General features: G+C 37.7%; 50 protein-coding genes and 1 other annotated feature (1 of these 51 running past the window's edge). Of the genes, 19 read left to right on the forward strand and 31 right to left on the reverse strand.

What is annotated here, in order from left to right; all coding sequences use genetic code 11:
• The 5 genes from dltB to AA0X95_RS19115 form a co-directional block, all read left to right on the forward strand.
• Window positions 1-1075 carry the 3' portion of a D-alanyl-lipoteichoic acid biosynthesis protein DltB gene (gene dltB, locus AA0X95_RS19095; RefSeq protein WP_413300621.1) on the forward strand. It extends 92 nt beyond the left edge of the window, so only the last 1075 of its 1167 coding nucleotides appear in the window; its start codon lies off the left edge, out of view; it ends in the stop codon at window positions 1073-1075.
• A gap of 20 nt (window positions 1076-1095) precedes the next feature.
• Window positions 1096-1332, forward strand: coding sequence for a D-alanine--poly(phosphoribitol) ligase subunit 2 (gene dltC, locus AA0X95_RS19100; RefSeq protein WP_413310111.1), 237 nt, complete (start codon window positions 1096-1098; stop codon window positions 1330-1332).
• Entirely contained in the window at window positions 1329-2528 is a 1200-nt protein-coding gene (dltD, locus tag AA0X95_RS19105) for a D-alanyl-lipoteichoic acid biosynthesis protein DltD (RefSeq protein WP_413300623.1), read from the forward strand. The genes dltC and dltD overlap by 4 nt, the downstream gene beginning before the upstream one ends.
• Window positions 2529-2637: 109 nt before the next feature.
• On the forward strand, window positions 2638-3144 hold the full coding sequence (locus AA0X95_RS19110; RefSeq protein ID WP_413300625.1) for a hypothetical protein: 507 nt from the start codon (window positions 2638-2640) through the stop codon (window positions 3142-3144).
• Between the two features lie 79 nt (window positions 3145-3223).
• A complete protein-coding gene (locus AA0X95_RS19115; RefSeq protein WP_413300627.1) occupies window positions 3224-3439 on the forward strand; it encodes a twin-arginine translocase TatA/TatE family subunit in 216 nt (71 codons plus the stop codon).
• 44 nt (window positions 3440-3483) lie between these two features.
• Here the strand turns inward: AA0X95_RS19115 and AA0X95_RS19120 are convergent, their stop codons facing one another.
• On the reverse strand, window positions 3484-3609 hold the full coding sequence (locus AA0X95_RS19120; protein ID WP_413300629.1) for a hypothetical protein: 126 nt from the start codon (window positions 3607-3609) through the stop codon (window positions 3484-3486).
• Entirely contained in the window at window positions 3606-4163 is a 558-nt protein-coding gene (locus tag AA0X95_RS19125) for a hypothetical protein (RefSeq protein WP_413300631.1), read from the reverse strand. The genes AA0X95_RS19120 and AA0X95_RS19125 overlap by 4 nt, the downstream gene beginning before the upstream one ends.
• A 280-nt stretch (window positions 4164-4443) precedes the next feature.
• On the opposite strand from AA0X95_RS19125, the gene AA0X95_RS19130 reads away from it, so the two are divergent.
• A complete protein-coding gene (locus tag AA0X95_RS19130) occupies window positions 4444-5667 on the forward strand; it encodes an NAD(P)/FAD-dependent oxidoreductase (protein WP_413300633.1) in 1224 nt (407 codons plus the stop codon).
• Between the two features lie 375 nt (window positions 5668-6042).
• On the opposite strand, the gene AA0X95_RS19135 is transcribed toward AA0X95_RS19130, so the two are convergent.
• The 5 genes from AA0X95_RS19135 to hmpA form a co-directional block, all read right to left on the reverse strand.
• Complete coding sequence (locus AA0X95_RS19135; RefSeq protein ID WP_413300635.1) at window positions 6043-6411, reverse strand: VOC family protein; 369 nt, start codon at window positions 6409-6411, stop codon at window positions 6043-6045.
• A 669-nt stretch (window positions 6412-7080) separates the two neighbouring features.
• Complete coding sequence (locus tag AA0X95_RS19140; RefSeq protein ID WP_413300637.1) at window positions 7081-8061, reverse strand: ABC transporter permease subunit; 981 nt, start codon at window positions 8059-8061, stop codon at window positions 7081-7083.
• On the reverse strand, window positions 8054-8968 hold the full coding sequence (locus AA0X95_RS19145; RefSeq protein WP_413300639.1) for an ABC transporter ATP-binding protein: 915 nt from the start codon (window positions 8966-8968) through the stop codon (window positions 8054-8056). Before AA0X95_RS19145 ends, AA0X95_RS19140 begins: the two co-directional genes overlap by 8 nt.
• Before the next feature lie 13 nt (window positions 8969-8981).
• The gene (locus AA0X95_RS19150) at window positions 8982-9758 is read right to left on the reverse strand and encodes an SGNH/GDSL hydrolase family protein (protein ID WP_413300641.1); all 777 of its coding nucleotides are present in this window, start codon (window positions 9756-9758) and stop codon (window positions 8982-8984) included.
• A gap of 357 nt (window positions 9759-10115) precedes the next feature.
• Window positions 10116-11330, reverse strand: a complete 1215-nt coding sequence (gene hmpA, locus AA0X95_RS19155) for an NO-inducible flavohemoprotein (protein ID WP_413300643.1) — start codon at window positions 11328-11330, stop codon at window positions 10116-10118.
• Window positions 11331-11723: 393 nt separating this feature from the next.
• On the opposite strand from hmpA, the gene AA0X95_RS19160 reads away from it, so the two are divergent.
• Together AA0X95_RS19160 and AA0X95_RS19165 are read left to right on the forward strand one after the other, a co-directional pair.
• Window positions 11724-12572 carry a DegV family protein gene (locus AA0X95_RS19160; protein ID WP_413300645.1) on the forward strand — a complete coding sequence of 283 codons (849 nt, stop codon included), beginning with the start codon at window positions 11724-11726 and terminating at the stop codon, window positions 12570-12572.
• Window positions 12573-12691: 119 nt separating this feature from the next.
• Window positions 12692-13279 (forward strand): YdcF family protein, encoded by a 588-nt coding sequence (locus AA0X95_RS19165; protein ID WP_413300647.1) that lies wholly within the window; start codon window positions 12692-12694, stop codon window positions 13277-13279.
• Window positions 13280-13316: 37 nt separating this feature from the next.
• Here the strand turns inward: AA0X95_RS19165 and AA0X95_RS19170 are convergent, their stop codons facing one another.
• Both AA0X95_RS19170 and proS read right to left on the reverse strand, forming a co-directional pair.
• A complete protein-coding gene (locus AA0X95_RS19170; RefSeq protein ID WP_413300649.1) occupies window positions 13317-13877 on the reverse strand; it encodes a GNAT family N-acetyltransferase in 561 nt (186 codons plus the stop codon).
• Window positions 13878-14155: 278 nt separating this feature from the next.
• Entirely contained in the window at window positions 14156-15586 is a 1431-nt protein-coding gene (proS, locus tag AA0X95_RS19175; RefSeq protein WP_413300651.1) for a proline--tRNA ligase, read from the reverse strand.
• Window positions 15587-15662: 76 nt separating this feature from the next.
• Window positions 15663-15878: a binding site (T-box leader), on the reverse strand.
• A 453-nt stretch (window positions 15879-16331) separates the two neighbouring features.
• On the opposite strand from proS, the gene AA0X95_RS19180 reads away from it, so the two are divergent.
• Complete coding sequence (locus AA0X95_RS19180; RefSeq protein ID WP_413300653.1) at window positions 16332-17222, forward strand: cupredoxin domain-containing protein; 891 nt, start codon at window positions 16332-16334, stop codon at window positions 17220-17222.
• 48 nt (window positions 17223-17270) lie between these two features.
• Here the strand turns inward: AA0X95_RS19180 and AA0X95_RS19185 are convergent, their stop codons facing one another.
• The 6 genes from AA0X95_RS19185 to AA0X95_RS19210 all read right to left on the reverse strand — a co-directional run bounded on the left by AA0X95_RS19185 (window position 17271) and on the right by AA0X95_RS19210 (window position 22795).
• On the reverse strand, window positions 17271-17861 hold the full coding sequence (locus tag AA0X95_RS19185; RefSeq protein ID WP_413300655.1) for a PepSY-associated TM helix domain-containing protein: 591 nt from the start codon (window positions 17859-17861) through the stop codon (window positions 17271-17273).
• 56 nt (window positions 17862-17917) lie between these two features.
• Window positions 17918-19195, reverse strand: a complete 1278-nt coding sequence (locus tag AA0X95_RS19190; RefSeq protein ID WP_413300657.1) for a sensor histidine kinase — start codon at window positions 19193-19195, stop codon at window positions 17918-17920.
• 9 nt (window positions 19196-19204) lie between these two features.
• On the reverse strand, window positions 19205-19876 hold the full coding sequence (locus AA0X95_RS19195) for a response regulator transcription factor (protein WP_413300659.1): 672 nt from the start codon (window positions 19874-19876) through the stop codon (window positions 19205-19207).
• An 87-nt stretch (window positions 19877-19963) separates the two neighbouring features.
• Window positions 19964-21130, reverse strand: coding sequence for an ABC transporter permease (locus AA0X95_RS19200; RefSeq protein ID WP_413300661.1), 1167 nt, complete (start codon window positions 21128-21130; stop codon window positions 19964-19966).
• Window positions 21108-21818 (reverse strand): ABC transporter ATP-binding protein, encoded by a 711-nt coding sequence (locus AA0X95_RS19205; protein ID WP_413310113.1) that lies wholly within the window; start codon window positions 21816-21818, stop codon window positions 21108-21110. The genes AA0X95_RS19200 and AA0X95_RS19205 overlap by 23 nt, the downstream gene beginning before the upstream one ends.
• 2 nt (window positions 21819-21820) lie before the next feature.
• Window positions 21821-22795, reverse strand: coding sequence for an efflux RND transporter periplasmic adaptor subunit (locus tag AA0X95_RS19210; RefSeq protein WP_413300663.1), 975 nt, complete (start codon window positions 22793-22795; stop codon window positions 21821-21823).
• A gap of 191 nt (window positions 22796-22986) precedes the next feature.
• Between AA0X95_RS19210 and AA0X95_RS19215 the strand changes: the two genes are divergently transcribed.
• The 4 genes from AA0X95_RS19215 (at window position 22987) to AA0X95_RS19230 (ending at window position 29846) form a co-directional block, all read left to right on the forward strand.
• Entirely contained in the window at window positions 22987-23448 is a 462-nt protein-coding gene (locus AA0X95_RS19215) for a MarR family winged helix-turn-helix transcriptional regulator (protein ID WP_413300665.1), read from the forward strand.
• A 3-nt stretch (window positions 23449-23451) separates the two neighbouring features.
• Entirely contained in the window at window positions 23452-26568 is a 3117-nt protein-coding gene (locus AA0X95_RS19220) for an MMPL family transporter (protein ID WP_413300667.1), read from the forward strand.
• A gap of 156 nt (window positions 26569-26724) precedes the next feature.
• Complete coding sequence (locus AA0X95_RS19225; protein WP_413300669.1) at window positions 26725-28188, forward strand: alanine/glycine:cation symporter family protein; 1464 nt, start codon at window positions 26725-26727, stop codon at window positions 28186-28188.
• 182 nt (window positions 28189-28370) lie between these two features.
• Window positions 28371-29846, forward strand: coding sequence for a TerD family protein (locus AA0X95_RS19230; RefSeq protein WP_413300671.1), 1476 nt, complete (start codon window positions 28371-28373; stop codon window positions 29844-29846).
• 43 nt (window positions 29847-29889) lie between these two features.
• Here the strand turns inward: AA0X95_RS19230 and selB are convergent, their stop codons facing one another.
• Window positions 29890-31773 (reverse strand): selenocysteine-specific translation elongation factor, encoded by a 1884-nt coding sequence (gene selB / locus AA0X95_RS19235; protein ID WP_413300673.1) that lies wholly within the window; start codon window positions 31771-31773, stop codon window positions 29890-29892.
• A gap of 251 nt (window positions 31774-32024) precedes the next feature.
• On the opposite strand from selB, the gene AA0X95_RS19240 reads away from it, so the two are divergent.
• Window positions 32025-33329, forward strand: coding sequence for an Nramp family divalent metal transporter (locus AA0X95_RS19240; protein WP_413300675.1), 1305 nt, complete (start codon window positions 32025-32027; stop codon window positions 33327-33329).
• Between the two features lie 425 nt (window positions 33330-33754).
• On the opposite strand, the gene AA0X95_RS19245 is transcribed toward AA0X95_RS19240, so the two are convergent.
• On the reverse strand, window positions 33755-34960 hold the full coding sequence (locus tag AA0X95_RS19245; protein WP_413299614.1) for an IS256 family transposase: 1206 nt from the start codon (window positions 34958-34960) through the stop codon (window positions 33755-33757).
• 338 nt (window positions 34961-35298) lie between these two features.
• Complete coding sequence (locus AA0X95_RS19250) at window positions 35299-36276, reverse strand: hypothetical protein (RefSeq protein WP_413300677.1); 978 nt, start codon at window positions 36274-36276, stop codon at window positions 35299-35301.
• A gap of 140 nt (window positions 36277-36416) precedes the next feature.
• Between AA0X95_RS19250 and AA0X95_RS19255 the strand changes: the two genes are divergently transcribed.
• Together AA0X95_RS19255 and AA0X95_RS19260 are read left to right on the forward strand one after the other, a co-directional pair.
• Window positions 36417-36899 (forward strand): GNAT family N-acetyltransferase, encoded by a 483-nt coding sequence (locus AA0X95_RS19255; RefSeq protein ID WP_413300679.1) that lies wholly within the window; start codon window positions 36417-36419, stop codon window positions 36897-36899.
• Window positions 36900-37278: 379 nt separating this feature from the next.
• Complete coding sequence (locus AA0X95_RS19260; protein ID WP_413300681.1) at window positions 37279-38094, forward strand: hypothetical protein; 816 nt, start codon at window positions 37279-37281, stop codon at window positions 38092-38094.
• Window positions 38095-38172: 78 nt separating this feature from the next.
• Here the strand turns inward: AA0X95_RS19260 and AA0X95_RS19265 are convergent, their stop codons facing one another.
• Both AA0X95_RS19265 and AA0X95_RS19270 read right to left on the reverse strand, forming a co-directional pair.
• Window positions 38173-38829: a YcnI family protein gene (locus tag AA0X95_RS19265; RefSeq protein WP_413310115.1), complete on the reverse strand. Its 657-nt coding sequence runs from the start codon at window positions 38827-38829 to the stop codon at window positions 38173-38175.
• A gap of 382 nt (window positions 38830-39211) precedes the next feature.
• A complete protein-coding gene (locus tag AA0X95_RS19270; protein ID WP_413300683.1) occupies window positions 39212-40144 on the reverse strand; it encodes a metal ABC transporter substrate-binding protein in 933 nt (310 codons plus the stop codon).
• A gap of 227 nt (window positions 40145-40371) precedes the next feature.
• Here AA0X95_RS19270 and AA0X95_RS19275 point away from each other — a divergent pair, with 227 nt between their 5' ends.
• A complete protein-coding gene (locus tag AA0X95_RS19275) occupies window positions 40372-41376 on the forward strand; it encodes a permease (RefSeq protein WP_413300685.1) in 1005 nt (334 codons plus the stop codon).
• Between the two features lie 12 nt (window positions 41377-41388).
• Complete coding sequence (locus AA0X95_RS19280; RefSeq protein WP_413300687.1) at window positions 41389-42318, forward strand: TIGR03943 family putative permease subunit; 930 nt, start codon at window positions 41389-41391, stop codon at window positions 42316-42318.
• A 265-nt stretch (window positions 42319-42583) separates the two neighbouring features.
• Here the strand turns inward: AA0X95_RS19280 and AA0X95_RS19285 are convergent, their stop codons facing one another.
• The 5 genes from AA0X95_RS19285 to AA0X95_RS19305 all read right to left on the reverse strand — a co-directional run bounded on the left by AA0X95_RS19285 (window position 42584) and on the right by AA0X95_RS19305 (window position 45432).
• A complete protein-coding gene (locus tag AA0X95_RS19285) occupies window positions 42584-43042 on the reverse strand; it encodes a hypothetical protein (protein WP_413300689.1) in 459 nt (152 codons plus the stop codon).
• A complete protein-coding gene (locus AA0X95_RS19290) occupies window positions 43039-43503 on the reverse strand; it encodes a GNAT family N-acetyltransferase (RefSeq protein WP_413300691.1) in 465 nt (154 codons plus the stop codon). The genes AA0X95_RS19285 and AA0X95_RS19290 overlap by 4 nt, the downstream gene beginning before the upstream one ends.
• A 148-nt stretch (window positions 43504-43651) precedes the next feature.
• Complete coding sequence (locus tag AA0X95_RS19295; RefSeq protein ID WP_309864241.1) at window positions 43652-44062, reverse strand: VWA-like domain-containing protein; 411 nt, start codon at window positions 44060-44062, stop codon at window positions 43652-43654.
• A 127-nt stretch (window positions 44063-44189) separates the two neighbouring features.
• Window positions 44190-44852, reverse strand: a complete 663-nt coding sequence (locus AA0X95_RS19300) for an HAD family hydrolase (RefSeq protein WP_413300694.1) — start codon at window positions 44850-44852, stop codon at window positions 44190-44192.
• Window positions 44853-44871: 19 nt separating this feature from the next.
• The gene (locus AA0X95_RS19305; RefSeq protein WP_413300696.1) at window positions 44872-45432 is read right to left on the reverse strand and encodes a sugar O-acetyltransferase; all 561 of its coding nucleotides are present in this window, start codon (window positions 45430-45432) and stop codon (window positions 44872-44874) included.
• 149 nt (window positions 45433-45581) lie between these two features.
• On the opposite strand from AA0X95_RS19305, the gene AA0X95_RS19310 reads away from it, so the two are divergent.
• Window positions 45582-47237: an FAD-binding dehydrogenase gene (locus tag AA0X95_RS19310; RefSeq protein ID WP_413300698.1), complete on the forward strand. Its 1656-nt coding sequence runs from the start codon at window positions 45582-45584 to the stop codon at window positions 47235-47237.
• 872 nt (window positions 47238-48109) lie between these two features.
• Here AA0X95_RS19310 and AA0X95_RS19315 read toward each other — a convergent pair.
• The 6 genes from AA0X95_RS19315 to AA0X95_RS19340 form a co-directional block, all read right to left on the reverse strand.
• The gene (locus tag AA0X95_RS19315; RefSeq protein WP_413300700.1) at window positions 48110-51247 is read right to left on the reverse strand and encodes an AAA family ATPase; all 3138 of its coding nucleotides are present in this window, start codon (window positions 51245-51247) and stop codon (window positions 48110-48112) included.
• A complete protein-coding gene (locus AA0X95_RS19320) occupies window positions 51244-52389 on the reverse strand; it encodes an exonuclease SbcCD subunit D (protein WP_413300702.1) in 1146 nt (381 codons plus the stop codon). Before AA0X95_RS19320 ends, AA0X95_RS19315 begins: the two co-directional genes overlap by 4 nt.
• 176 nt (window positions 52390-52565) lie before the next feature.
• The gene (locus tag AA0X95_RS19325) at window positions 52566-52766 is read right to left on the reverse strand and encodes a cold-shock protein (RefSeq protein ID WP_007083969.1); all 201 of its coding nucleotides are present in this window, start codon (window positions 52764-52766) and stop codon (window positions 52566-52568) included.
• A gap of 373 nt (window positions 52767-53139) precedes the next feature.
• Window positions 53140-54945, reverse strand: a complete 1806-nt coding sequence (locus AA0X95_RS19330) for a TIGR04190 family B12-binding domain/radical SAM domain protein (protein WP_413300705.1) — start codon at window positions 54943-54945, stop codon at window positions 53140-53142.
• 313 nt (window positions 54946-55258) lie between these two features.
• The gene (locus AA0X95_RS19335) at window positions 55259-55615 is read right to left on the reverse strand and encodes an ArsR/SmtB family transcription factor (protein WP_413300707.1); all 357 of its coding nucleotides are present in this window, start codon (window positions 55613-55615) and stop codon (window positions 55259-55261) included.
• A 21-nt stretch (window positions 55616-55636) separates the two neighbouring features.
• The gene (locus tag AA0X95_RS19340; RefSeq protein WP_413300709.1) at window positions 55637-57385 is read right to left on the reverse strand and encodes a SulP family inorganic anion transporter; all 1749 of its coding nucleotides are present in this window, start codon (window positions 57383-57385) and stop codon (window positions 55637-55639) included.
• Between the last annotated feature and the right edge of the window lie 286 nt (window positions 57386-57671).

Here is a 57671-nt window from a genome sequence, read left to right on the forward strand (position 1 = left end):
TCACTATAATTTGCTGGCAACACTTATTAGTTTATGTATTATTTTTGCATCTAATTTACAGGGTGTCTTAGCATTAGTCTTATTTACAATTTGGCAGGTCTTGTTAATTATCGGGTATATTAAATATCGAAGTAAGGCAAATGGAAGCACTCTTTTTTATGTTGCAGTGGTCCTTTCCATCCTTCCATTAGCCTTGTCAAAGCTGCTGCCTTACTTTTCACAAGTAAATTGGATTGGTTTTCTCGGTATTTCTTATTTAACTTTTAAAGACACTCAAATCATTATGGAAACCAGGGATGGTCTAATTAAAAAGGTCCCTCCCCTATTCCAGTTGCTTTACTTTATATTATTTTTCCCAACAATTTCGTCTGGTCCCATCGATAGATATCGCCGTTTTGAGAAAGATATTCATAGGACGATACCCAAGGAAGAATATAGAATTTTAGTATATGAAGGGATCAACAAAATTTTCTTAGGTTTTTTATATAAATATATTATTGGCTATGCGATTAACCACTTTTTTATCGCTAATCTAAGATTTATAGCACATAGTCAGTTTCAGCATCATCTTTTCTATATGTATGCGTATAGTTTTTATCTCTTTTTTGATTTTGCTGGCTACAGTGCATTTGCCATTGGTGTTAGTTACTTGATGGGGATAAAATCCCCTGAAAACTTTAATAAACCCTTTATGAGTAGAAATATCAAAGACTTTTGGAATCGTTGGCATCTAAGCCTATCATTTTGGTTCAGAGATTACGTCTATATGCGTTTTGTTTTTTGGATGACAAAGAAAAAGTGGATTAAAAACCGAAATGTTATTTCCAACCTCGGTTATGTCCTTTTATTCCTACTCATGGGGCTCTGGCATGGTCTTGAAATGCAATATATTCTTTATGGGATTTATCATGCGTTGTTAATGGTCTTATACAATTCTTTCGAACGGTTTAATAAAAAGCATAGATGGTGGCCGCATAATAAATTCACCCAAGTACTTGCCACCGTTATTACCTTCCACTTTGTATGCTTTGGTTTTTATCTTTTTTCAGGAGAACTATTTAATAAAGGAGTGTAATCAAAATGAACGTAGAATTAATTGATTTAAAAAATGAGGTAATGGATATTTTAGTTGAGGTTTGTCAAGACGAGGTTGTAAAGGAAAACCCGGACATAGAATTATTTCAAACTGGTTTATTAGATTCTTTCGGCACCGTTGAATTATTAATTCAAATAGAAGAACGTCTTGGTATTCTTGTGCCCATCTCTGAATTTGATCGTGAACTATGGAATACACCTACAAATATTTCCTTACAGCTGGCTGATATGAAATGAAAAAACCGCTTTTCACACCATTAATTCTAGCTTTCATTCTTTTACTGCTATTGGTTTCACTACCAAATCAGTTTATAGAGTCATTGATACCGAAATCGAGGATCAATCAAGCTGCAACAGAATTAAACCCTTTTATGTTTCAAGGTAAGTTCGTTCAACAAAAAATGTTGGAGGATCCACACTTCTTGCCTATTTATGGATCGTCCGAGCTAGCACGGTTGGATCGCTTTCATCCATCCAACTATTTTAAAGAGACAAATGCCAATTTCACCCCTTTTCTCATTGGAAGAGGTGGAACTGAATCGTTAATACACCTATTAAATTTCTCTGAACATACCAAACAATTAAAAGGGAAAAAAATCGTTTTCGTTTTGTCACCACAGTGGTTTCAGCCGAACGGGACTGACGAATCTCACTTTGCTCCTAATTATTCAGCCTTACAAGGGTATGATTTTGCTTTTAACAAAAATATTGATCCAGTGATTAAAAAGAAAGCAATTAAACGATTATTAACTTTTTCACCCATTGAAAATGATCCCATTCTTTCAACAATCTATAAAGCAGAAATATCAAAGAACCCTTGGGTGAAACGGAAAGCTTCATTTGTTCGTCCTTTTGGATATGCTTATCGAGATTTGCTAGAAAAGAAGGATCTTTATTATACGTTAGCAGGCGGTATTCACCGAAACCGGGATTTTTCTTCTAAAGTAAAAAATAAATCTTGGGGAGAATTAGAGTCTTTAGCAGTCCAGTTTGGTGAGAAAAAATCGACAAACAATCACTTTAATATAGCAAATAACCAATACAGTAAAATAAAAAAATTGGTCCCGTCATTGAAGGATAAAAAACAAGGTGCCACTTATGGAGAATCCCCAGAATATGATGATTTTCAATTAGTGCTTGATGTGCTGAAAGAAAATGGTGCTCAACCATTGTTTATCTCTGTTCCTGTGAACGGAAAATGGTATGACTATACTGGTTTTCCTAAAGAGGGCCGTACCTCCTATTACCAGCGGATAAAAAATCAAATTGAGTCTGAAGGATTTCAAGTAGCGGACTTTTCTAATCATGAATATGACCCTTACTTTATGAAGGATACAATTCATATCGGATGGAAAGGCTGGGTATATACGGACCATGCGATAATTGATTTTTATAGAAAAGATAAAGCTAACAATGAGATTGTTCGAAAATAGCAGCCACCTATTCAGAAAGGTTGTGATTCCCATAAAAGAACATTCCATCTCAGCTAAAAAAAATACTTTTCTTTCAAGGAAAATACCTAATTCCAAGGATCGCAAATTATTGATAAGCTTTTTACTGTTATCAGTTATATTAGTTTTATCTGGACTAATGTATATCTCATATAACCACCAAGAGCTAATGAGCCAAGACTTTCGCCACTATAAAGGGACCTTTAAACAGTTGGGTTCTATTTCAAGAATTGGCTTTTTTGCTGCGCTAGCCATTTATCCTGTCTTTTGGTTATTAAAACAAAAGCAATTAAAGACACTTCAGTTGGGACAAATTCAAATCAAGCCTCTTGTTCAGTCTATTGCAAAGATTGTCCGAAAATGGCATGTACCAGTCGGTCTTCTATCTGCGGGTATAGTATTTCTACACAGTTTTTTAGCACTTATAAGTGGCTTTAAATTTAACTTTACTTACGGGTCCGGAATTGGAGCTGTTATTGTCCTTCTGTTCCTAATGGTAATGGGAATAAACCGGTTCAAACGAACAGACCGGAATTGGCATTTAAAGTTAGCCATTGCATTCTTAGTTTTATTTATGCTTCATGCTACCTTCGCTTAGTCTATCTACTAGTACTATTTAAAATATAACTGTATAATATTGATTGGAATGATTACAACTCATCAATAGGAGTGAAATAATGTTTTCGAATATTGGTTTTCCCGGGTTAATTTTAATCTTAATTGTCGCCTTAGTCATTTTTGGACCAAATAAATTACCGGAAATTGGACGTGCTTTTGGTAAGTCAATCCGTGAATTTAAAAAAGCAACTGAAGGCATTGCGGATGATATAAAAGAAGAAATTAAAGAAGAAATCAAAGAAGTAAAACAGGATAAAATTGACCTAAAGAAATAAAACAACCCCCATTACCTAGAAACGCATAGGCAATGGGGATTGTTTTATTTTCTGGACTTTTCTGCAAAGGTCTGAAATTGTGCTTTTAAGATTTTTCGTGATTTTTCATTTCTTAATAAGAAAGCAGCTCCTAAACCAAGTGTTGCCATCATTAATTTTTTATTACTCATTTTGTCAGCATCTCATTCATTTTCTGATTATGCTGCTTGTATTGTTCTAAAAGCTGGTTAAGGAGATTTGCCGCCTGCTGATTGTCCTTTTTCTCTACAGCCATGCGTAGTTCATGGAAGGTTTTCCAGTGACCCATGATTTTACCATCGTGTGCCTTTTGGATAAACTCCTCTTTCGTTAATTTGCCTTCATCCAATTGTTTTTTTAGTTCTTCCATTTTGGCCATTCTTTCTTTTTTCCACTGCTCACGCTTTGACGCATTTTCAGGACTCATCCATTTGTTTCGGAGTGCTTTTTTCTCTTCTAATACTTTGGTCCATTCAGCTTTTTTACTAGGAGTATATTGATCTACCCATGCTAACAGTTTTTGTTCTTTTTCTGCCATATGTGCTTGCCAATCTTTATGCATCATGTGATGATGGTGCTTCCCTCCATCATGACAATCACAAGGTGCTTTTTCTCCATGATCGTTTTGTTCAAGATGATTAGCTGAAGCTAATCCTGGCAGTGAAAACAATAAACCCATTGCCAATAGTAACATTTTTACTTTCATATTTAACACCTTCCACTTCTTATTTTTACATTAATTAAATCAATTTGAGGCACGTGGTTATCTTTCCCAATTTATCAAAAATAATTTACCATTTTGTCAAAATTTTAGTGGATAAATTACTTGTTTTAACTTTAAATATATCGTATTCTATGAATATAGAATGTTTGTGAAATATTTCACATAAAAAGAGCTTTTAGCTCTCATTTTTTAAAGTTTTTATGTGAAATATTTCACATGTTAGACCAATAGTATTCTTTATTGAAAAACGGGAGTGATTATAATGAAAAGACCCAAAATCGTTATTTTAGGTGCAGGATACGGTGGAATTATTACGAGTAGGAAACTTGAGAAGTTGCTAAAATCGGGTGAAGCAGATGTAACCTTAATAAATAAACATGATTATCACTATATAACGACACAATTGCATAAAACAGGTGTCGGGACCGCAGCTGATAAACAAATTGCCATGTTCATTCCTGAACTAATTGATCCGGCCAAGACCTTTTTTAAAAAGGGAACTGTCTCCTCAATCGATATTAATACCCAAGAAGTATACCTCGAAGGTGGCGACACTGTTGAGTATGATTATTTATTAATTTCACTCGGTTTTGAAGTGGAGACCTTCGGAATTCCTGGAATAAAAGAACATGCATTCGAAATTCGAAGCTTTAGAAGTTCAAAAGCAATATATAATCAGATTATTAAACAACTAAACCTTTACAAGGGAGATCTAGATCCTGCACGCCTAACCTTTGTTGTTGCAGGGGGTGGATTTACAGGAGTTGAGATGCTTGGAGAACTTGCAGAAGGTCTTCCAAAGCTATGTAAACAGTACGAGGTGCCCTTTGAAAAAGTAAAGATCGTTGCGATAGAAGCTGCACCTTCCGTCATTCCTTTCTTCCCTAAAGAATCAATCGAGTATACAACTGAAGTGTTAGAAAAACATAATGTTGAATTATTAACAGGTATGAAAATTTTCGAGTGCACTCCCGAAAAGGTTTACCTTGAGAATGGTATGGAAATCCCAACAAAAACACTAATCTGGTCTTGCGGGGTGAAAGGAAATACTATTATTCAACGATGTGGCTTACCAATGCTGAAAGGCAAACTACCGGTAGACCGTTATTTACGGGTTGAGAATATGAAAAACATCTTTAGTATAGGTGATTGCTCAATATTCATGAAGGATGAAAAATCTTCTTTACCTCCTACTGCTCAGGTTGCTTTACAACAAGCTGATGTTTGTGCAAAAAATATCGTTTCTACAATTCGTGGTAGTGAATTAAAAGCATTTGAATATCATCATAAAGGCTCTGTTGCCTCAATCGGCAACTGGGCTGCAGTAGGAAAGGTCGGAAACTTCCGTCTTTCTGGGTTATTTGCCGCATTTATGAAACAGGTTATTGAGGCACGTTACCTGTTTAACCTTGGTGGTCCTTCTTTAATTTTCAAACAACACATAGGTGTTAGTCATGAACCTGTAAAAGTAACTGCTAAACAGTAATGCCCGGCAAAAGGTATTGTGTCACTATCCCTCTGGCAGGCTGTCCCCTCATCCTGCTAGTAAATTGATTAATTTGGCCTTATATTTTTGGTCCTACATCCCTATTAAAAACACTTGAAGCCCCATTTCCAATGTTGGAATGGGGCTATTTTTTTATGGCTGTGTTAAACAGGCCTGTTGATTTCCGCTCCAGGCACTTCGCTTTCCGCGGGCGTGCCGGGGAGCCTCCTCGTCGCTTTGCTCCTGCGGGGTCTCCCCTGCCCCGTACTCCCGCAGGAGTCTTCGTGCCTTCCGCTCCAATCAACATTGTCTATAAAACAACATAAACCTTTCACACAGCCTTTTTTATAAAGAAAGGGTAGGTTAGAAAATGGATTATTCCCATTCTAGAAATTCAAGCCGATTACCAAATGGATCATTTACATGAATACGGCTTGCTCCAGGTAGATGATCATCCTCTTGAAATGGTATCTCATATTTATTCAAGTGTTTTTTTAGTTCCTCAATGTTTTCAACAACAAACGCTGGATGTGCCTTTTTTGCAGGTGAGAACGGGTCTTCGACGCCAATATGAAGCTGGAAGGTTCCAAACTCAAACCAAACTCCTCCACGCTTTTTTAATTCTTCTGGCTTCTCTACCTCCATAAGTCCAAGAATTTCGCCAAAAAAGTTTCTTGCAGCCTCTTCACAGCCATTTGGTGCTGCAAGTTGGATATGGTCAATTTTTTTTATTTCAAAAGCCATATTTACCCCTCCGTTTAGGTGCATTTATATTATTCTATTTTATAAAATTTATAATTTTCTATCAAATTTAAACTATTTTCACAAAAGTTATTTTGATTTCCTTTAAAACTAGGCTTTGTTATAACTGAATGTTGATTTCACAGTGTTTGAAAAATAAACGGAAAAATTCCGCTTAAATTGGGAAATACCCCTATTTCCTTAAAAATAAGGGGAGTTTTTCCGGTTATATACTCCAAATCGATGGATTTTGTCTTGTTTTAGAGCAGTTAAGCGGAAATTCTCCGCTTATTTCTGCCTCTTCAGCTTACTTTTTATACAATAGCCGGAATATCTCCGCTTATTTCTGCTTCTTAATCTGTCTCTATATACAATAGCCGGAAATTCTCCGCTTATGAATTCTCCTACCTAGACGAAAATCAACAATGAATGATAACACAGCCTAAAACTAAAAAAGGTTAACTCCAATTCAAAGAAGTTAACCTCATTAATTAACCTTGTATGTTGATTTCCGCTCCAGGCGCGAGCGGTTCGCGGGCGCGACGGGGAGCCTCCTCGTCGCTTCGCTCCTGTGGGGGTCTCCCCTGCCCGTACTCCCGCAGAAGTCTTCTGCCTTCCGCTCCAATCAACATAGTTATTATATTCACCATTGCTCATTAGCATAGCCAATTATTAATAAACATCCTTTTTTGTAAAGACCACGAAGGAGACGAGTAGTGCTGCTGCCCACCAAACGAACAACACCATCATTGAGAAGGAGAGGTTCATTCCTTCGATTGGAGGAGCAGATCCCTTCATGTAATCTGTTAAACGTAGGTTGACCATAAAGAAATACTTAGCTGATTCCCAAGATGAAACCATATTACTTAAAATCGCTCCTGAGATTAGTGCAGCCAGCATCACTCCCATGCCAGCAGCAGTACTTCGAATTAAAACAGATAACATAAACGAGAGTGTCCCCACTACGATAGAGACAAACCATACTAGCCCAAAATCCATTAGCAGGAACTTCCACAAACTGATGAGCTTCACCTCTGAAGTATTTAATCCTGTTTCCGTCACATTAAACCCTGTTAAAATGGGTGCGCCCCAGCCGCTATATCCAAAAACCAACCCAGAAATAATATAAGAAAGTAACCCTGCAATGGCAATAATCAACGAAACAGCTAAACACAGTGTGATATATTTGCTCAATAAAACCTTCCATCTTCTTACGGGTCTCGTCAACAAAAGCTTAATTGAACCTAAACTATGCTCAGAGGAAACTAAATCACTGGCAATAACCATGACCATTAAAGGAATAAACAGGTCAATTGAATTTTCCAAAAAAACCCTCATAAATGTAGGTGCGCCCGGTTCAGCGGGATTAATATCATGGTCAAGATAATATTGTTGTTGTTGTAAGGATATTTGCAGTTGCTTCTTCCATTCATCAGTAATACGACTACTGCTCAACCGGTTTGTCGTATCCACTATTTGCTGCTGCAGAATTGTGCGCCAATCACTAGTCCCTAATTTTTCTCGTTGCGTTTCAACTTGTTTATATTGTGCATATGTAAATAAAATTACTAAAACGCCAATAATGAGGGCAATGACTACTAGCCTTTTCTTGGCAATTAATTTCATCATTTCATTTTGAATTAATTTATTCAATGGAATCCCTCCCCGTAAGTTCGAGGAATAAATCTTCAAGTACTGGCATTTTTCGATTCATTTCCGTAACAGAAACACCTGCAAGAACAAGCTGTTTATTCCATTCTGGTGTTTTTTGTTCGTCAAACTCTGTCATAATCGTACCATCTTCTCTCTCTTCAATCGCTGTTAAAGAAGCTAATATGGTCCTTCCCAATTCAATCGGATGTACCTGCCAAACTACTTTTTCCCGATTTGACAACAATTGGAGAACCGTATCAGTCCGAATGACCGTGCCTTTTGAAATAATAGCAACCCGATCACAAAGTAATTGAATTTCACTTAATAAATGACTAGAGACAAGGACGCTTAGTCCTTCTTTCTCTGCTAAAAAGCGAATAAACTGGCGCATTTCACGGATTCCAGCCGGATCCAACCCATTTGTCGGCTCATCAAGGATTAGCACTTTCGGTTTTCCGAGCAAGGCTTGAGCAATACCTAAACGCTGTCTCATCCCTAATGAGTAGGTTTTCACTTTATCATGGATCCTTTCACTGAGACCGACTAATTCTGTCACCTCTTTGATCCGATCTTCTCCTATTCCTTCAATCATTCGGGCAAAATGAAGCAAATTATTATAGCCAGATAGATAGGGATATAATTCTGGGTTTTCAACAATACAGCCAAGGTTTTTCATTGCCTCATAAAAATGAGTTTCAATATTATATCCGCAAATTTGGATAGTTCCAGAGGTTGGCTTAATCAGACCAACAAGCATACGGATCGTTGTTGTTTTCCCAGCCCCATTCGGTCCCAAGAACCCAAACACTTCACCCTCACGTAAATCAAACGTTAACCCTTTAATAATTTCTTTTCTTCCGATTTCTTTTTTTAAATTTTTAACTTCTAATGTGATTTTTTTCTCCATCGGTTTCCTCTCCTTACCAGGTGAGCAATGAGGCTACACGTTCTGCAATTAAACGGTATCCTTTTGAATTTGGATGAAACTTATCAGAATACAGATAATCATTGACTTTCAACTCAAATAAGTCAAAGGTTGGTACGAAAATAATCTTTGGAAAAGCCGCACTTACTTCTGCACTATCATAATTCCAATGACGGACTACTTTTGACATTTCTTTTCCCTGGTCTAAATTAATAAATGGATTATACAATCCAATAAAAAACACATTGGCATCAGGATTATTCTTTCTGATTTGTTCGAATATAGCCTTAAGATTTTCAAGATACTTTTTCTCAATTGTCGCAATATCATCATTTCCGAAATCCATTATCGCTTGTCCACCTCGGAACAAATCGTTGCCGCCAATCGTGACAAGAACTAAGTCTGCTTTTTCAATCTGCCGCCCCACTTCTTTTTCTTGTACCTGTTTACGAAGCTGATCTGATCTTTGTCCATTGATCCCCAGGTTGGTTAGTTGCACAGGTCCTTTTGTCTTTTCTTTTATTTCATCCATTAAGACCCCTACATACCCCTTTCCCGTTTCATCACCAGTTCCCCTAGTTAACGAATCTCCTAAAGCGACAATGTTTAGTCCTTTTTTACTTTTCACTTCTGTTTTTTCAGTCGTTCTTTCAGGAACTTTTTCTGGCTTCCCTGCATAATATTCTCCTACCGCCCAGCCGAGCCCTACAAGCCAGACGAGGCAAAATAATACGGCGATGGCAGTAATAGAACGTATGACATTTTTACTCATTAAAAACATCCTTTCTGGCGGCCTTTTCTATTATTTAATCATAGTTCAGGTTTGAATCAAACTTTCAATGTCTTAAACTCATAAACGTTCATGATTTCTTAACTTTTTTATACTTTTTCAAAGCTTAATTAAACTTGCATGTTGAATTCCGCTCCAGGTGCTTCGCTTTCCGCGGGCGTGCCGGGGAGCCTCCTCGTCACTACGCTCCTGCGGGGTCTCCCCTGCCCCGTACTCCCGCAGGAGTCTTCGCACCTTCCGCTCCAATTAACAGAGTGCAAAATATAAAATGAGCTTTAATATAGCCTTTTTACATAATAAAAAGCCGATTCCCATTTTGGGAACCGGCACATTTTCTTTCTATTCTTCTAAATTACCCATTGGGCCAAAGAATTCAAAGTGAATTCTTTCTTCGTTAACTCCTAGGTCTTTTAAAAAGCGATTGATTGCCTTCATAAAAGGTACTGGTCCACAGAAATAAACGTCTGCATTATCTACAGAGACCTTATCTTCTAACCATTCACGTGTAATATATCCTTCTACATCAAAACGATTATTCATTCGGTCTTCTTCAGTTGGTGAATCGTAGAAGAAAAAGGATTTAACTGTTTCTAGCTTGGATTGCTCATCCACTTCATTTCTAAGTGCATGCACATTCCCATTCGCAGCTGCATGGACAAAAGTTACTTCCCTACTAGGCTGAATTTCAACGAGCGTTTTTAACATACTCATCATTGGTGTTAACCCGACACCACCACTAAGTAAAACAACAGGCGTATTCTTTTTTGTATCAAGAATAAAATCACCAGCTGGTGCGCTTACTTTTAAGATTTCGCCTTCCTTAACACCATCATGGAGATAATTTGATACCATTCCGTCTGGATTTTCCGTTCCCGCTTCGCGTTTCACACTAATTCTATAGTAGTCTCTTCCTGGAGCATCGGATAAGCTGTATTGACGAATATGTGTAAACTCTTCTCCACCAATTTCCATCTTGATGCTAATATATTGACCAGGAATAAAAGTGGCAATTCCCTTTTTATCTTCGGGTTTTAAGTAAAAAGAGGTAATTACATCGCTTTCAACTACTTTTCGGTCTACAACAAAATTTCGGAAGCCATCCCAGCCGCCATCTTGCGTTGCAGTCTCCTCATACATTTCAGCCTCGACACTGATAAAAGCGTCAGCAATCAGGTTATAAGCTTGGCCCCATGCATCAATGATCTCATCAGTTGCTGCATCTCCTAGTACATCCTTAATAGCAAGTAGCAAATGCTTTCCAACAATCGGATAATGCTCAGGTTTAATACCGAGACTTCTGTGCTTATGAGCAATCTGTTTTACTACAGGAAGAATAGCTTCCAGGTTATCAATGTACATGGCTGCAGCGTAAACTGTGCCTGCTAATGCTTTTTGTTGGCGACCTTGCTTTTGGTTCGCATGATTAAAGATATTTAATAGTTCAGGATGATTCCCAAACATAAGTTGATAGAATCGTGTGGTAATCGTTTCTCCATGCTTTTCTAATACCGGAACAGTAGATTTAATAATTTCAATTGTTTTTTGTTCTAACAAAATAATCACTCCTAAATACGTTTTCACTGTCTGCATAGTGATTATATGAAATTAACCACACTAACAAAGTGATTCAAATCACACATCGTTATATTTGAATAATTTGAACTAGTTCGAAAATCATAGATTCACTAAACTTTCTACAATTCTCCCTTTTCAAAAGAGTAGTTTAAATGATAAAAATAGTTTGGTTTGGGTATGACAAATGTAACTTGACGAGTTATTTATCGCTCTTGTATTGTTTTATTGAGTTATTAATACTACGTACCCTTTTTCCTATTTTTATACTTATTAATAGAATTGTGAAATAATGAATAAGTTACACGTGTAGTAGGCTCTATTCAGGGTATATTGTAAATAAACAAGAGATTTCCACTGGAGGAAGAGGATTTTATGAATAAGGCAAAGATTGCGTGGATCACTGATACGACTGCATCTCTAAGTAAAGAATTTATAGAGCAGCATCATATACATGTAATTCCCCTGCACGTTGTAATTAATGATGAATTTTACAAGGAAACAGTTGAGATTACTGAAGAAGAATTTTATGAAAGAATGAAAAATGAGGAAGGTAAATTTCAATCCTCACAGCCCTCAATTTCAGACTTTGTAGACTTATATAGTAAATTAAAAGAAGAATATGATTTCGGTGTTGCCATTCATGCTTCTAGTTTACTAACTGGAACCTATCAATCATCTGTTATGGCAGCTGAAATGGAAGACTTTAAACTATTTGCGCTCGATTCACAAACAGGTTCGTATCCCCTTTCTTTTTTAATTAAAAGGGGAATCGAGCTCGCCGAACAGGGCTTGGAAATACACGATATTATGTCCCAATTAAACGGACTTCTTGACCAAACACGCTTATACTTAGTCCCTTCAAACCTAGATCAGCTTCATAAAAGCGGCAGGGTGTCAGGGAGTCAAAAAATATTAGCATCACTTTTTAACATAAAACCCATTTTATCGATTGAAGAGGGAGCAGCCAAAATTAAAGACAAAGTTCGTACAGAGAAAAAGGTCATTGCTTGGCTTGTAAACAAATTGAAAGAAGACCTTGAAACCAAATCAGTGAAAAAGGTTGCTATTGTTCATGCAAACGATATCAAAAAAGCAACAGAACTAGAAAAAGTAATAAGAGAAACTTTCCCTTCAATTGAAACTGAAATATTAATGCTCATTACGGTTGCAGGTGTGCATACAGGTGTAGGTACAATTGGATTGTCTTGGGTATGTGAATAAGGAGGCTGATACTCAGCCTCTTTTTTATGGAAAAATATGTTGGTTAAATCATCCAATTTATTCTATTATTAAGATAGATTTAATAGTTTAAAAAAATCATATGAAATGGATTTGAATGGATGAAAAAGAAGAAAAGGATGTTGTCCTATTTGAGTATTCTTGTGGCAATAGGACTGATTTATGTTGGTGTATTACAGTTTAAAATTAGCCAGTTTACCCATGTGAAGGTGCCCAAAAATGCTGATTATATCATTGTACTCGGAGCAAGGGTTAAAGGGACGGTACCTTCTCTTGCATTTGCAAGCCGGATAAAATCGGCCGCGAACTATTTAAAGGAAAACAAAGATACCATTGTTATCGCTTCTGGTGGGAAAGGTCCTGGTGAGGATATTTCTGAGGCTGAGTGCATTAAAAGAGAATTAATCAAGCGTGGTATTAGTGAGTCTAGAATTCTGTTAGAAGACCGCTCTACTGATACCTATGAAAATATTAATTACTCTAGAAAGCTCATTCCTAAAAATGCGCAGTTAGGATTAGTAGTAACCAATACCTTTCATATTTATCGGGCTGTTTCGATTGCAAGAGACCAGGGTTTAAAAATAAACGGGCTGCCTGCAAAAAACCCATTACAAGCTGTAGTAAAATCCTATACTCGTGAATATTTGGCCATTACAAAGTTTTATTTAAAGAGGTACTTACTAGATTGATAAAGAGGTTGACTCACCTGAGTCAACCTCTTTAAGGTTATTTTATTTTTGCATAAACGCAGGTATCTCTAACTTCTTTCCCGTCGGCTGACAATCCTTCGTTTTTTAAAATTCCTTCTAATGTGAATCCTAACTTTTCTGGAATTGCCCGACTTTTCGTATTAGTCGAGTCGCAGCGAATTTCCACTCGACGTGCTTTCAGCTCCGTAAAAGCAAATTCAGTGATTGCTTGTGTCGCTTCTGTGATATAGCCCTTTCCACTATGGCGGGTATCAATCCAGTAACCAATTTCAAACTTTGGAACACTCCAGTTAATCCTATGTAAGCCAGACGACCCGATAAATTCCCCGGTTTCTTTATCATAGAGGTGCAGCCTAAGGTCTTCACGTGTCAAAAACTTTGCATGTGCTTCCCTCATATTCACTTCGACATCTTCTTCTGTTTGATTTCTATGTGCCCAAGGCATATATTCTTTCAGTTCGTTTAAAGAAGCCTGCATTGCATCATATACACCTTTGCCATCTCCAGGCATGGGCTTGCGAATGAGTAGTCTTTCAGTGGTAAACTGCTCTGGAAAGTCGATGAGTATCGGTTTCATGTTTAAATCCTCCCTTTACCTACTATACAATTCGCTAGGATGACGTAAATTCCTTTTAATAAAAATTTTTTCTACACAATTTTGGATTATTTCTACATAAAATCAGGGTTTTTCTACACGAAATCAAATTAATTCTACACAATTTTTTGATTTTTCTACACAAATTCTTGTTTTTTCTACACAAAATTAAGCTAATTCTACAAAACCATAGCGCTCACCAATAATAACCGCCACCCCAAACAAAAAAGGCCCTTCCATAAAGGAAGAGCCCACAAATCTTAGTATGCTTTTGCCCAATAAACCATCTTATTAGCTTCTTTGCCGCAGCATACACATTTATCAGAAACTTGTTCTTGCTCAAATGGCATACATCTTGATGTTGCCCCTGTTTCTTCTTTGATTTTTTCCTCACAGGCTAAATCTTCACACCACATAGCTTTGATAAAGCCTGGTTTTGCTTCTAGAGTTTCTTTTAACTCAGGAAGTGTAGTCGCTACAGAAGTTCTTTCTTCGCGATGATTCAATGCTTTGTTGTATAGATTAGTCTGAATTTCATCCAATAATGTAACAAGTTTTGTTTCTAACTCTTCCATAGGAACAATCACTTTTTCTAAAGTATCACGTCTTACTAATACAACCTGTTTATTTTCAATGTCTTTTGGTCCAACTTCTAAACGAACTGGAACACCTTTCATTTCATACTCATTGAATTTCCAGCCAGGCTTTTTATCGCTTGCGTCAATATCAACACGTGCGACCTTCCCAAGCGACTTTTTCAAATCATATGCAAAGTCCAGCACGCCTTCTTTATGCTGAGCGATAGGCACAATCATCACTTGTGTTGGAGCCGCTTTTGGAGGAATGACAAGACCGCGGTCGTCACCATGCACCATGATTAATGCTCCAATGATTCTTGTTGTAAAGCCCCACGATGTTTGGTGAACATATTGTAGTTTACCTTCTTTATCCGTGTACTGAATGTTAAAGGCTTCCGCAAAACCTGTACCGAAGTGGTGAGAGGTACCAGACTGTAATGCTTTTCCGTCATGCATTAAGCTTTCAATTGTAAATGTCGCTTTCGCACCAGCAAACTTTTCTTTTTCCGTTTTTTGTCCTTTTACAACTGGAATCGCAAGAATTTCTTCACAAACTGCAGCATATACATTTAACATTTTAATGGTTTCTTCCATTGCCTCTTCATCCGTTGCATGGGCAGTATGGCCTTCCTGCCATAAAAACTCTAATGTACGTAAGAATGGACGTGTTGTTTTTTCCCAACGAACAACGTTAGCCCATTGGTTATAAAGCTTTGGTAAATCTCTGTACGAATGAATGATATTGCTATAGTGCTCACAGAAAAGAACCTCTGAAGTTGGACGAACAACCAAACGCTCTGCTAACTCTTCAGAACCACCGTGTGTAACCCAAGCTACTTCAGGAGCAAAACCTTCGACATGGTCTTTTTCCTTCTGCAGTAAGCTTTCTGGAATGAATAAAGGCATATAGACATTTTCATGTCCTGTTTCTTTGATTCGACGATCTAATTCATTTTTAATGTTATCCCATAAAGCATATCCATACGGACGGATAATCATCGATCCGCGGACGCTTGAATAGTCGATTAAATCAGCTTTTGTTACAACATCTGTATACCACTGTGCAAAGTCCTCATCCATCGCAGTGACATCTTTTACAAATTCCTTTGCCATTTTGACACCTCATTAAATTTATTAAAATAAATACAACAGAACTTCCGCTATAAATACAAAAAGACCCTAATCCCAAAAAAGGGACCAAGGTCTGGCGGTACCACCCTAAATTCATAAAGCATTCGCTTTAAACTCTTTGCATGATAACGGATTTGATCCGCATGTATCTTCATAATTTCCGATACAGAACTCAGAGGCAGGTTCAAATGACCGTCTTAAGAAACCTCACACCAATGGTTTCCTCTCTTTGTAAGACAAACTTCATTTTACTAATCCCCGTCATCGTTTCAATAGTATTTTTGAAGAAATTATATATTTCATCTTCATAAAAGTCAATTCGAAAAGGGAATATTTCGCGACAAAGTGTGAGGAAATTTAGAATTGGCTTTAAACTAGAGGATAAAACGTGTAAAATTCAAGTAATTAAGTAAAGAGGTGACTTTCATGTCAAAAGAAGAAAAGGAACCGGTCGACGGAGAGAAAGCATAGAAAGAATTTTCACTTGAATACATTAGAATGCAAAATGAAGCACTTAAACGAATTTACAAAAATACGATTGATAAAGAGAAAAAAGACTAGAACTGACTCCAAAATTCCTTCCTCCACCTATTTCCTCAGCAAGATTCATAAAACGTTCATACAAATCTCTTAATAGACCATTTTGAAACCATAATTTGCATTTATAATACTCATATGTTGTTTATTTTATTAAATTGGATAAGCCCACATTTGAGGAGACAAAAAGATGACTATTTTTTCAATTATATCGGCAGTGATCGTTGCGTTAGGGACCGGTTATTCTATTTTTCTTGTATACCGTAATAAAATTAAGCTAAATAACACCCCGGGTATCCTGCTTAGCATGGTGATTGCCATTATTAGTGGCTTGTTAACCGGCAGTATCATTGGAATCCTTTCGGGCGAGACATTCTTAGCCGTTGGCGTCAGCATGATCATTGGATTCGTTATTGGCTTCTTAGCAGGACACCCAATTGGGTTACTAGCAATACTGATGTCATCCATCTTTGGATTAATTGGGGGAATTAATGGAGCCATTCTTGGGTTATTCCTACAATATATCAACCCTAGCATTTTATTAGGTATATTATTAGGTTTCTATATTGTTATTATCGGATTTGTAATTGTCTACATTTATGTGACTACAAATAATAAATTTTCTATCGATACCAATGAGCTATCACCTTTTGCCATAATTGCAGGTGGAGTTGTACTCGTCTCACTGTTTTTGTTTATGTATAGCACGGATATGGTAAAAGTTCCTGGAAAAAGCGAGACGGCACAAACCGAAGCTAAAATGGAAACCGGTACCCAGAAAATGGCTAAAACAGAGGTGGATGTCACGAAAGAAAGCTCACCTAAAGTAAAAATGCTCGTTACAGAAACTGGATACACACCAAACGTCATTCGTGTAAAAAAAGGCATTCCTGTAGTACTCGAAATTAACAATCCACTGGAAGATAGCTGTTTATCTACATTTAAGATTCCAGACTTTGATTTAAACGATGTTAATTTAAAAGTTGGTACAACGAATCTCACTTTTACTCCTGAGAAAAGTGGCGAATTTACATTTAGCTGCGGAATGGAAATGTTTAAAGGCACCATCATTGTTGAATAGTATGCAAAAAAGGCTGACTATTTTGTCAGCCTTTTTCGGGTATTTGCCTTACAAAACTTCCAGATCTTCTAATTGACGCTTTTTTCTCTTTCTATCGGCACGCAGAATTTGAGTAGATAAATAGATACCTGAACCAGTAAGGAACATCATAGCGATAGCCGTTAGATCTATCAGCCATTTCACATTTGTATTTCCGATTCTACCTTCATGAAGACCACGGATGGTGCTCATGAATGAGCCTTGTCCCATTCCTTCACCACGAACTCCTTCAGGAAAATTCCTATTCCGCCCAAAGCCAGGAGACCCTTGAAATTGGCCATTTTCATTTGTGCCATTCTGCCCCTCGATGCCAGCTTGTCCTTGAGATTGACCGTTGCGAATAAACCCATTCTGCCCCTGGATTTGACCACTTATTTGCCCGGCACCCTGTCTAAATTGCCCGCGATTGAACTGTCCTGGTTGAAAGTTCCCTCTATCCCCTTCGAATTGAGTTTGTCCCATTAACCAAGGTTCGTTCATTAATAATCCAGTAAGCGACTCCATAAAAATTAATACTGAAGCTATTAACCCTATCCATAAGTGTGCTTTTCTTACTTTCTTCATTACTGCGTTTCTCCTCTCAACGATTGTTCTTTCCATTTATAAGCCCATTATGTGGAGGTTTCCTTAAGATTTCCTTAAAAAAGAACCCAAAATTAATTTTTTTGGGCTCTTGGGAAAATAATCTCAATTGTTGTTCCTTGACCAAGGATACTTTGAACCTTTGTCCTTCCATGGTGTTTCTCAATAATCCACTTAGCAATAGATAACCCCAAACCTGTTCCTTCAGCCGCAGTACGAGCTTTGTCACTTTGATAAAAACGATCGAAAATTTTTGGAATATCTTCTTCTGGGATTCCAATCCCGTTATCTTTCACTTCCAAGTAAATCGACGAGTGACTTTGTCTACAGGATAACAGGATTTCTCCCCCCTCCTTTGTATATTTCATTGCATTATCCAATAGAATGACAATAAGCTGGTGAATTCTTTCTTTATCCGCGAAAAATTCAACAGGTTCAAGCGCACTGAACTGAAGCGTTTTTTCTTGGTACATAGCAATTTCTTCATAATGATGAATAATTTCTTTTAATAGTTCATCTAGCCGAAAAGTTTTTTTCTTCATTTCAATTTGATCGGAATCAGATCTTGCCAACGTCAATAAATTAGCAACGAGTTTCGAGAGTCTTCGTGATTCGTTTGAAATCGCGGATATATCTAAAATTTTGTCCTGAATAGTTGCGTTTGGTGATCGAAAAAGAATATCCGTTTTTGCCTGGATTACTGCTAAAGGGGTTCTTAATTCATGTGATGCATCCGAAACAAATTCAGTCTGCTTTTGCCAAGCTCTTTTAATTGGGACGAGTGCCTTTCCTGCTAAGAAATATCCAGAGATTACAGCTAATACCACTCCAATTCCAATACCCACTGTAATAATTAATAATAGCCGGTTGAGTAATTCTTTTTCAGAGTTAACGTTTCGAATAAATTGAACCGTCACTTTCCCTAATTCAGGATGGTCAACTTCGAACGCTACATACCTATAAGAAAACTCCTCCACTTCTACGTCCTCTAGGCTGTTTAATGCCTTAGGACGAATAGCGTTTTCATAATCGAGAAACAGGTTAGCTTCACGATTCTGCTCTCCTATAAGTTTTTTATTTTCATCCCATATTAATGTCATAATTCTTGGATCTCTTCGCATGAACCGTAAAAATTGCTTTCCTTCTCCCTCTCGAACGTCATCTTTATCAGGCCCAATTCCAGGTCTTGGTTGTTCCTGAAAGTGGTCAAGAGACTCCTGTAACGACTGATTGACATCCTTATATAATCTACTTTCCGTATAAAAATAGATGGTGCTTCCAAGAATGCTAATAAGTACAATAAAGACAATGGAATTAATATAAGTTAATCGTATATGTGTTTGTCGGAACATTTGCGCCCCCTACTCTTCGTTAAGCATATAACCTACGCCACGAATCGTTTTTATATCAACATGATACCCTGAAGGTTCAAGTTTTTTACGAAGATGATGCATGAAGACCTCAACGATAGCTATTGTTGTATCAGAATCGAAACCCCAGACACGATCATATATTTGTTCTTTTGTTAAAATAGCCCCTTTATTTTGAATCAGATATTCTAATAACTCATATTGTTTCGAGGTAAGTTTAATTGGATCTCCATTTACAAGAATGTCTCTTTCTTTTCCCAACAATTCAATTTCACGATATTGAAGAGTCTGATTGGTTGTTAGGCTGCCACTTCTACGTAATAATGCACGAATTCTTGCTTTTAACTCAGCCGCTTGAAATGGCTTCACTAAGTAATCATCTCCGCCGCTATCAAGTCCCTTCACACGGTCCTCAAGGGAATCTCTGGCAGTTAGAAAAAGGACTGGTATTTTTAAGCCTTCTTTTCTAATTGTCTGGAGTACCTCAAATCCATCGATTTCAGGAATCATGACATCTAAAACAATGGCATCATGGATATTTTGCATGGCTAGAAATAAAGCATCTTCACCGTTCGTTGCTTGGTCTACCTCGAATTCGTCTGATAAAAGTTCAACAATCGATTCCAGTAACGAAAGATTATCTTCTACAACAAGTAAACGCATCTCTCTATCTCTCCTAGTAAAAAAGTCTATTTTAAATTATATAGGATACAAAGTGGCCCCAAAAGAAGCGAACCGCTTTTTCTCTGTTTATTCATACCGCAGAGCTTGAATAGGATTCAATTTGGATGCCTTATTTGCAGGGAATACACCAAATATCACACCAACAGCCAACGAGAATAAAAACGATAATACCATTACAGATGAAGTAAACGATACGGTTAAACTTAATAAAGAGGATAATATTTTCCCTATGCCTACTCCAGCTAAAATCCCAATAACCCCTCCTACTCCACTTAAAACGACCGCTTCAATCAGAAATTGTAACAGGACATCTCGTCTTTTCGCCCCGATTGCCTTACGAATACCAATTTCTTTTGTTCGTTCTGAAACAGATACTAACATAATATTCATAATACCTATTCCTCCAACAAGTAGAGAAATACTTGCAATCCCGCCAAGCATCATAGTCATCGTATCTGTCACAGAACTCATCGTATCCATTAAATCCTGCTGGTTTGTTACACTATAGGAATCACTTTTATTAGGAAATAACGAAGCCATTTTCATTTCCACTTCGTTCATGACATAGTCCATTTGGTCTTCGCTTTTTCCTTGAAGATATACTTGATTAATTGTTGTACTCTTGACTAAACGCTGGCCCGTACTTAGTGGGACGATAACCACATTATCACCGCTTTGTCCAAGTGAACTCCCTTTTGATACTAGGACACCGACTACTTTAAAGGATGTTCCCTCAATTTGAATGTATTGACCCACTGGGTTTTCTGCACCAAAAAAGGTAGAAGCCGTATCTGCTCCGATTACTACAATTTTTTGTCTATATTCGTTATCTAGATCTGTTATGAAACGCCCCGCACTTACCTTTGTGTCACGCACAGTGGAATAGGCAGCATTAGTTCCCGTTAGTGTCACTTGTGACGAGTTTTTATCTTTTTTTACATTTACCCGGCCAGAAACAACAGGGGAAATCGCCTTCACACCATTTAGTTTACTAAGTTCATCGATTTTATCTTCTGATAGTGCTAAATCTGAGCCAAAGGTATTAATGGTTAATAAGTTTGTTCCCAGCTGATTAATCTGACTCGTCACATTTTTGGCTGATCCCTGTGCAATTGAAACAAGTATGATGACGGAGGACACTCCAATAATCATGCCCAGCATTGTTAAAGCAGACCTAAGCTTATTCCCTCTAATACTGCGGAGTGCCATTTTAATAGATTGAATAATTCCCAACAAGTTCACCCCCGTTTTCTTGAAGCTGGCCATCTTGAATACTTACCATTCTCTTCGCTTGCTTCGCTATTGCTAAGTCATGCGTAATTAAAATAATCGTATGCCCTAATTCATTAAGTTCTTGCATAATTAGTAGAATTTCTTTACTAGTTTTGCTATCAAGTGCACCTGTTGGTTCATCCGCAAGAAGAATGGATGGATTTCCTACAAGTGCTCTAGCAATCGCCACCCGTTGCTGCTGTCCCCCTGAAAGCTGGGTTGGTAGATGGCTGGCCCTATCCTTTAACCCTACTTTTTCAAGGCTTTTTAAAGCTCTCTCCCGTCGTTCTTTGGTGGGAACCCCGCTATATAACAATGGCAATTCCACATTTTCAAGTGCTGTTAATTTAGTTAAGAGATTAAAATTTTGAAAGATAAATCCTATTTTTTTATTTCTAATCGTCGCCAATTGATTGTCATTCATCTTCCTGATGTCTTTTCCATCCAATAAATAGGTTCCCGACTGCGGTCTGTCGAGGCAGCCTAACATGTTCATTAGTGTGGACTTTCCGGAACCAGATGGACCAATGATGGCTAAGAATTCTCCTTGCTCTATTTCAATTGAAACTTTATTGAGAGCATGGACAGTTTCTCCTCCAAGCTGGTATGTCTTCATTAAATCTTTGATTTGAATAATTGGCTTAGTCATCATTAGTTACCGGTCCTTCCACTAAATTGTCCTTGACGACCACCACTGCGGTTAAAACCGCCCATTCCGCCCATATTTCCACCGCCAAATCCTCCACCTTGTATGAAGCCTCTTGTATTGTTTGAAGAGGTTCCAGTGGCAAGCTGTGGTAATTGAACAACTTCTCCTTCTTTTAAACCTTCGGTAATTTCTACATAATCTTCATTAGCTAATCCCGTTTTTACCATTTGTTGCTCTGTACCACCATTAGATTGTGAATTGTCTGCGGCTGATGTTACTAGGACATATTTTTCATTATTACTGCTGTGAATGGCATCTAGCGGTACATATAATGCATCCTTTTTACTCGCTGTTAAAATACTAGCCTCTGTACTCATACCAACTTTAAGATTATCTGGTTTACCAATATGTATCGTTACATCAAAGGTAGACACACCATTGGATGAAGTTCCCTCTTCAGCGATATCTGTTACCTTACCTGTATAGGTTTGGTCTGGGAAGGCATTTATTTTGATATCTACAGTTTGATCTTTTTTAATCTTAGGAATATCAAGTTCATCTATTTGTACCACTGTCTCCAAGTCTTTATAGTTCGTAACATGTGCAACAACTTGTCCACTTGTTACCCGTTCACCAGCTGAAACAGCAATAGTAGTGACGATTCCCGCAGCTGTTGCAGTGATTGGATCACTTCCATCCGTAAAAGTAATTAGTTCATCCCCTTCTTTAACCTCTTCACCTGCAGTAACTAACACTTCATCAATTTCATTGTTATTGTCTTTTGCTTTAATATCTTCACTCGTTACTGGCTGAACGGTTCCTGATCCACTGATTTTAACTTCTAGCGTTCCTTTTTGAACATTTGCCGTTCTTACCTGTGCTGATGCTGTTTGGCTCTTTGTTTTTGTTGAAAAATATTGATAGCCAACAAAACCAATTACCAGTATGCCTATCGTTAGTAACACCCATTTTTTCATTAATTTTCTACTCCTTTTTCATACCTGGACTCTTAACCAGGAAGCTCAAAGTTTTCATAAAGTATTATTGCTTTCAATCCTTAATTTTTCCTTAAGGGAAAATATTGACTGAAATTTTTCTTTGTTCTATAGTTAAACAAGTGAATAGTTAAACAAGTGAACTACTTTTCCAAAAAGGGGAGGTGTAGGAAATGGATAATAAAACCGTACAGGAATTGATTGACCGCTATGTGACATTATCCTTTCAGGTACACAAAAAAGCCGAGTCATTAATTAAGGGACAAATCGGTAATGAATTGACTAATGACCAGCACTACATATTACGATACATCCACCAATTCAAGGAATGTACCTCTTCTGAATTAGCTGATGCATTTGAAGTGAATAAAAGTGCCATAACAGCGATTATTAACCGAATGGTAGAAAGAGGACTGATTCAGCGAACACGCGATGAAAACGACCGAAGAGTGGTTTATTTAACATTGACTGTTGCAGGGGAAGCCTTATTTCAGGATTGCCAAGAAAAAGTACGATTACTAGTCGAATCGATTATTACCCAATTTGATGAAACGGAAATCGTTAACTTTGTGAATACTTATGAAAAGTTAGCTGCGATTTTAACTAACAAGAAAAAGGAAGAACTGGGGGAATAATCCTTGAACGCGATTATAAAAGGAAAATGGTTCATTCTAGTCGCTTGGATTGCTGTGATTGCTACTCTTTTTATGCTGGCACCAAATATGGAAGGCCTTGTAAGGGAGAAAGGACAAATTTCCGTTCCAGAAGGCTACTCTTCAACCCTTGCTGAGAAAATCCTAAATGACGTTCAATCCAGTGAAAATAAAGGCAGAGATTTACAGACAGCACTCGTGTTCCATAGCGATAAGAAATTGACCAACGAAGATTTTAGGCAAGCAGAAAAGGCGGTTTCTACGCTTGAAAAAAATAAAAAAGAACTTGGTATTACAGAAATCCTCACTCATTTTAAACAAGAGGAATTAAAAGACCAGCTTGTAGCGAAGGATGGAAAAACGATTTTGGTCTCTGTGAATGTAACAGCCAATAATCGGGAAGCAAAAGAAATTTCAAAAGATTTGTATAATGCAATTGATCAAATTAAACTCGATCATTATTACACAGGGAATTGGGTAATTAGTGAGGATCTCATCACCAATTCTCAAGAAGGATTGAAAAAAACAGAGGGCATCACCGTTGGATTTATCCTTGTTGTCCTTTTACTTGTTTTCAGATCTGCTATAGCCCCCATTATTCCATTGGTAACAGTTGGTTTTAGTTACCTTACTGCCCAATCCATTGTCGCACTATTAGTTGATAAGGTTGATTTTCCGTTATCAACCTTTACCCAAATTTTCTTAGTGGCTGTACTTTTTGGAATAGGAACCGACTATTGTATTTTGCTCCTCAGCCGTTTTAAAGAAGAAATGGCTGAAGGAAAAGATGTGACTGAGGCAATTATCACCACTTATCGTACAGCTGGTAAGACGGTTTTCTTTAGTGGTGTTGCTGTTATGATTGGTTTTGCATCCATTGGACTTTCCACATTCCAGCTTTACAAATCTGCGGCTGCGGTAGCTGTGGGTGTTGCCATTTTATTAATCGCACTCGTTACGGTAGTTCCATTCTTCATGGCTGTATTGGGCAAAAAACTGTTTTGGCCCTCAAAGGGTAATCTTGAACACGGTGAAAGTAAATTCTGGGGCTTTATGGGTAAATTTGCGTTAGCGCGTCCCTTAATTGCTTTTATCTTAGTTGCTCTCATTTCTGTCCCATTTTTATTTACCTATGATGACCAATTATCGTTTAACTCTCTTGAGGAAATTAGTGACGAATATCCTTCCATAAAAGGATTCAATATCATATCTGATTCATTTGGCCCTGGTGAATCCATGCCGACTCAAATTGTCATTAAAAATGATGATCAAATGAACACATCGGAGTATATTGCGATTACTGAAAAGATCAGTCAAGAATTAATAAAAGTAAATGATGTAGAAATCGTACGATCTGTTACACGTCCAACCGGTACACCCATTGACGACTTTTACATCTCTAAACAAGTTGTAAGTCTAGAAGACGGGCTTGGCCAGAGTAATGAGGGAATTAAAAAAATCAGTGACGGCCTAGAAGAGGCAGCAAGCCAAATGGGCTCGAACCAACCAAAAATGCAGGAAGCAACTGATGGAATTAGTCAGTTAATTACAGGCACCAATACGATAAAAACAAAATTAGGTGAACTCCAGGGAGGTCTCTATCAAATTGAACAAGGACTGAAAGCTGGTTCTATAGGGGCTGGTAAGGCTAAAAAAGGGTTGGAGCAGATTAAGGCGAATTCTGCTGAGGTATTAGCCGGAAGTAAACAGCTCTTTGATGGATACAAAAAAACAGAAGCTGGGTTAGGTACTCTAAGAGAGAACTATGAAAAAACGGCAAGCGGACTAGACTCTCTACACCAAGCCTTACTATCCATAAATCCATATTTTAGTAATTTAGAAAAAGAATATATTGGTATAAAAGATAATCAAAACTATCAAACCATTAAACAGACTGTTCAGGGCTCTCAAGCAGCTACAAAAGAACTAACTGCAGGGATGGAGCAACTAAACACTGGCTTAAAAGGAGCCCTAGATGGAATCGCTTATGCCAACAGTAAATTTAGCGAAATAATTGCAGGTCAGGAAGCACTAATTAATGGGATGGAGCAACTAATCCCAGGTATCAATCAACTAGAAGGCTATCTCGATCAAATGGCTGCTGGTCAGGAGAAAGCAGTTGATGGGATTCCGCAATTTACTGGGGGATTAAGTACCATTAGTGAGGGTCAGAAGCAGCTTCTTACAGGGTTTGAATCAACGAAAAGTCAAACCATGGTGCTATCAGACGGATTGGCACAAAGTGCCGATGGACTAAATCAGGTATATGATGGTCTCAATTCTGCACAAGAATATCTTTCAGATGTATCGAAGGAAAAACAGAATGGTTTTTACATTCCACAAGATGTTCTTAATAGTAAGGACTTCGAGCAGGCTCTTGATGCCTATATGTCTCACGACAGGAAAGTGATGACGATAGATGTAGTCTTTAATAAAAACCCATATTCCAATGAGGCGATTGACCGCATTCCTGAAATAAAGCAGGCGGTCAAACGAGCGGTCAAGGATACTAAACTTGAGAATGCAAAAGTAGCAGTTGGCGGTGTTTCCAGCATGCACCATGATTTAGACACCATTTCAGAAGCTGATTATTCTCGTACAGTTTTCTTAATGTTGGTAGGTATTAGTATTATATTAATTATTTTACTTCGCTCGCTCATTATGCCACTCTATTTAATCGGATCATTAGTCTTAACATACTTTACATCTATGGCCATTTCCGAAACGATCTTCGTTAACTGGTTAGGCTATACGGGTATCAGCTGGGCGGTACCATTCTTCGCATTTGTCATTCTGGTGGCGCTAGGCATCGACTACAGCATTTTCTTAATGGACAGATTTAATGAATATCGAGATATGCCCGTTCAACAGGCGATTCTTCTTTCCATGAAAAAGATGGGCACTGTTATCATTTCAGCTGCTATCATTTTAGGTGGTACATTTGCTGCCATGATGCCATCGGGAGTATTATCATTGCTCGAAATAGCTACTATTCTATTAATTGGATTAGGCTTGTATGCACTTGTGGTATTGCCATTGTTTGTACCTGTAATGGTACGAACATTTGGTGAAGCCAACTGGTGGCCATTTATAAAAAAATAACCACGACAAAGCGCACTGAACCTCAACATTCAGTGTGCTTTTTTAATCCGTTAACGTGTTAATATATTAGAATAATTAAACAATTAAAAAAATTCTTTTAATTGCATATTATTCTGTTATATAATAAAAAAGTAATCCAAACAAAGGGGGAAATATATGGAACAGTTTGTTAATTGGCTCAGTGGAATTATTTGGAGCCCGGCACTCATTTATTTATGCTTAGGTGTAGGTTTATTTTACTCTTTTGCTACAAGATTTCTGCAAGTGAGACATATGAAGGACATTATTCCTTTAATGTTTAAAGGTGGAAAATCAGATGCTGGTATCTCTTCCTTCCAAGCATTAACCCTTGCCTTATCTGGTCGTGTCGGGACTGGAAACATTGCCGGCGTGGCAACAGCTATTGCCTTTGGAGGTCCTGGTGCCGTATTTTGGATGTGGGCTATTGCCTTCTTAGGTGCAGGTTCAGCATTTGTTGAAGCAGCTTTAGGTCAGGTATATAAGGTAAAACAAAACGGACAATTCCGTGGTGGACCTGCCTACTACATAGAAAAAGGACTGAAGATGAAATGGTATGCGGTACTTTTTGCTATTGTAACTGTTATTGCTACAGGAATCCTTTTACCTGGAGTTCAAGCCAATAGTATTGCAGCTAGTGTGGATAATGCATTTGGAATCAGCCCTGCAATCACTGGTGCAGCACTCGTCATTTTTCTAGCAATGATTATTTTTGGCGGTGTTAAACGGATCGCGCGTGTAGCTGAATTCGTTGTCCCTTTCATGGCCTTAGGTTATATTATCGTTGCTCTTATTATTGTTGCATTAAATATTTCAGAACTACCTGGTGTATTAAAACTGATTTTCTCCAGTGCATTCGGTATGGATGCTGCCTTTGGCGGAATTTTAGGTGCAGCTATTTCTTGGGGTGTTAAGCGTGGTATTTATTCAAATGAAGCAGGACAAGGTACTGCTCCTCATGCTGCAGCGGCAGCCGAGGTCTCTCACCCTGCAAAACAAGGGATTGTTCAAGCTTTTTCCGTATATGTTGATACATTATTTGTGTGTTCTGCCACTGCGTTCATGATTCTTATAACTGGGATGTACAACGTTGCACCAGAAGGAAAAGCTCAAATTATCAATAATCTAGGTGATATTGAACCAGGTCCAGCTTATACACAATCTGCCGTTGAATCGGTTATGCCGGGCTTTGGAGCTCCGTTTGTAGCTATTTCTTTATTCTTCTTCGCATTCACGACGATTATGGCATATTATTATATGGCAGAAACAAACCTTGCCTATATCAATCAAAAAGTAAAACGTGTATGGACTGACTATGTGCTCAAAATTGCTATTTTAGGAATGGTATTCTATGGTAGTGTGAAAACTGCAGGCCTTGCGTGGACATTAGGTGATATTGGTGTTGGAAGTATGGCATGGTTAAATATTATTGCCATTCTCCTTCTGACAAAACCAGCACTTAAAGTACTTAAAGATTATGAGGCACAACTTAAAGATGGAAAAGATCCAGTGTTTGATCCTGTAAAGTTAGGGATTAAAGATGCAGATTTCTGGGAGCAAGAATATTCTAAGCCTCTTGAAAAAGAAGAAAAGACTGGATGATATTGTAGTAAGATAGAGAGGACTAACTTCATTTTTGGAGTTAGTCCTTTCTTTTTTATTTAGATGAAACTTTTCTCCCCTACATCCGTAAAACATATAAGTGGTTTGTTAATGGGATGTTTTTCTTTAATAAGATTAGAGATATTATTTACATATGAAAAATACTGTGAGGAGTGGAAGATGTGGGTGTAACTCTTAGCAAGGGGCAAAAAGTGGATTTAACAAAATCACATCCTGGCCTACAAAATGTGGTTGTAGGGTTAGGTTGGAATATCAGTCAAATGGGGTCAAATTTTGATTTAGATGCTTCAGCATTCTTACTAGGAGAATCTGGCAAGGTTAACAGCGACCAAGACTTTGTTTTTTATAATAATCCTTCAGGTGGAAATGGTTCAATCATTTATAGCGGCGACAACCGCACAGGAGCTGGAGATCAAGACGACGAACAAATCAGAATAGATTTAAATCGTGTTCCAGCCCACATTCACCGCATTGCTTTTACGATCACGATTCACGATGCACAGGTCAAAGGGCAAAATTTTGGACAAGTATCCGATTCTTATGTTCGCATCTTTAATGAAAGGACCAACGAAGAATTAATTAGATTTAACCTTGGCAGAGATTTCACCGTGGAAACAGCGATTGTTGCTGCCGAATTATACCGTCATAATGGGGAATGGAAATTCAATGCTATTGCAAGTGGCTTTCAAGGCGGATTAGCAGCACTATGCCGGAACTTTGGGATTACTGTTGATGACCCTCCTGTGAGTACGCCATCATCACCAGCTTACCAGCAATCTAATAACCACTATCAACAAGCAACAAATTCTTACCAGCAAAATAATAGCAATCACTATCAACCAAATCTAAACAATAATAATCCATACGGTCAAAGCCAAAGAATGCAAGGCTCCGATCAACAGCCGATTCATCTCCAATCGGACTTATCATACCAGCAGCCCTCATACGGATATCCGGCGCAGTCAACCTACCCATCGAACTCTGGATCGTATCAGACGTATGGTGGAGATGATATTATATGCCCACGCTGTCATTCCACTAATGTGAGAACTGGTAAAAAGGGATTCGGACTTGGAAAAGCAGCTATTGGAGGGTTAATCCTTGGGCCAGTTGGTTTACTTGGCGGCTTTATTGGTAAGAATCAATTAAAGTTCTCTTGTAATAACTGTGGCAGTACATGGTCCCCTTCCCAAACAGATTATGCGGAATGGGCAAATAATCAAAAAAGAAGAGCCCAAGAATTATTTAATCGTTATAAAAGTCAGGATGTTCTTGAAGCGGTTGTAGCCGCTTGTGCGTTAGTGGCTATGGCGGATGGATATTTAGACACAGTGGAGCGTCAAAAAATGCTGGAATTTGTTCATCAAAGCGATGAATTACGCGTTTTTGACACAAATAAAGTTATTCAGAAATTCAACTTTTTTGTTTCTAGAATTGAAAATGATCGGATGATGGGTCGAGCAGAAGCGTTCCGAGCCCTTGGAAAAATAAGGACAAAACCTGAAATAGCCCGATTAGTTGCCCGCTATTGCATTGCAATTGGCTACGCTGATGGAAATTTTGACAACAATGAAAAACAAATGGTGGCTGATATTTGTCGAGAACTGGGTTTAAACCCTGCTGAATTCCTTTCGTAATCGTAAGAAAATCCTCTATTCCAGCAAGGAATAGAGGATTTTCTTAACTAACCCATTTGCGCTTATTTTCTACTCTTCTTGTTATTCCTTTGGCATCTAACCTTTCTAAAAATGGAATCATATATTTTCTCGATAAGTCTAAGATATCTTTTGCTTCGCCGACCTCAAATTCAGTTCCCGTTTGGCTTTGAAGCTTACTAACTGCCTCAGTAAAAATATCTCCGTGATAGGCAAATTGCTCATCTAACGGTACGATTAGTGCTTGTTCCTCTAAAAACCTTTTTAAATCAAATACAAGATTTTCAGGTATGCCTGCAGCTGAAAAATAGTCTTTCAGGTAGCGGACCTTTAACCCATCCTTCTTCATTTCCTCCAACAAATTCTCTGTCCGCTTTGACCAGTTTTTCGGAACATGTGGTACAAATGAAGCCAAGAATACAAATTGTTCTCTCCGATTAAAAACTCCTTTTGCTATTCCATTTTCCAGAACAAAATCAAGTAAGGATTTTGGAAATCTTTTTTGCATGGTTTGTAACAACTCAGCTTTATTTATCCCAGTTTTCATTGAATGTGACAGATGAAATTCCTGTATACGATCGAATATATCTTCTTCTATCGCATTAATTAACAATCGTAATGTGCACTCTTTTCCATTGTAAAAAACAAATTCTGGATTATCTAAATGCTGAATTAATATTTCTTCATCTAGTGCGGTTCGTTTTATTAACTCTGCTAACGGAAGACTCTTCGCTTCAATTAGAGCCGCAGTAATCCGTTCTTTTGGTGAGCCTTCTTTTTTCTTTTCCAGCTCTTCTATGGTTTGGTTACCGAATCTGTATTTACTTCCGCGTGGATCAATTACCCAGCCACCGCCAATTGTTTCTTGTGGGCTAGGTCTCCGTAAAATAAAACGGTCGCCCCGCTTTGTTAGGATTTCTTCTTCCAGACGAAGCTGGCAAAGGATTTCTCCATTTTCCTCTTTAATTTCGTTACGATCAAAGAAAACAATTCTACCCATAACCTCTGCTGTTCCAATATGTAGTTTTATTGGCATCCGCTGCTTGACCATATGTTCAAGATCCTCAACCATACGTATAGCCACATCTACAGTTTTTGTAACAATAAAATGCTCGGAAGAAACGAGAACATCCCCCCGCTCTAAATCTTCCTTTCCAATATTAGCGAGGTTAATCGCTGTCCTTTGGCCAGCATAGGCTTTTTGTGCAGGCTTATGATGTACCTGAATCTGCCGTGCTCTTACTTCCAGTCCTTTAGGCATGATTTTCAGTACTTGTCCCTCTTCCACCGTTCCCTCATAAACAGTTCCACGAACAACCGTCCCTTGACCTTTCACAGTAAACACTTGATCGATTGGCAGGCGGAATGCCCCTTTCGCATCTCGCATTTCCTGTTCTTTCAGCGTTTTAATAATCACATTTTTTATTTCCTCAATGCCCTTTCCTGATAAACTGTCTACAAGTACAAAAGGAGCATCTTCAAAAACGGTCCCCGTTAGCTCTTCTAAAATATCATCCTTCACAAGTTCAATGAATTCTTCATCTACCCGATCAATTTTAGAGATGGCAATCAGACCATTTTTTACACCTAAGAATTTTAAAATATCTAAATGTTCCCTAGTTTGCGGCATAACGCCTTCATCAGCAGCTACCACTAACACAACCAAATCGATTCCCGCTACTCCAGCTATCATTTGCCTAATAAACCGTTCATGCCCTGGAACATCTATCACTGAAATCTGTATTTCGTCATCTTCATATAGAGGAGCAAATCCCAATTCGATGGAGATTTGCCGTTCTTTTTCTTCTTTTAACCGGTCTGTATCCACATTGGTCAGCGCTTTTGTTAAAGATGTTTTCCCGTGATCAATATGCCCTGCCATCCCAATTGTAAAATATCGTTTTTCCAAGTTTTCCACCTACTTAAAATCGTTCTTTCATATAACTGTAGCCTTTATAGAGCAATTGTTCAAGAGAACATTTTTAGACAGTTACTGCCCATTCTAATCAAAGTTTAATCTTCTATCATAGGCAAAAGTATTCACAAATTTTTGTAGTTTATATATAATAGATTTATAAATTTGCATTGACGCAACATTTGTTCATTCGCGAATAAACCTTGCATTAAAGAAAAATAAACAAAATGAAAGGATGGTGTCTTATGAGCCAGACCGAATCACTAGCAGTTGAAGGGGCTCGAGCAGCAGAACACCGAACAGTTGCTGCCGCTAGAGATGCCATAAACGGAAAGGTTAAAGGCATACGGGCATTATTGCCGTTCCTTGGGCCCGCCTTCATTGCCTCCATTGCTTATATTGATCCAGGGAATTTTGCTACCAACATTCAGAGCGGTGCACGCTTTGGTTATAAAATGTTATGGGTCATTGTTTTAGCCAACTTAATGGCGATGCTTTTACAAAACATGTCAGGAAAACTAGGTATTGCAACAGGTAGAAGTCTCCCTGAAATTTGCCGGGATTATATGCCAAAATGGCTTGTACTCATTATGTGGATTGTTTCAGAGTTAGCAGCAATGGCAACCGATCTTGCAGAATTTTTAGGAGCAACACTGGCCTTAAACCTTCTTGCAGGTATACCAATGTTATTTGCTACTATTATTACCGGGGTTGTTACCTATTTAATATTATTGTTAGAAAAGTATGGATTTCGCCCACTTGAAAAGTTTATTGCAGCATTTGCTGTACTGATTGGGTTGTGTTACTTAGTGGAAACCGTGCTTTCCCAACCAAATTTTTCGCAAATTGCTTATCATAGTGTTGTCCCATGGCTAGGCAATAATGAAAGTATCCTGCTTGCAGTTGGAGTAATCGGTGCTACTGTTATGCCGCATGCGATTTATTTACACTCCAGTTTAACTCAAGGACGGATTGTTCCTCGAAATGACTTAGAAAAGTTGAAAATCCAAAAGTTTAGTACGAAAGAGATTTTCATTGCTATGACCTTAGCTGGTTTCGTTAATTTATCAATGATGTACATGGCGGCATCTGTCTTCAATTCTTCTGGTCACAGTCAAATTGCTGACATTCAATCTGCCTATCACACATTAACACCTTTGCTCGGCTCAGCAGCAGCAAGTGTATTTTTAATCTCCCTACTGGCTTCAGGAATTTCAAGTTCAGTAGTTGGTACGATGGCTGGGCAGGTCATCATGCAGGGGTTTGTAGGATTTACTATACCATTGTGGTTCCGCCGTTTGATTACTATGCTCCCGACGGTAATAATCGTTGCAATGGGGGTCGACCCAACTCGAACACTTGTTATTAGCCAGGTTGTTCTAAGTATTGTTTTGCCTTTCCCCATTATTGCATTAATCTACTTTACCCAAAAGAAAGATCTTATGGGGGTATTAACGAATAAACGAATAACAACAGTATTAGCCACACTATTTGCTATCACTATATTGGGATTAAATGTGTGGTTGGTCATTCAGACGGTTTTAGGATAAATTAACTCAGATGAAGGACATCTTCCTTGGTTTCAAACCTATTTTGTCCTTCATATCCCTGATGAAGGACATTTTTCCTGTTATCCAACCGATTTTTGTCCTTCATACCCCTGATGAAGGACATTTTTCCTGTTATCCCACCGATTTTTGTCCTTCATAACCCTGATGAAGGACATTTTCCCTGTTATCCCACCGATTTTTGGGGAATGTAAATTATTTTGTGTAAATGGTTAAATCCTATATGATTTGACTATATTGAAACTAAAGTGTTCTTACCTACTAGGGGGATAGGGCAATGCTGGGGAGCAACCCGAGCACCTAGTAGGGTTCTGTACAAAAGGAGAGAGGATTTTTCCTCTCTTTTTCCTTTTGGGAGAACGAAAGCGATAAACCCTTAGGGCAGAGCCCTAACTTAACTACGTCAATTATTTCCCAAGCCGGCCCTCAAACATGATATCAAACTGCTGTCTACATTCTAACCATCCAGGAATAGGATTAGACCATTTATCTGTAACTCCAACAGTCGCAAGGTAAACAATTTTCCTTAATGCATTATCCGTTGGATAAGCAGTTTTTGTTTTTGTGACTTTCCTTAGTTGTCTATGGAATGCTTCAATAGTGTTGGTTGTGTAAATTAACTTTCTAATCTCTACTGGGTAAGAAAAGAAAGTCGTGAGTTCTAGCCAGTTGGTCTCCCATGATTTAATAACAGAAGGATATTTCTTTCCCCACTTTTCTTTAAACTCATCAAATTCCAATTCTGCTTGTTCAATTGTATATGCTTTATATACCTTTTTTAAATCGTCCATAAGTTCCTTACGGAATTTGTGAGGAACACACTTTACATTATTTCGTAATTGATGAATGATACAAGACTGAATATCTGTTTTCGGAAACGTGGCATTAATTGCCTCTGAAAATCCAGAAAGCCCGTCTTTACAGGCAATTAGGATATCTTGTACACCACGACTCTTCAAATCTTGGCAAACGTTCAACCAAAAACTAGCACTCTCATCTTCGCCGATCCAAATACCAAGAATGTCCTTAATACCATCTGTATTTACGCCTAAAACTGTATAAGCTGCCTTACTAACAATCCTATTTTCATGCTTAACTTTAAAGTGTATTGCATCCAAAAACACAATAGGATACACAGGGTCTAGTAGACGGGACTGCCATTCATAGACAAGAGGCAACACTTTGTCTGTAACCTTACTTACTAAACTAGAAGAGACGTTAATACCATAAATATCCTTCATGTGGTCCTCAATATCCCGTGTGGACATACCTTTAGAATAAAGGGCAATTATTTGATCCTCTAATCCATTAATAGAGGTCTCATATTTCTTTATAATCTGCGGTTCATATTCACCTTTACGATCTCTAGGGATATTTAACTTGGTTTCACCTAACTTAGATTTAATGGTCTTTTTACTATAGCCATTCCGGCTATTTCCCGTATTGATACCTTTAGAATCATGTTTGGAGTACCCAAGGTGCTCCTCAATCTCAGCCTCGAAAACCTGTTGGAGAGTCTCCTTGAAAAGGTCCCTAATCATGGCATGAATATCGTCCACTGTTTCACATTGACCTGCCAATTCTCTAATTGTCATATCCCTATAATTTTGCATAAATGATCATCTCCTTAATTGGTAAGTATAACCATTTACACAAAACTATAGACGTTCTCGATTTTTGTCCTTCATACCCCTGATGAAGGACATTTTTCCTGTTATCCAACCGATTTTTGTCCTTCATAACCCTGATGAAGGACATTTTTCCTGTTATCCAACCGATTTTGTCCTTCATAACCCTGATGAAGGACATTTTTCCTGTTATCTCACCGATTTTTGTCCTTCACATAACCCTGATGAAGGACATTTTTCCTGTTATCCCACCGATTTATGTCCTTCATAACTCAAATTTGCTTGTTTGCACATTTCTAGTACACCCATAACTAATTGTTTTTTTATATAACTCCCCCCGCTTCATCCCCCATCTTTTCTAACTGCTTTGTATGCTCTTCATATAACCTTGAAGACCACTTCTGAATCAAAGAAGAATGTACATTTTCCCACTTTTCTACTTCTACTATCTCTTCATCACTAAAAGCAAGCTGAGTTAATTTTCCCATTAACACATAGGATGAATACGGATGGGGAAACCTGGGGTCATTTTTCCCCTCATAGAAGAATTTCTTTAGTAATCTAAAAGACTTTGGCTCGTAAATAAGCTCTACAAGTTTTGCCCGGTATTCTAAGTCCTCAGGTTTCAAGTTAGGAAAACGTGTATAATCATTCAAATGCTGGGCCTCATGCTTTAAATAACTGATTTGAAACTCCGTACTATTTATATTTAATTTCTTGGTTCGATCACTTACAAAATATAATCCATCTGCCTTCGCCCAGCCACCCGCCCGTTTTTCTCCAAAGGTCGAAAAATGAATCCAACTCTGCAAAATAAAATCCGATAAGAAAAACACAGTTACTTCTTGTCTATGGCTTGGGAGTTCCACATTAAATTCTTTTCTTTCTGTGGTTTTCCAAATAAAAGGACCTCTAAAAGGGCCAGTCAAACCACCTAAGAAGTGATAGCCCTTATTTTTAAATAACACCTCTAATTGACCTTCTATTTGATCAAGATCCATATCAGAAGGGTTATTGGGAATACATGATGCAAGTGATTGTGCTAATTGAATTTCTGCTACAGATGCATTCTGTTTTGTTAAAACTGCAATAAAGTATTGATAATAAGCTAGTAGTACTCTTCTAATCCAAGGATCTTTAGATTTTATCCGAAAGATTGGTTTTTCTGTAAAGAATCTACGCTGATACTTTAATTCTAGTGCTTGTATTTTTTTGCTCTTATTTCTTATTGAGCGAAGGTATTCATGTGCTGCTGGAACATTTCCTTGCAGACAATAAGCATAAAACTTTGATTCATCCATCTAGTTCCCCTCGTATTCTAAAAATATTGTTATAGTTAATATTTGATCCATACTTGTAAATTTCCTTTTTTGAATATAAAGGAAAATAAGGGCATTATGTCAAATGTAGTAATACAAGAATTAGAATGTCGGAGGATAAAATGATTGAATTAGTGAGAGTTTTAAAGGAAAAGGAGCAAACTTTACATAACCTAATGCAATTCTACATCTATGAATTTGCACAGTATTTGCCAACTATTACCTTTGAAGAGAATGGGCTTTACAAGCCTTTTGATTTAACCCCTTACTGGAGTCGCCCCAACCTCCACCCTTTTTTCATTAAGAAAGAAAATGAACTTATTGGTTTTGCTTTGGTTGAAAGTGCTAGTGAAACTGAACCTAACACTATTCTCGAATTTTTTATCATTCGTAAATATAATGGTAAAGGCTACGGAAAGCTTGCTGCCACCAAACTTTTTAACATGTTTCCTGGAAAGTGGCACATTACACAAATCGAAAGAAATTATCCAGCCCAAGCGTTTTGGAGGAGCACAATCTCTTCATTTACTAACGGGAGTTACAGCGAAAAATATGATGAGAAACGCCGTTCAATTCAAGAATTTGAGATTAATAGTGACAAATAAAACAGTGGAGGCTTTCCCAAAAAGGCAGCCTCCACTGTTTTATTCTATTGACTGTAAATCCTTTAGTAACATCTCATTTTCATTCTCATCATTTATTTGTTGTACATATTCTAGTGCTGTTGAATACGCCTTTTTAGAAGCGTCCGTCTGACCTACTAATGCATATGCCCTACACAAGGCTTCAAACGCATTAAAGCAAAACCAAAGAATTTTTTTATGGTTTTTTCATATAAAGTTCATAATTAATTAGTATAATTTAATTGGCAAAATGAACGATTATTCAAATGATAGGAAATACCAATCTTGGAGCTGCATTGCTTTTATTAATATAAAATGATAAACATATTTATTCCGAAATTATTGTAAGGGGGTTTAAGGTTTGAAAAAAATTTGTATTATACCCTTTTTAATTAGTGTTTTATTGTTATCTGCATGTGGAGCAGTTAATGTACCAATGAACACAAATAAACATCAAATGATGAACATGAAGCCAGTTAGTGGAAAGGAAACAAATTCAGAATGGACTACACCAAAAACAATAAATGCAAAGCAGCCAGTGACAATATCAATACTTATTATGGATAAAAATAATAAACCAGTTAAGGACTTTGAGACGGTAAGCACCAAAAAGATGCATTTAGTTCTCGTGAGTAAAGACCTCTCATATTTTGCTCATATTCATCCTATATTCGAAGGCAATGGATTATTCAAAATCACAACCCAATTTCCGAAAGCTGGAGATTATAAACTTATTGCTGAAATGACACCTGTAGGGGCAGGTGATTACAGTATAGAAAATCACTGGTTAACTGTAGAAGGCTCTGTAACACCTTCTGAACCGATAAAACCTGATGCAAATCTAACTAAAGTAATCGATGGCACAAAGGTTTCCCTTTCTTTTGATGGGAAACCTAAATCTAAAAAAAATATTGACATGACCTTTAAATTAATTGATGCAAAAACTGATAAGCCTATAACCAATTTAAAACCATACTTGGGAACAGTGGGGCATGCAGTTGCGATTGATAAAGACGTAACTCAGTTCATGCATATTCATCCAATGTATGTCACAGGGAAAGGGCCTAAAGTTACATTTATGACGTACTTCCCTGCAAAGGGCGTTTACAAGGTATGGGGACAATTTAACGTCAATGGGCAAATTCTGACTGCACCTTTTGTAATCAACGTTGAATAAGAAAAAGCTTATGCGATTGTGAGTTTTAAGATAAATAAAAATGACCTATTCAACTGATGAATAGGTCATTTTTATGAATTACTTTTTACGGAATGTAACTACAAGAGCAATTAGTGATAATAGAACTGAAACCACTGATAAAATTAGTGGAAGAGAATCGGAATTATCAGTAGCTGTTGTTTTTACATCAGTTGTATTTGCTTCGTCCTTTTTAGTATCTTCCGTTTTAGCTGAATCATTGTGATGGGCATCAGGTGCTGTTCCCACAACAATATCTGTGATGGAGTGAGGAGTGTCTGCTCCTTCGTCTTTAGTCCATTCCACTACACTGCCATCTTTATAGTATTGGAAAGCATCCCAAGCTGCTTTTGTTGCATTATCAGGGTTTTTTCCGACGAACGTAAAGGACTGGAATTGGCCAGGTAAAATGCCTTCGCCCGTCGCCTCAAAAGTAAACGACTTTACAATGCCCTTTGAATCCTTTTCATCAGAATATTTCCAACCAGGAACTGGCTGATAAGACTTAATTTCCACTCCAGCTGGTGCTTTAATGGTGATCTTTGTCGTTGCAACATTCTTTTCAACAGGAACCTTAACTGTATATGTTTCCCATGCACCTGTCGTAGAAGTTTTCGGCACTACTGTAACATGGGCACTTGCCACAGTTGAAAATAAAAACATACCTAATATTGTTGGTAAAAACACTTTAGAAATCTTTTTCATTCTAAGTTTCATCAATCAATTTCTCCTCTATTTGTATTTTGCTTAATACCTTGTAAGCGAACAGTTGAAGTGATATTTGATCGCTTTCATACAAAAGCATAAAATACTATTGAAACATAAGCAACATATAATTGTGAAAAATGCGTGAAGTTTTAACAACAAAATCACATTTTTTAACACATTAATATTGATATGTACATAGTTTTCAATATGATAAAAAAGACCAATAAAAAATGAAATCATATATCGCTATAAACTAAAAAACCGTCAATTAGATGGCTGTATGTCCTTCAACTTTGAGTACAATTCTCGACAAACTTGCAAATTAATTTAAATGAGGCCATTCAAAAGGTTGTTGAAAGAAACACTTTTGAATGAGCCTCTCATACGAACATTATTGTGAAATGGATAATTTCAACGCATCCAGATTTTTTTTCATAACTCCAAAATAGTCTAATCCTTGTTGTTGCTCTTCTTTCGTTAATCCTTCTAATGGATTTAATACTTCCGTTTTAGCACCTATTTCTTTTGCTAACGTTTCCGCCACTTTTGAAGATGTCATCTCCTCAAAATAAACAACCTTTATATTTTTCTTCTTTGTTAATTCCGTTAATTCAGCTAATTTCCCTAATGTTGGTTCAACGTCGGGTGATAATCCTGCGATAGGAATTTGAGTCAGTCCATATTGTTTTGCCAAGTATCCAAATGCAGCATGTTGTGTAACAAAATCTTTCTTCTTGGCTTTATCAATAGTCTCTTTATATAAGTGGTCTAAATCAGTTAGTTCCGAATTTAAATCCTCTGCATTCTTTTGAAACTGGACTTTATTTTTGGGATCTGCCTGCTCTAAAGCCTTAGCAATTGTGTTAACTTCTTGCTGAGCTAACACTGGAGAAAGCCAGACATGGGGATCTTTAGAAGCAGTATGCTCCTCCCCTTCCTCGGATTCCAGTGCATCCATCAATTTAATTCCACTGGAAGCTTCAACAACCTTTAAGTTGGAATCATTAATACTTTTCAACACCTTTTCAGTCCAAAGTTCAAAGTATTGGCTATTGTAAATAAAAACATCAGCGTCTTGAATTTTTGCCATATCCTTTGCTGTCGGTTCCCAATCATGTGGTTCTACACCATTTGGTATTAAGAGTTCCACGTTTGCTGAGTCGCCCGCGACCTTTTTTGCAAAATAGTACATTGGATAAAAAGTAGTGACAATTTGCAGTTTTTTAGATCCTTCGCTTGTTTTTTCAGTTTTCGTTGAAGCCGCGTTTGAGCAACCACTTACCAATAATAGAAAAATAATTAATGGGACTAAAAGTCTTTTCACGTTAGTTTACCTCCAAAATTTTCTTTAATTAGGAATCATTACGATTTAAAACGAATAATTATTTTGTATAATTTAAGATTAATAGCAGTATATAAATCGTAATTATTACGAATTAAATCTTATAACGATTATTTATTTATGTCAATCATCAAATTTTAATGAAATGAATGAAGTATACGTACATATCCATATGATAGGATTGATAGATTTGAGGAGGTAGATTTGTAATGACCTTTATAAATAAGATGTTTAAAGATAGTCTCGTTTTTCTATTATTTTGTTTATTTCTTTTTCTATTTCTCTTTGCGGAGGAGCTAAATAACATCTCTTTTTTTACTAGAATCCCTAGTACGTTTTTTAATGTAAATACCATTTTTCTTAGTATTATTTTAGAAGCAATTCCATTTATTTTACTGGGTGTATTTGTTTCGGCCATTATCCAATCATTTGTTTCCGAAAATGTAATCCGAAGGGTTTTGCCCCGTAATGCCTATTTTGCCCTTATACCTGCTGCCTTACTTGGAATAATTTTCCCTATATGTGAGTGTGCCATCGTTCCTGTCGTTCGCAGGTTAATAAAAAAAGGCATGCCCTCACATGTAGGCGTTGTATTTATGCTTAGTGCTCCAATCTTAAACCCTGTTGTTTATGCGTCTACATACTTTGCATTTAAAAGCACACCTTATGTAGCCAATGCAAGGATGTTTGTAGGATTTATAAGTTCCATTATTATTGGATTAATCATTTACAGACGTTTTAAAGGTGATAATATTCTTAAATTGCAGAAGGAAGACCATCACCATAATCATCACCACCACCAAGGAGGAAATAAACTATTAGAAACACTCTATCATGCTAGTGATGAATTATTTGATACAGGGAAGTATTTATTCATAGGTGCATTTCTTGCCAGTTTATTTCAAGCCTTCTTGGACCGAAATGTTCTTTTGACAATAGGGACAAGCACAACCTTTGCACCAATGGCTATGTTGGGACTAGGATACGTCCTTTCTGTATGCTCTTCAGCAGATGCCTTTGTCGCCTCGTCATTTGGTTCCACTTTTACGGAAGGTTCCATCCTTGCATTTCTTGTTTTCGGTCCTATGATTGATATAAAAAACACCTTAATGTTATTCGGTTATTTTAAGAAAAAGTTTGTCATATATCTACTATTAGTAACTCCTCTTATCGTCTATTTTTCCGTTTATGTTTTTCAGCTAATTCTTTTATAAAAGAGGTGTCCAATGATGAGACCAAATAAAGTCCAGGATTTTTCTTTTCATCATCTTATCAGGGGAATTATTTTGATTGGATTTATGCTACTGTTATTTAAATTACTTCTAACGAATAATATATCTCTGTTAATCGCACCAAAAATGATTCGATTTATTTACTTTACTCTCTTTATATGCCTTATTCTTGGAGTTCTTCTGATTATAAGAGGATCTTCAGGGAAAGATCATTCTTATCATTGTGATTGTGACGGGGATCATACCTATCCTTCCTCTTTCGGGAAAAGTGTCTTTCTTTATTTATTGTTTATTATTCCTATAACCACAGGATTTCTTTTCTCGAACAATGTGCTGGGCAGCTCGGTTGCAATGAATAGAACAATTAAATTGGGAGCTACCTCTCAACCGTCTAAACAAATTAAAACTTTAAATAACAGTTCAAAGTTACAATCATCATCTAATACCAATAAATCTAATACATCAACTAACCCACAAAGTGTACTTGATAATCAACCTGAGCCTTTAACTCAAAAAGAATATGATGCGTTGAAGAATAAAATATTAAAGGCAAATACCATTAATATAGACGATAACCAATATGTAAATATAATGAACATTATTCAAGATAATCTAAATGCGATGATTGGAAAAACGGTAACCACCAAAGGATTTGTGTATCGGGAAAAAGAATTTATGCAAAACCAGATTATTGTTGCTCGATTTGGAATCACATGTTGTGTTGCCGATGCCTCGGTTTATGGAATGATGGCAAAAGGAGAGGTAGCAGCATTGCCGAAGGATAAATGGGTTCAAGTAACAGGTAAAATTGAGCAGACCCAATTCAATGGGGAGACAATTCCCGTTATAAAAATTAACCAACTTTCAAACATTACTGCTCCACAACAGCCCTATGTGTTTGATTTAGGCATAAAAATTGAATAGTCCTTGAGTCTTAATGAAAAACCAAACCATTTAAAATTAATTATAAAAATAGCCGATTTTACGAATTGAGAAGATCGGCTTTCTATAACTTTGTGAAGAAATGTACTTAAACTATCCTGCTTCGTTAATACAATAAGCACTGCTTGCCAATTTTGCATATAAATATAAGTGTTTATTCTGTTTTTAGCAGCGAATAATCAATATCCAGTTAATAATATGATATGTAAAAAAAGGTGAGAGCATAAAATGATGCTCTCGCCTTAACTTATATTGAAAAAATCGAATTTAAATCTTTTATCAAACTTTCCTTTGCACTGTCGACCTTAACTAGCTGTGCATAATCCATTGCAAGGTTAAATTGATCCTTTGCTAGTTCATCTTTTTCTAAAAGCGCATTAGCACGACACAAAGCTTCATAAGCATAACCAATATAAAATGGTTCAATTTCATTCTTCAAGCTGACTTCCAAACACTGCTCACCAAAATATAATGCTCTTTCCCCCAGTTTGGCAAATGCATATACTCTAGATAATTGCCAATATCCAATTGATACATTTTGCGGTGTGTGGTCGACAACTTGTGTCCAATGCCAAAACGATGTATGAGCAAGATGAATCATCTTCTCTTCCTCTTCTGTTGTTCTTTGGGGCAAATCGAGCAAGTCCCACACCGCATTAAAGCTATTCACTGCCAATTGTTTATGAGATAACGTTGTTGTAGTCATCCTACTTCCACCTTTCTTTTTTCAAAATTACTAATATATAATCCTGGTACTACTTCAATGTCACTTACGAATGAAAAGCCATTTTTCAAATATAATTTTTTGGCTGGTGGATTATCCTTACCCGTTGATACTTTATAAACGGATATTTGCGTATTCCTACTCTCTACTTCACTCAACAACTTTTGTGCAATCCTTTTTCGAAAATGGTCAGGATGAACAATCATTCGGCAAATAGTAAGCTCATCTCCGTCTAGCGTATAAGAAATGGCTCCAGCAAGTGTTTTTTCTTCGAAATAACCTAGGAAAGTTTCCTTACATTCAATTAATTCCTCCAAAGACTCATTTAGAGGTGGGATTTCGAAAAAGTTGATTAACTCGGCTTCAATCAGATAGGAAGCCCTTTGAAGCTCTAGCAACTCCTTTGCTAGATTCCTATTATGCAAATCAATCGCTTTTATCATAAATTATTTTCCTTTACATTAATAAATTAACATTCATTGGTTCCACAAAGTGTCTAAAATGGTTCATTTTCATGTATTCGCTTTGTTTTACAATCTATCCTTCTTTTCTTCAAAAAAAATATCCCCCACAAGGTGAGGGATTAACTACTTATGCGACCTTAATCGCTTTTCCAAATGGTACTCTCGGTAAGAATTGCCCTGGTACAAGCCAAAATAATTCAAAATCTACTGTTTCCATGTCTTCTGAAAAAAAGCCGGTTACATCCGTAATATAAAACAGTGTGTCAATCTTTTCTTCTTTTGCCCACTCAAGCACTAATGTATAGGAAGATTTCCCGTGTGTATAAAAAGTAAGGGTTTCACTTTTCACTGGGGAAATATCTCTGATTTTAAAATCTGCTTGAACCAAGAGCGTGTCAGGCTTAACGGTTTCAAACAGCTTTACTATGTTATTAATAAGGATAACAGGTGCTTCATTTGTGGATGTGTCTACTGCTAAAGCTACTTTTTTGTCCTGTCGTTGCTGTATCATAGAAAGAATCGTTTTGTGCCATTTCAAACTCCATCATCCCCTTTGTTTGAATGAGTGAACTATCTTATTTTGGGTTAGTGGATAATGGTTTATGATTGGATAATTGCGGGAAAATAACGGCTCGTTATTATGGACAAACTAGCCTTAGATACAATTAGGAAAGGGAGTGAATAATCGGAGTAATTTCCTCCAATCCTTGAATAGTAAAATCTGAATCAACATGGTCCCACTGAGCATCTTTTTTCCAAACACCTAGCATTCCAATTGCACGGGCTGCACGGATATCGTTTTCAGGATGATCACCCACGTATATGCTTTCATTTGGCTGCACTCCAAGTGAACCCAGGGCTCTCTTAAAAATTTCAGGATTCGGTTTTTTTATTCCTTCCCATTCTGAAACGAGGATCGTCTGAAAGTATGTATCAATCCCTAAAGCCTTAATATTATCCATTTGGAACTTTCCTAATCCATTTGTAATTAATCCTAAAGAAATTGATCGACTCTTTAGTTCCTCCAACATTTCTTTAACAAATGGAAAAGAGACACAATAGTACTTAAAGTGAATGACATAATCTTTTAGAAGGTCATCGCAGTGTAATTCTTTTATATTAAATTCATCAATCATTTGTTGGTAAACTTTATCTTTCCAAACATACCCACGACATTCTAATTCAGTAAACCTGGATATGTACAGTTCCTTTTGAATATGTCCAAGCCATTTGTTTAGTCTTTCATATTGATTCAAGAGAAATTTCTGTACAGAAGCATCGCGATTTAGCAAAGTTCCATCTAAATCAAATAGTGCAGCTTTTATCATCCACGAAGCCTCCTCTTTTCTAGCAATCAATTTCTTTTAAAATTTTCGCGGGATTTCCACCAATGACAACGTTATCGGGTACATCTTTTATAACGACTGCCCCAGATGCAATGACTACATTATTTCCTATTGTTACTCCTGGGTTAATGACAGCTCTTCCTCCTATCCATACATTGTCCCCTATTGTGACTGGCATTCCGTATTCTATACCCGATATTCTTTCATAAGGATTAAGAGGATGTGTTGCCGTATATATATGTACGCCTGGAGCAATAAAACAATTATCACCGATTCGTATCTCACAAACATCTAAAAATACGCAATCAAAGTTTGCATAAAAATTCTCGCCCACATGAAGATTGTATCCATAGTCGCAACGCAAAGTAGGTTCAATGTATATGTTGTCCCCTGTGGTTCCGATAAGTTCTTTAAGTATTTTGGCTCTTTTTTCAACCTCTGTTTCTAATGTTTGATTAAATAACCTAGTTAATCTTCGTGCAATTTCTCTACCTTTTACTAGTTCATGGTCTGCTGGGTTATACATTTCACCGTTAAGCATTTTTTCCCTTTCTGTTTTCATTGGTAATCTCCATTCATTTGGGTTTTTTGATACCTTAATCATATCAAATAATTATTAATTTTTATCTAGATAAAAGATATTGATTTTTCAGAAAACAGTATTTACCATTAACATATAAAGGTGATGTTACTGACGGGGAGGAAAATTATTTGAAATTTGACGTAATTGTGGTTGGGGCTGGCCTAGCAGGTTTAGTTACCACAGCAGAACTGGCAGATGCGGGAAAAAAGGTACTCCTCTTAGATCAAGAGCCTGAGGCATCTTTGGGAGGACAGGCATGGTGGTCTTTTGGCGGATTATTTCTTGTCGATTCTCCTGAACAAAGACGAATGGGTATAAAAGATTCACGAGAGCTTGCCTGGCAAGACTGGTTAGGTTCTGCAGGCTTTGATCGAGAAGAAGATGAAGATTATTGGGGAAAAAAATGGGCAGAGGAATATGTTAATTTCGCTGCAGGCGAAAAGCGTGAATGGCTGACCGGGATGGGTGTTCGTTTTTTCCCAGTGGTCGGCTGGGCAGAACGTGGAGGCTATACAGCGGAAGGACATGGTAATTCTGTACCAAGGTTTCATATTGTCTGGGGTACTGGTCCTGGTCTTGTTAAACCATTTGAAGAGCGGGTTAGAAATGCAATGGAAAAGGGGCTTGTTGATTATCGCCCTCGTCATCGTGTGAATGAATTATTACAGGTAAATGGAGCGGTTTCGGGGGTACGTGGTGACGTCCTTGTACCAAGTAATGCTGCCCGTGGAGAAGCAAGTTCCCGTGACGTCATTGGAGAGTTTGAGTTTCTTAGTTCAGCCGTAGTGGTTACTAGTGGTGGGATTGGCGGAAATCATGAGTTGATTAAGAAAAATTGGCCTACACGGCTTGGATCAGCACCAAAGAATATGATTTCAGGTGTACCAGAACACGTGGATGGAAGGATGCTTGGTATTACGGAGAAAGCTGGTGGACGAATCGTTAATCGCGACAGAATGTGGCACTATACAGAAGGCATAAAAAACTGGGACCCTGTCTGGCCCATGCATGGAATTCGCATCCTTCCTGGTCCATCCTCTCTCTGGCTGGATGCCGAGGGGAATCGATTTCCTGCACCAAACTTCCCCGGATTTGATACATTAGGAACTTTGGATGCAATTATGAAAACAGGATATGACTATTCTTGGTTCATTCTTACACAGAAGATTATTGAAAAAGAGTTTGCGTTATCCGGTTCCGAGCAAAATCCGGACTTAACAGGAAAGAGTATAAAGAAAGTGCTGGCGCGTGTGCTGCCAGGTCCGACTGCTCCTGTAAAAGCATTCATGGATAAGGGTGAGGACTTTGTCATAGCTGATACCCTTCCTGAACTCGTGGAAGGAATGAATAAGCTTACAGGTGATCAATTACTTAAGCTTGATCACATCGAGAGACAAATTTTAGCGAGAGATCGTGAAATAGAGAATAAGTTTACGAAGGATCTACAAATTACTGCAATGCGCGGGGCTCGGAATTATTTAGGAGATAAACTGATAAGGGTTGCTCCTCCACATAAGATACTTGATCCAAAAATGGGACCTTTGATTGCTGTCCGGTTAAATATTTTGAGCAGAAAAACGTTAGGCGGGCTTCAAACGGATTTGTCCGGCAGAGTCCTGGATGCTTCTGGTCAACCAGTACCAGGTCTTTATGCTGCTGGTGAGGTTTCTGGGTTTGGCGGTGGCGGAATTCATGGCTACCGATCGTTAGAAGGAACGTTTGTTGGAGGGTGTCTGTTTACAGGTAGGCAAGCAGGCAGGGCGCTGGCTAAAGAATTGGGTTAATAAGAGAAAACAAGCAGTGAGACCTAGTTTGGTAAAGGTTTACCTTTTCGGTGCTTTCTTATTAAAAGACACTAGAATTGACGTATGAAATGGCATACGTCTTTTTCTTTATTTATCAAGGTTTCAAAGATATTTAATTATCTTTGACATAGAAATTGACATCATTATTATAATGACAATAAGTATTGTACAATTAAAAGAGAGGGTCAAAACCCCTGTCATTTGCAGTGACGTTTAGAGTACCAATTTTATTGACCTTTATAAGCTGCTCGAAAAAAAGCGGCTCATTCCCGCCTCTAGGATCAAGAGGGTATCGGTTGGGAAATCAGGTTAAGCCTCCGATCTGATAAATAGACGGAAAAATTCCGCTTATTAAGTAATTATCATTAAAAAGAGCTTAAATAGACGGAAAAATTCCGCCTATTGAATCGAAAAATGTGAAAATGGAGAGATTTTGCTTAGCATAAGCGGAAAATCTCCGCTTATTTAACCCGAAACGAGCACGATTCTAAATTTAACCGGAAAATCTCCGCTTATTTTACTTTTGCTGGTTCCTCTTTTTTAAAAGGGAGTAAGTATTTTTCAAAAATCCAAGAGAACTCATCGTGATACATCACGGTGAACCGTATCACAAGTAAGTGGGGTTCTATTTATGGTTTTTGTATGTATTCCTAATAAAGAAACTCGCCAATTACTATGGCGAGTTTTACTTTTTATTTACCAAGACTCATCCTACGTTACCTATCTTTCATCTGTTCACGCTCAACGGTCTCATAGAACCACCCTACGCGACCTTCCTATCATCATCTCACAGAAATCGGTCGCGTAGAAAAGTCCCGAACCTTCGCTATCTCTAATCTCTCAAATGTCTCCTAATTAATAAACACAAACTCCGTCCTACTACCCGTTTGGCCAGCAATAACCTCGAGTCTGACATCAATTCGTTCCTTGAGTTCCGGTACGTGCGAAATGATTCCAACTAACCGGCCGCTGCTCTGAATATCCATTAACGCTTCAATCGCTTGATCTAATGACTCTGGGTCAAGCGTACCAAACCCTTCATCAATAAACATCGTCTCTAATGACACGCCGCCCGCATAATTTTGAACCACATCTGCAAGCCCCAGCGCTAACGACAAGGAAGCCTTAAAGCTCTCGCCCCCAGAAAGTGTTTTTACATGACGTTCCTGACCAGTATACTGATCGAACACAAGCAGCTCCAACCCACTTTGTGCATTCCCTTTCGCTCGGTCCGTTTTTCTGAGCAACTCGAAACGACCCGATGTCATTTTTCTTAATCGAACATTCGCTTCACGCAAAATATCATCTAAGAAAGCTGCAAGCACATATCGCTCAAAGGTAATTCGGAAATTATTTTGCCCCTTAGCAATCTCATATAGATGTCCAATTAGCTTATATCTTTCCTCAAGCACCTTCATCTGTTCATTCAAGCTTATTACCCTGCTGTATATTTCTTCATTATCACGCTTTTTAACAAACAAATCTGTACGTTGCTGGTTTAGCTCTTCCAGTTCGCTTGTTCGTTTTGCAAGCTCTAGCTTTAATCCCTCAACATCAGGCGTTTTCACATCTGATAATAGTTCTGTTAACTCGTTCAAACGATCAGTAACCGAACGTAACTCTTCTCGATAACCACGGATTTGACCCTCTAGTCTGCGAATTTCATCCTCCGATTGTTTCGAAGAATGGTACACACCATAATTTTCAAACCCTTGCTCAGATAACTTTTCTTTAAAGATTTCCCGTTCTGTAAGAAGCTCCTGTTGCTTGCTGGAGAAGCGACTCTCGGCATCCTGCAATCTAGCTGATTCATTTGAGCGCTTTTCTTTCACTCCCTGTAAGCGTTGTTGAGCTTCCTCTAACTGTTTCAATAGGATCTCATAGCGGTTACGTGAAGCAGAGAGTGTTTTTTCGTATTCCAGTTCTGAACGAAGATTCTCTGGTATGAGCTTCATCATTCTTCTCAAATTCGTATTCTTTTCTGTAAAATCAACAGTTAGTTCGTTCACCTTAGCCACTAACTGTTGAATAGCAAGCTGCAACTCGTTTTTTTCAGCTTCATGCTTATCAATGACACCCTTTATACCGTCCAATTGTTGTATCTGTTCAGCCAGTTTGCTTTGAGTCTGTACAAGCTGATTTTTCACAGTGGACGTTTCCATTTTAACATGTAATAAATTCTCTTCTGAAAAATCAGCTCGGTAGGATCGGATTTCTTGAAGCATTTCCTGAACTGCATCTTTCTGTGTTCTTTCCGCGGATTGACTTTGGTAAAAATTTGCTTCATCTAATGATTTTTCTCTTTCCCATTTAGCCGCCTGCTCCTTAGCCGCTTTCAGATCTTCCTCGGTTGGAATATCGCCTTCGTGCTGTAGAGCAGGAGTCGGGTGATGCTCAGAACCACAAACAGGACACGCCTCACCCGTTTGAAGCTTTGCAGCTAAAATCGCTGCCTGCCCATGCATCCATTTCGTTTCCAGTTCATCTACAAGAGCTCTTGCGTCTGTAAATTTGGCAACCGTATTTTCATAACGATCAGTAATGGTCCTTAAATTCTGTTCAGCCTTTTTGTAGCGTCCAAGTAAGGTCTCATATTTTTCGAATCGTTCAAGCTCTGCCTTGAGCTTATCCATTTTACTTTCATTTTCTAAGTAGCTAAGCTTTCCCTTTTCTATCTCTTCCCTTTGCTTGTTTAGAGAAGAAATATGTTCAAGCAAATGTTCAAGTGCCTGTTCGGATTGTCTCATTTTTTCTTTCGATGCCTTTAGCTCAGCATCCTTTTGTGAAGTCTCTTTAAGCAAGGCAGCAAATGAATAGACATCCTCTTTCATATTAACTAATTGATTGACTTCATTCAGGGCTGTTTGGCGTTCACTCTCTCGCTCAAGTTCCATTTGGAGCTTCTGCTCATACTGCTGCATTAATTGATTAAGCTTATCCATTTCTGCTTTAATAGTATCAACATTAACTTGAAGTTGATCTACTTCCCTCTTTAACCGGTGACAAAGCTCCTCTTGTTTTGCTAAAAGGGCGGCTTTTTGTGCTCGTTGTACCTGCACTTCTTTATCGGCAAATAACGATTCTTGTGCAACAAGACGTTCTTTTTGCTCCTTTAATTCTACTTTAGTCTGCAGCTGTTTTAAAATCGCTTCCGCTTCAAAAAGCTGTTCCTTCAATTTATCCTGTTCCAGACCCTTAACTTTAAACTGGACATTCAGTTCTTCTAGCCTCTCACCGATTCCAGTTATCTCTTCCTTTAAGAGCGGCAGAATAATCGTATCATTTACACTATTTGCCTCTATATATTCCCGCAGTTTCTCATTTGTCACTGCTTGGATGCGCCGAATCGCCTCGTTTCGTGCCTGCACTTGATCCTCTACCGCTTTTTTAAGATCCGTTGCTTCTATTTTCAGCTTCTCTTCGACCATTTTATATAACTGGGTATGGAATAAGCGCTGAAGAATCACTTCTTTATCTTTACTGTCTGAAGTCAGTAGTTTTCGGAATTCACCCTGTGGGATCATTAGAATTTGCCTGAATTGATTCGCATCAATCAGCATAATCTCTTTAATTTTCTCTTCCACATCATTGATCTTTGATGCCAGCAGCTTTTTCTCGCCATTTTCATCCCACCGATATAGTTCGGCCTTTGCACCTAGCTGGGTATATCCTTCTCCCTTATCCTTTTTCTTTAGCTGTTGAGGTGACCTGGTGATCGAATAAACTTTATTCCTAAGTGAAAAATCGAGAGATACCTCCGTTAAATGTTCATCGCTGGCAAATTGACTCCGCAGTTCTGGACCATTCCGATCCTCGCCACTGGCTTTACCATAGATTGCATAACTAATCGCATCAAAAATGGTTGTTTTGCCGGCACCGGTTTTTCCAGAAATAACAAACATCGTCCGATTGCCTAGATTTGAAAAGTCTATTTCTTCTTTGCCTGCATAAGGACCAAATGCCTGTATGGTTAGTTTTAACGGTTTCATTTGATTCCCTCCTCACGCAGTACTTTTTCGATAATCTCTGCCATAACCTCTTTTTTATCACTAGTAAAATCAGAAGTAGTAATCTCTGAGTAAAATTGTTCAAATAACTCAAGCTCAGACTTTTTCTCGCTGCGAATTGCGCTGAACGACTGCTTTTTTTTCAAATCAGTAATGTCTATTTTTCTTTCAAGATGAAGGACATTAGGATACACTTGGCGCAATTTATTAATCGGGTCTATTAGTGCCCCTTCGTCAAGTAGAGTAATTTTCAAATAATCATGAACCAGTTCTTTTTCATAAAAATGGGGGTCGAGTAATTGTTCCAAATGGCCTTCTAGCTCACGCATATCGTGTCTTGGTGTAAGTGAGCGGTAACGATGGGTAAAATTACCCTTCTCATCCATTTCGATGATAGAGATTGACTTTCTCTGTTTTGCTTCTGAAAAAGAATATTTTAATAGTGAGCCTGAATATTTCACTTTACTGTGGTTGATGGCATCAGGGCTATGCAAATGGCCTAGAGCCGTATATGAGAATGGTTCAAACAATTCTGCACCTACACACCCAGAACCACCAACAGATAATACTCGCTCAGAATCTGAGGTTTGTCCACCCAGGACAAAGGCATGTCCTACCAATACATTCGGTTCGTTTGGATTTAATGACTCTTCCATTTTGCCGATTAGTGCTTTCATGGCATCTTGATGGGAGTGGATCGTCTCGTCTTCAAGAAGCTGGCGGACAACCCCAGGCTCTGCATAAGGAACAAGATAGAAGTTCACTCCATTAATGTGTACAGGCTTAAAGCTGTTTGTTAATTTGCCAGACAAATAGAATTGGCTATGTTTATACCAAGAGCTGCCAAACGACAGACGCTCTGCGCTATCGTGATTACCAGCAATTGCAACCACTGGCGTCTTTAACTCTACATTAATCTTAAAAAGAATCTCATCTAGTAACTCTACTGCATCAGTAGGAGGCACGGATCGATCATATAAATCTCCTGCAATGACAACCGCATCTGGCTTCTCTTCGGCCACAATAGCCACAAATTGTTCCAATGCCTCGCGCTGATTTTCTGTCATATATACACCGTGAACTAATTTGCCCAAATGCCAATCCGCAGTATGGATAAATTTCATCTGAATCACCCCAATTTTCATTAACTTCAAATTTACGAATACTACCATTATAGCAAAATGCCAATAACAATGAGGCTGGAAATCATTATCGAAGTGGGTAAATTAAGGAGTTTAGAAGGAGGAACGAAAAACAGCCCGGAACAATGTCCGGGCTGTTATAATTAGTTTTAGTTAGATTACTTCTTAGTTACGTTAGCAGCTTGTGGTCCACGAGCTCCTTCAACAACTTCGAAAGAAACTTCTTGACCTTCTTCTAAAGTTTTGAAACCTTCTGTTTGGATTGCAGAATAGTGAACGAATACGTCGTTTCCGTCTTCTGCTTCGATGAATCCAAAACCTTTTTCTGAGTTAAACCATTTTACTTTACCGTTTTTCATGTGAAAAAATCCTCCTATTGGCTAACAAAAGCCATGTGTAAAATTCACCAAATTACAACGTGATAGCTTTACTTGTTTTTCTCATCCAAACATCGGTTAGAACTTTGAACAAGCTAGTAAATTATAAATCTAATCTCGTGCAACGGCTGATTAAAATTTATCATGAGATTAGCCTAACTGTCAAGAAAGGAGAGGGCGACACAAACCGCCACAATTCTACATTTCTATGGGTTTTCTCATCATAATTCATAGGTTAAAGGTCCCTTTTAGCGTGTCTGTTTTCGAATAATCTGTCACTTTTTGTAGGAAAATAATAGTTTATTATTAGCATAAAAATATTTAACTAAAAAACTACACTCAAATTCTATTATTTTTAAATGTTACTACTTTGAGAATTACCTGTAAAAACATTATTTCTGTCGATTTTTCCAGTCCTGCACTTTACACCTTTAATGATATCCTTCACTAATAATTCCAGGCCGATATGGGTTAAGGAAGGGAAATCAGCATACAGCTTTTTCACCTCCCACTTTAGTTCATTCTTTCCACAGATGCTGTGACGATTGATTCGGTCTACTTCTTCCTTAATTTTCTTCATTTCCTGAGATTGTTTTGATTTGGGCAGAAGAATGATCCTATCCAAGCGCTGGAGGAATTCCAATGATTTATCTATCTTAACAGCTACCTCATCATGAACATCCTTTGTTATTAGGTTGGTCTTATATTTAAAATCATTTAGCTTTAAAGCTGAATCATAGGTGGCACTTACGATTTCTGCTCTTGTCATACTGTTTGTTTCATAACTCAGCATATTTTTCCACGAAGGCTGTCTTATTGCCTCACGGAAGTCTTCAAGCGTATGACAGAATTTCTTATACCCATACTTTTCTGGATGTTCAAATGCAGGACTTCCAGGATCAAGAAAGGGTGAAAGCGGTGCAACAAAATAGGAAATACGTAGATTACCGTCACACTTTTTGTGAATAATTTCACAAAAATCCACATTTCTCATTGCACTCTCATAATCTTGATTCGGTATACCCGTCATAAAGAATAAATCAATTTTGGCACAATTGTTTATTAAGGCAGCTTGCAGCATTTCAATGACCTTTTCATTTGAACATGGAAGCTTCCCATTATACCTCCGAATGTCCTCATCTGCTGATTCTAGTGTCAATTCAATACTGTATTTCGGAATCGCTTTATCGAGACTTTGAAAGAATCCTTCGTCCGCATAATTAAATAATTCGAACACAATTTCATTCTTTAAATCCATTTTTTCTAAGCCATTTAGGAATTCCTCTACGTACTCTTTTCCTCCCTGCCTAATATCATTTAATAGAAAAATAGGAGCACGTGTAAATCGTTGAATAAATGCTATGTCCTCAAGCATCTTTTTAGGTGTTCTCATCACCAGTTTTTTTCGATTACAGTTTAGCTCATACGCATCCTTCGAGCCACCGCAAATCAAACAATTATAAGTACACCCTTTTGATGTTAAGATTGCTGTATTCGGATACTGTAACCACCCTTTATAGGGCAATGGATCAAGTAGATTAAAATATTTAAATACGGACCGAATGATATATCGATAGCCTGGGAAATCGAATTCATCTAAACTATCAGGAACATAGGTCATTTCGTTATAGTGATAGTCAGTTCCCTTTTTCCAAGTAAGATTAGGAATATCAGAGAAACTGTCCGTTTCCTTTCCCTCTAGTTTATTTAGGAGCAAGAGAATTAATTTTTCCGTTGTATCACCGCGCAAAACAAAATCAATAAACGGATATTGTATGAGTTCTTTGTGAAAATAAGTACTGGAAAGTCCGCCGAACATGACTGGGGTATCTGGGTGGTATTTTTTGATGATTTTTGCAAGTTCTATGCTTCCATGTGCATGTGGAAGCCAATGGAGGTCAATGCCAAAAGCCTTTGTTTTTATTTTCCTGATTTTCTTTTCTACATCAAACTTAGGGTTTAATAACATACGATTGGCGATATTTATGATTTTTACTTTTAGACCATACCGCTCAAGAAAATCTCCGATGCTTGTTAAGCCGATCGGGTACATCTCAAATATGGGAGAAGAAGGAACGACATCGCTAATAGGACCTGTAAATAGCATCTCGTTTCGAAAATCATATACCGTTGGGGGATGCAACAATACCAAGTCATACATCTTTGAATCACCTTCCTAAAATGACTTTATTTTGCTACATCTTAATAGTAATCTAATTTTTGTAAAAAATAGGAATAAATTATTACAAAATAGAGATTTTTTCCAGAGACTTTGTTAAAATTGTATGTTGATTTCCGCTCCAGGCGCTTCGCTTTCCGTGGGCGTTTCGGCGAGCCTCCTCGGCGCCTGCGCCTGCGGGGTCTCCCCTGAACCATACTCCCACAGGAGTCTTCGCGCCTTCCGCTCCAATCAACAGGGTATAAAATCAACAATGTTCTTTAACACAGCCTTTCCATAAAAAAACCGAAGAATATTAATTCTTCGGTGTTGCAGCGGCTTCTTCTTCCACTTCTTTAAATTTATCCAGAATCGTAATTGTATCCACGAGATGGTTATTGAAAATCTGCCTGGCAACAGCTAACAGTTCAATAATCATTGGATCCTTAAGTGTGTAAATGACTTTATTTCCTTCCTTTGTACCCGTCACAATATTTTTTGCTCGTAGGATGGTCAATTGTTGAGAAACGGCCGAACCTTCACTTCCAACTAATGTTTGAATTTCATTTACACTTTTATCCCCTTCTGCTAAGAGCTCTAAAATACGGATTCTCAAAGGGTGTGCTAGTGCTTTGAAGAATTCCGCCTTAAATTGCTGCATTTCAAGATTCAAATTGGTCACTCCTATGCTTTTTTAGAAGGTAGCAGTCAGTTTCTTCCTACTGCCTTCCACCGTCTCAACGGCTGATAGCTTTTTACATTCTCTAAAAGCAAAATGCTTACAGCCTAGACATTTATTTTTATTTATCTGCTCTAATGCATATTGTATGGCCTCTCCTGTATGATTGAAGAAGTGCTCTTCCCCGATTGTTTGATATAAACCTGTCTTTTTCAACACATTTTCTGGCTGAGGATTTAAACCCGATATCATCACTATACCATTTTTCGAAAAATGGTGAACAATACTAGACAAATTTGCTTCACCTGTTGTATCTATTAATGGAACTTTACTCATTCGGAGAAGTAGAATTTTGGGCCGATAGTTAATGGTGCTCATAATTGTTTTTTCAAAAGTGTCAGCAGCACCGAAAAATAATGGTCCTTCCACATTGAAAATACTAATTTGCGGGCAATCGTGTGTATCTGAGACCATTCCTGTCTCTACCTTTTCATGTTTATGTTCTCTATTCGGCAATGCTTTTGCCGTAACCATCACATCACTCATTCTCTTCGCAAATAGAAGGGCAGACATCACTAAGCCCACTTCAACAGCTGTCGTTAAATTAACAAAAACCGTTAGTAAAAAGGTGACTGTTAGGACGATTGAATCGGTCGATTTAGTTTTTAATATATGGGAGAACACTTTTCTCTCGCTCATATTCCAAGCAACTACCATCAATATAGGCGCCATGCTTGCCAATGGAATATAGGATGCATATGGTGCGAAAAATAGTAAAACAAGTAATACGACTATCCCATGAATAATTCCTGATAACGGAGAAATTGCTCCATTTTTTATGTTCGTGGCTGTCCGGGCAATAGCCCCAGTAGCTGGAATCCCACCAAATAAGGGTGTAATCATATTGGCTATTCCCTGCCCTATTAACTCCTTGTTGCTGTTATGACGACTATTAGTCATTCCATCTGCTACCACTGCCGATAACAAAGATTCTATTCCACCCAGCATAGCAATGACAAATGCCGGCTTTAAAAGCTTCATAATCATCTCAATATCAATGCTTGGAATTTGGATTTGCGGCAATGTACTTGGAATTTGACCATAGGCACTTCCAATGGTGGCCACCTCGCTTGGAAAAAAAAGAGTGGCAACTATTGTAGAAACCATTAAACCAATGAGCTGACCTGGAACCTTAGGAGCAATTCTTGGTGTAAGCATCACAGTAAGCAAGCAAATAGCTGCTGTTAGAATACTAAAAAAGTTCAACGTATTTAGATGTACAGCTAGTTCGTTAATGTTCTCAATGAACTCCTCATGCTTTTTTATCCCCTCTAAACCTAGGAAACTTGCAATCTGCCCGGTGAAAATGGTAACGGCAATACCTGCCGTAAATCCAATCGTTACCGGTCTAGGAATATACTTAATTAAGGAACCCAGTCTAAAAACACCCATCAGGAGCAGGATAACTCCGGCCATGAAGCCGGCTATCAGAAGATTCTCGTAACCGTAGGTCATCACTACTCCAAATAAAATAGGAATAAACGCTCCAGTTGGACCGCCTATTTGGTATTTGGATCCGCCAAATAAGGAGATAAGAATCCCGGCTACAATGGTCGTATAGATCCCATACTCTGGTTTTACCCCTGAAGCAATGGCAAATGCCATTCCTAGTGGAATAGCGATTACCCCAACAATTAATCCTGACAGGAGGTCCTTTGATACATTCCTTAAGGAATAATCATGGAATCTTTTATCAATAAACATATCAACCCTTCTTATATTGTAAATTTGTATATCTGATTATTTGAATATAGAATAATTGATAACTATTATCAAGCCTTTTGTATGGAAATTTTTTTCTTTGATTGTCTCTTGTTTACTACATGTATTCGTGTTACAATAGCTAAGCGATGAGCTGAGTTGTGTAAGTCGAGAAACATTCCTTATGGAGCGCACTATGTGGAGTGTGGTTTTTCGCCTCAATACGCAAAAAGACGTCTGTTTCGGTAGACGTCTTTTTTATTTGTGCTATAGAGGCCTTTTTACTTAA

The sequence above is a fragment of the Neobacillus phoenicis genome (assembly GCF_047302305.1).
Classification (GTDB): Bacteria; Bacillota; Bacilli; order Bacillales; family Cytobacillaceae; genus Neobacillus.

Bases quoted from the DNA above. Each gene is read 5' to 3' on its own strand.
- AA0X95_RS19165 (WP_413300647.1), top strand. From the start codon at position 12,692: ATGAAAAAGAAGAAAAGGATGTTGTCCTATTTGAGTATTCTTGTGGCA.
- AA0X95_RS19125 (WP_413300631.1), bottom strand. From the start codon at position 4,163: ATGAAAGTAAAAATGTTACTATTGGCAATGGGTTTATTGTTTTCACTG.
- AA0X95_RS19245 (WP_413299614.1), bottom strand. From the start codon at position 34,960: ATGCAAAATTATAGGGATATGACAATTAGAGAATTGGCAGGTCAATGT.
- AA0X95_RS19330 (WP_413300705.1), bottom strand. From the start codon at position 54,945: ATGTATGACTTGGTATTGTTGCATCCCCCAACGGTATATGATTTTCGA.
- dltD (WP_413300623.1), top strand. From the start codon at position 1,329: ATGAAAAAACCGCTTTTCACACCATTAATTCTAGCTTTCATTCTTTTA.
- AA0X95_RS19215 (WP_413300665.1), top strand. From the start codon at position 22,987: ATGGATAATAAAACCGTACAGGAATTGATTGACCGCTATGTGACATTA.
- AA0X95_RS19120 (WP_413300629.1), bottom strand. From the start codon at position 3,609: ATGAGTAATAAAAAATTAATGATGGCAACACTTGGTTTAGGAGCTGCT.
- AA0X95_RS19275 (WP_413300685.1), top strand. From the start codon at position 40,372: ATGACCTTTATAAATAAGATGTTTAAAGATAGTCTCGTTTTTCTATTA.
- proS (WP_413300651.1), bottom strand. From the start codon at position 15,586: ATGGCAAAGGAATTTGTAAAAGATGTCACTGCGATGGATGAGGACTTT.
- AA0X95_RS19210 (WP_413300663.1), bottom strand. From the start codon at position 22,795: ATGAAAAAATGGGTGTTACTAACGATAGGCATACTGGTAATTGGTTTT.
- AA0X95_RS19115 (WP_413300627.1), top strand. From the start codon at position 3,224: ATGTTTTCGAATATTGGTTTTCCCGGGTTAATTTTAATCTTAATTGTC.
- AA0X95_RS19280 (WP_413300687.1), top strand. From the start codon at position 41,389: ATGATGAGACCAAATAAAGTCCAGGATTTTTCTTTTCATCATCTTATC.
- AA0X95_RS19255 (WP_413300679.1), top strand. From the start codon at position 36,417: ATGATTGAATTAGTGAGAGTTTTAAAGGAAAAGGAGCAAACTTTACAT.
- AA0X95_RS19170 (WP_413300649.1), bottom strand. From the start codon at position 13,877: ATGAAACCGATACTCATCGACTTTCCAGAGCAGTTTACCACTGAAAGA.
- AA0X95_RS19285 (WP_413300689.1), bottom strand. From the start codon at position 43,042: ATGACTACAACAACGTTATCTCATAAACAATTGGCAGTGAATAGCTTT.
- AA0X95_RS19185 (WP_413300655.1), bottom strand. From the start codon at position 17,861: ATGGAAAGAACAATCGTTGAGAGGAGAAACGCAGTAATGAAGAAAGTA.
- AA0X95_RS19315 (WP_413300700.1), bottom strand. From the start codon at position 51,247: ATGAAACCGTTAAAACTAACCATACAGGCATTTGGTCCTTATGCAGGC.
- AA0X95_RS19265 (WP_413310115.1), bottom strand. From the start codon at position 38,829: ATGAAACTTAGAATGAAAAAGATTTCTAAAGTGTTTTTACCAACAATA.
- AA0X95_RS19130 (WP_413300633.1), top strand. From the start codon at position 4,444: ATGAAAAGACCCAAAATCGTTATTTTAGGTGCAGGATACGGTGGAATT.
- AA0X95_RS19180 (WP_413300653.1), top strand. From the start codon at position 16,332: ATGACTATTTTTTCAATTATATCGGCAGTGATCGTTGCGTTAGGGACC.
- AA0X95_RS19240 (WP_413300675.1), top strand. From the start codon at position 32,025: ATGAGCCAGACCGAATCACTAGCAGTTGAAGGGGCTCGAGCAGCAGAA.
- AA0X95_RS19195 (WP_413300659.1), bottom strand. From the start codon at position 19,876: ATGCGTTTACTTGTTGTAGAAGATAATCTTTCGTTACTGGAATCGATT.
- AA0X95_RS19300 (WP_413300694.1), bottom strand. From the start codon at position 44,852: ATGATAAAAGCTGCACTATTTGATTTAGATGGAACTTTGCTAAATCGC.
- AA0X95_RS19305 (WP_413300696.1), bottom strand. From the start codon at position 45,432: ATGAAAACAGAAAGGGAAAAAATGCTTAACGGTGAAATGTATAACCCA.
- AA0X95_RS19190 (WP_413300657.1), bottom strand. From the start codon at position 19,195: ATGTTCCGACAAACACATATACGATTAACTTATATTAATTCCATTGTC.
- AA0X95_RS19290 (WP_413300691.1), bottom strand. From the start codon at position 43,503: ATGATAAAAGCGATTGATTTGCATAATAGGAATCTAGCAAAGGAGTTG.
- AA0X95_RS19325 (WP_007083969.1), bottom strand. From the start codon at position 52,766: ATGAAAAACGGTAAAGTAAAATGGTTTAACTCAGAAAAAGGTTTTGGA.
- AA0X95_RS19205 (WP_413310113.1), bottom strand. From the start codon at position 21,818: ATGACTAAGCCAATTATTCAAATCAAAGATTTAATGAAGACATACCAG.
- AA0X95_RS19150 (WP_413300641.1), bottom strand. From the start codon at position 9,758: ATGAGTAAAAATGTCATACGTTCTATTACTGCCATCGCCGTATTATTT.
- AA0X95_RS19135 (WP_413300635.1), bottom strand. From the start codon at position 6,411: ATGGCTTTTGAAATAAAAAAAATTGACCATATCCAACTTGCAGCACCA.
- AA0X95_RS19160 (WP_413300645.1), top strand. From the start codon at position 11,724: ATGAATAAGGCAAAGATTGCGTGGATCACTGATACGACTGCATCTCTA.
- AA0X95_RS19225 (WP_413300669.1), top strand. From the start codon at position 26,725: ATGGAACAGTTTGTTAATTGGCTCAGTGGAATTATTTGGAGCCCGGCA.
- AA0X95_RS19320 (WP_413300702.1), bottom strand. From the start codon at position 52,389: ATGAAATTTATCCATACTGCGGATTGGCATTTGGGCAAATTAGTTCAC.
- AA0X95_RS19250 (WP_413300677.1), bottom strand. From the start codon at position 36,276: ATGGATGAATCAAAGTTTTATGCTTATTGTCTGCAAGGAAATGTTCCA.
- AA0X95_RS19340 (WP_413300709.1), bottom strand. From the start codon at position 57,385: ATGTTTATTGATAAAAGATTCCATGATTATTCCTTAAGGAATGTATCA.
- AA0X95_RS19145 (WP_413300639.1), bottom strand. From the start codon at position 8,968: ATGGAGAAAAAAATCACATTAGAAGTTAAAAATTTAAAAAAAGAAATC.